The organism is Paenibacillus aceti (genome assembly GCF_003614185.1).
In the GTDB taxonomy this organism is placed as follows: Bacteria; Bacillota; Bacilli; order Paenibacillales; family Paenibacillaceae; genus Fontibacillus; species Fontibacillus aceti.
In genome coordinates, this window is sequence record NZ_KZ987724.1 from 646,989 (window position 1) to 704,659 (window position 57,671).

The following is a 57,671-nucleotide window of genomic DNA, read 5'->3' on the forward strand; positions in this document are numbered from 1 at the left end:
TTGGGCAATAGATATAGGTAGAAGTCGTCTTGCGGTATGTAGCCTGGTTCTCAAGTATGCCCATTTTCAGGCCTGATAAAATATAAGAGGAACCGCTAGACAAATAATATGGTATATCATAAAATAGGTCTTGTAAGACAAATTGATATATCAATTATCCGTATCAGGAATATGGATTTATGATTTTAAGAGAGACTAAGGAGGCTATTACTTTGGGGTACAATGAAATTCCAGCATCGGTCAAGAGCTTCATGAACAAAATTACGGAGCTGTGTGGCCAAGAGCATGCACGCTGGGCGGAGAACTTCAATGCCTGCTTCGCTAATACGCTGCTGACAACGGTGAAGCGTCAGCCGGACGGCACGACTTTCCTCTTGACTGGGGATATTCCGGCGATGTGGCTGCGGGATTCGACAGCGCAGGTGAGACCTTATCTTGTCATTGCCAAGCAGGATCGCGATCTTGAAGATATGATCGCCGGCCTTGTTGAGCGTCAGCTGCAGTACATTAATATGGACCCTTATGCTAATGCTTTTAATGAAGAAGCGAATAACGCCGGGCACCAGACCGACCATACGGAAATGACCCCATGGATCTGGGAGCGCAAGTATGAGATCGATTCACTCTGTTACCCGCTCCAGCTCAGCTATCTGTTGTGGAAGTCAACTGGACGCACGGCGCAGTTCAATGATACATTCCAGCAAGCGGTACAAAACGTATTGGAGGTATGGGAGACCGAGCAGGATCATAACCGTTCGCCATATACCTTCGTGCGTGATACTACCCGCTTAGAGGATACGCTGGTCAGAGACGGCAAGGGTTCACCTGTTGCCCCTACCGGCATGACCTGGTCCGGCTTCCGTCCGAGCGATGATGCCTGCCGCTATGGCTATCTTGTTCCATCCAATATGTTCGCTGTCGTCGTTCTTGATTATTTGCGGGAAATTTATGAGGATATCCTGAAGGATGACTCCTTGATCGCACGCATTACCAAGCTGCGTGAGGAGATTGAACAAGGGCTTCACAAGCATGCCAAGGTAACGAATGCTAGCGGAGAGACGGTATACGCCTATGAGGTGGACGGACTAGGGAATTATAGCATTATGGATGATTCGAACGTACCGAATCTGCTGTCAGCTCCATATTTGGGCTATTGCGACAGCAATGATCCGCTGTATCTGGCTACCCGCAAAACATTGCTGAGTGCCGAGAACCCGTTCTTCTATGAAGGAAGCTATGCGCAGGGGATCGGTAGCTCGCATACGCCGGAGAATTATGTATGGCCTATCGCACTGGCGATGGAGGGAATGACGACTGAGGACAAGGCGGAGAAGGAACGCATCCTCAATCTGCTGGTGGAATGTGATGCTGGCACCAAGCTGATGCATGAAGGCTTTGATGTGAATGATCCAACGAAGTATACGAGAGAATGGTTCTCTTGGGCGAATATGATGTTCTGCGAGCTGGTCATGGATTATTTCGACATCCGTATCGATAAGTAAGAGGTTGTTCGAAAAGTCCGCTTTTGATCACGAAGTGAATCAAGAAGTGGGTTCGGCATCGAATTCATAAGCGGTATTTCAATTAAGGAGACGATCAGAATGAAAAAAGTATACATTGTATCTCACAGCCACTGGGATCGCGAATGGTATCTGCCGTATGAGCAGCATCATATGCGCTTGATCCAGCTCGTAGACGATCTGCTGGAGCTGTTCGAGACCGATCCGGAATTCAAGAGCTTCCATCTGGACGGCCAGACGATTATTCTCGACGACTATGTGCAGGTCCGTCCTGAGAAGAAGCCGCTGCTGGAGAAATATATTCGCGAAGGACGTTTTAAGATCGGCCCGTTCTATATTTTGCAGGATGACTTCCTGATCAGCAGCGAAGCGAATACACGCAATATGCTGATCGGATTTGAAGAGAGCAAGAAGTGGGGCGCTCCGGTGAAGCTCGGTTATTTCCCGGATACGTTCGGCAATATGGGGCAGACACCGCAGATTATGCGCGAAGCCGGGCTGGATGTCGCAGCCTTCGGACGTGGCGTGAAGCCGACGGGCTTCAACAATGTTGTAATTAATGATGAGAAATATGCTTCGCAATACTCCGAGATGTGGTGGGAAGGTCCAGACGGCTCGAAGATCCTCGGTCTGCTGTTCGCTAACTGGTACAGTAACGGTAACGAGATTCCAGTGGACAAGGCAGAAGCCAAGCTGTTCTGGGACCGCAAGCTAGCGGATGCATCGCAATATGCCTCTACTGAGCATTTGCTGATGATGAATGGCTGTGACCATCAGCCGGTACAGAAGGATCTGTCCGCGGCGATCCGGGTCGCCAATGAACTGTATCCAGATATCGAGTTCGTCCACAGCAGCTTCGAAGAATATATCGCTGCGCTGAGAGCGGATTTGCCAGAGGAACTAAGCACGGTATCCGGCGAGCTGACCAGCCAGGAGACGGATGGCTGGTATACGCTGGCGAATACGTCTTCGGCTCGTGTCTACTTGAAGCAGATGAACACTGAAGTAGAGCGCCAATTGGAGAATATCGCCGAGCCGCTCGCCACGATGGCTTATACGATTGCTGAGCAATATCCGCATGACACTTTGCGCTATGCGTGGAAGACGTTGATGCAGAACCATCCGCATGACAGCATCTGCGGCTGCAGCATCGATGATGTCCATCAAGAGATGGTCACACGCTTCAAGAAAGCGAAGGAAGTAGGTAAATTCGTTGCGGATGGAGCGGCTGAGGCATTGATGGCTCAGATCGACACCAGCGCTTTCCCTGATGGTGCGAAGCCTTTCGTGATCTTCAACACAGCGGGCTCTGCGAAGACGGGTGTAGCTGAGGTTACGATTGAATGGATGAGGAAGCCATTTTCTGAAGGGGCTCCTTCCAAGCTGTATTTTGAACTGAAGGAGACGAAATTGCCGGAACTCGCGGTTGTGAATGCCGCTGGCAAGACCGTTACCGCTGAAATTATCGATGAAGGGGTAACCTTTGGCTATGATCTTCCTAAGGATAAATTCCGCCAGCCTTATATGGGACGGTATGTGAAGGTTCGTATGTTCATGGAGCAAATGCCAGCTATGGCTTGGGAATCCTTCGCGCTAGTGGAAGGCTCTGCTGCAGATTTGCAAGCTGGCGAGGCGATCGTCAAGGAGCAAGGGCATGTGCTTGAGAACGAATTCCTGAAGGTGCAAGTGGAGAAGGACGGTTCTCTGAACGTGCTGAACAAAGAGACTGGCAAGGAATACACGGGCTTGATGGTGTATGAGAATGTCGGCGATATCGGTAATGAGTATATTTTCAAGCAGCCTGAAGGCGATCGAGCGATTCTCTCTACTGGGAAGAATGCGGTTGTCTCGGTTCTGTCGGCCAATGCCTTCGCGGGAGAATTGTTGGTGGAACAGGAACTGGAAATCCCGGTTTCCGCAGACGAGCTGCTGGATGAAGAGATGAGAGCAGTCATCGAATTCCGCGGTCGGAAGGCCGGACGCTCCAAAGAGACCTCTATATTCAAGATTGCGACCAAGATTACGTTGCAAAAAGGCAGCAAGCAGCTTCAATTCGAGGCATCCTATAACAACCAGATGAAGGATCACCGCCTGCGCGTACTGTTCCCAACTGGAATTGTGGCGGCATACCATGAAGCGGAGAGCATCTATGAAGTGGTACAGCGTCCTAACAAGGTAGACCGTGCCTGGGAAAACCCGACGAATCCGCAGCACCAGCACTCCTTCGTCAATGTGCATGACGAACAGCATGGGGTGACGGTAGCTAACTTCGGATTGAATGAGTACGAGGTCCTGGCGGATAATGGAACGATTGCATTGACCTTGCTTCGCGCCGTAGGCGAGCTCGGCGACTGGGGTTACTTCCCAACGCCGGAAGCGCAATGTCTAGGTGAGCATACCGTTAAATTCGCTGTCTCCTTCCATGGCGATGAAGCGGATAAGCTGAGAACCTACCATGAAGCGATGAACTTCCAGATTCCGTTCAGCGCTTATCAGACGTCTAAGCATGCGGGACAATATGCAGCCGCTCATCAATACATGAAGATCGAAGGAGATGCCTTCGCGCTGACTGCCTTCAAACGTAAAGAGCATTCGGACGAGATCATAACCAGAGGCTTCAATATGACGGTTGCCGAGCAGCCGCTTCGCCTGTCGATCGCCGAGCTTACACCACAGCGCTGTAATCTGCTGGAAGAGCCAGTAGATGCCAAAGTGGCAGATACCCTTAAGCCAGCCGAGATCGTGAGCTATAGCTGGAGCAAGTAAGGCGGCATCTGAAAATGTTGAACTAATATGAACCAGGCTCCTTGATTGCTATCGCAGCAGTCAGGGAGCCTTTTTTTGTAGCTCTAAAGCTCCTACGGAAATCACAGTCTCTATTTTGCGGATTACAACCATAACGGAAATGTAAGGGAATTGGGTGCCGCTGTTTGCCGCGCGCATAAACGAACAAAGGACAGTCATAATAGGAAGGATAACACCTGGCAGTTTTATGTGATCACAAGACTAAGACATCTATAGAAGGGCTGATATGTATGGAACTGAATGAATGGATGTTCTATTTCCTCGTCTATTCTCTGTGCGGTTTTCTGCTTGAGAATGTGTACAGCTGGTTCACGACAGGAGTGTTCTGGAAGGAAGGGTACTTAAAAGGTCCTTACAAACCGATGTACGGCTTTGCGCCGTTGCTTCTGCTACTGCTATCCGGGGCTGTCCAGAACCGGGCGCTATTGTGGCTATTCTGTCTGCTGGTACCGACGATCGTTGAATATGTGAGCGGACTGCTGCTCTATAAGCTGTTCGGACGCCGCTGGTGGGATTATTCAGATAATCGTCTGCAGCTGGCAGGTCATATTTGCTTGCGTTTCTCCTTGTATTGGGGGGGTCTGTCCTTTGTATTTCTGCAGTATATTCACCCGGTAATACAAAATGGCTATGCACGAATTTCAGAACTATGGACGACAGCCGGACCGCTGCTATTGCTTCTATTCATGCTGGATATGATGCTGACCTATCGCAGTCGGCGCAAAGCCTGGAAAGCGGACCTGATCTAAACAAATATTAGACATGGAGGCGTTAGAATAAAATGAAGCTATTTATAAAAGTAAAATGTTGTGTGACGGCTGTGCTATTGCTCACGATGGTACTGATAGGGATGAGTCCTCAAAGCTATGCGTTAGAGGCACCGATAGAGCAGAATGTATTTGAAGGTCTTAATCCTGCCGCGGGGATGTTAGAGACGGAAAAGAAACAGCGGCTGGCGATCATTATCGATGATTTCGGCAACGATATGAAGGGAACCGATGAAATACTCGATCTGCCCGTGAAGCTGACGGTCGCGGTGATGCCATTCTTGCGCACCAGTGAGCGGGATGCCCGTAAGGCCCATGAGAAGGGACACGATGTCATTATCCATCTGCCGATGGAGCCGAAGCAGGGGAAGCCGGAATGGCTCGGTCCCGGCGCGATTCTGTCGAATATGACGGATCGTGAGGTCAGGGAGAAGGTGGAGGCAGCGATTAAGAATATCCCTTATGCTGTAGGAATTAACAACCATATGGGGTCGAAAGTAACGGGCGATAAACGGATTATGGGCGTCATTCTGGATGTTTGCAAGGAGCATGGCCTATTCTTCGTCGATAGTAAGACGAATTACAGATCGGTGGTCGGTGAGCTTTGTGAAGAGAAGGGACTGCCGCAGCTGTACAACGATATTTTCCTCGATGATGTTCATACGGTAAACCATGTAACGACACAGCTTAGAAAGGTACAGGAGCGGCTTCAGCAGCAGGAAACCTGTGTCACGATCGGGCATGTCGGGGTTGGAGGACTGATGACGGCAGAGGCTTTGAAACGACAGATTCCAGAGATGAGGAAGCGGGGCATTCGGTTCGTAGGGATGCAGGATGTGGCGCAAGCCCGGGCAAAAGAAAATCCCGGAAGACCGGGATTCGGTGTTACATTACCGTGAAAAATTGAACGATACCGGCGTAAATCGCCTCGGCAATTTTCTGTTGACCGCGCTTGCTAGTTAGCATGGCGCGGTCTTCATCATTACTGATGAACCCAGTCTCCACGATTACCGCAGGAGAATCGACATGTCTTAACAAATAGAAGGGCTCGCCAACCTCCGGCAGCCGCTGGCTGTTATAGAGCCGGTCGAGTGAATCCTGAATGGAGGTGGCCAGAAAGGCGCTTCGTCCTTCATTTTGATGAAGTACTAGCGGGCCGCGCCTGGATTTATTACGACCCCAATTGACGTGCATACTAACGACGATGGAAGCGGGAACCTGTTCGCTCAGCTCTTTGCGTTGGGCGAGATCCCGGATATGACGCGATTTTGTCTTGAGCCAGCGGTTCTCTTCGCTTAGCGCATAATCACCAGTACGATTCATGATCGTACGATATCCATGACTTCTCAGTATCATATACAATCTACGGCTGATATCCAGATTGATATCCTTCTCAAGAATGTCTCCATGGGAAGTGCCTCCATCAATTCCGCCGTGTCCGACATCGATGAGAATGACCGGTTCGGGGAAGGCATATTTCAGATCTTTGACATCTGCCGAGGCCGGGCTGCAGTCGCCCCATAAACCGAAGAGCATGAGAGCAGCGGCAAGCAGAATAGGTAATTTTCTTCTCATGATCTCACCTTTCAGGCTTTCCGTTTTTCTTCTTCTATGTTGAACGTTATTGGAGCAATCTATTCAAGTTTATTTGTCCGCATAATGGTGCAAACTATGCATAGAAGGCAATTCGCGAAAAAGGGAGGTGGCAGCAGTGGCCGCAAAAGGGGATGAACTGGTTAAATACATTACGGAGAGAGTGGTCGATTACGTGGAGACGCCGAAAGAGGTGAGGCGCGAGCGCTCACGTGGCAAGCAGAGCTGGTCGCAGACCTGGTTCGGCATGATTCCGTTCTCGATATCGCTCTGGCTGCGTCAAATGCCATTCGATCGAATTCGAGCCAGGGAATGGCACGTGAAGGGATTTCGCATCAAGGGGTTACGCAGGGGTACGTCTCGAAACATATAACTATATAACATGGTAACTAGCGCAAGCTACCTGATCATGGGCAGCCCCGCGCTTCATTAGCCTCCCCCCTATCGCCAGGAATCGCGGCAGGGGGGAGGCTTTCCTATTCAAAAGGCGATAAATTTACCTGCATCCAACAGGGCTTCAAGGGCGATCCAGCGCGGTGCTTCTGCGGTGCCACTCTGCACATAGATCGAAGCGGCTTCTTCGGTGGTTCTCACGGCCGTATCCGTAGCTGCATGCTCCCAGAGCTGATAACCGAATACAGGTAAAGGAACGGAATAAGTGCGTTCTCCACCGGAGGAAACATAGATCAGTCGCTTGGCGGTAGAGAGAATTCGGGCAAATGAGGTTGGAGTAACGTCCATCGGTTTTCGGGTCATCCATTTCACATTGTCATAAGGGTCAAAATGGGTGGCGGTCTGCACGGCTTGAGCGGCAGGTGCGATCTTCTTCATCGTGCGGCTCCCGGCGGCTGAGCCAGGAGGGGTATACTTGGCGGCTTGCTGGGCGAAGCTCTGCTGTGTCTCTGGTAAATCTTCCCCGTTCAGCGCGTTTATAAAATGGGCAAATCCCTCCTTGCTGCTAATCGCGATGCCCCATTCAGCCAGTGTTGGTCCCGCATAGAGCGGTACGATAGTATGGTCTGGAATCGCAGCAGGCTCCATCCCGATGTTATCCAGGCCTGATTCCAGGACGGAACGGGAGAAAATGGAGTCATCTCCGCTTCCATATTCGATCAGCTTATACTCGCCTTGTTCTGTTGCGGAAATGATCAGATATCCGGCAGAAGCCGGGTTGCCTGTTGATTTATCTTGTTTCGTAGAGCGTACCGTTACTAGCCAGCTATGCGTTCCCGGCCCCAGCGGCTCGATGTTTGACGTCGCGCCTTCCCAATGGGCGAATGGCTTGGTCTTGGCGAGCCGCTTGATCGTATCCTCCGCGAAGCGCTGCAGCTCGGTCGGGGCGGTCCCATGGATCGACGCGGATAAGCCCGGGGCAGCCAGCGTGCGAGCCAGGAACACCTGAGCTTCAAATCCAGCCGGAAGCAGTATGCCCGTGCATAGCAATATTTTGAGTACAAGTGAGATCGGTTTGCGGATATTTATCTTCATCAGACACAGATCACCCCTGTTAAATATTTAAGTGCATTTCATCCTATTTGCTTGTCCATTGTACTAGAGTGCCCGTAAAAAGACTGTTGCAACCTGTCAGAAGGGCAGGCTGCAGCAAGCTTCTATTTTTGCGGCCTTTTAGCGAGAAGCGTCTATTCCTGGTCGGTCCAGAGTCAGCGCGGCGAACGTAGGTGAAAGATGCCGTAGTTAACGACAGATACGACAATTCTCGGCTCGTACTGCCAGCGGATTTCTCCCCGCCTCGATTCATACTGCGCGGCGGCTTCCTGTTTTCGCTCTTCATCAGGGTCGTTCAGCAGCTCTTTATAGTAAGCATCGATGAGCTCCAGCTCGTCATTCAGCCGCTCCGATGCAGCTTCCGCCCAGGAGATATCATAGGAGCTGATCTTGTCCCGAAGTCTTCTTTCAAGAGCTTCCTTGCCTTCGGCGACAGAAAGGCTGGAGGGTTCGATGCTTACGTTCTCCGGTAAGCGGGGAAGGAGCTGCTTGCCCTGCAGTCGGCTGGAGAAAGCTTCGTCGATGTGTCCGCTCAGCAGGGAGATACCCATAAAATGCAGTTCTTCCCGCTTAATATCGCAGCAGAACTCCAGCTTAAAGCAGACCCCGAGCCAGGGCTCGTAGGTCGCCGGAAAAAGTGTGGTGCGCTGGCGAAGACCTGGGTCCTCGAACAGGAAGACGCAGCGTCCGCCTTGTTTGGCTGCGGCGAAGATCTGCTTGAGGCGTGAACACCCGAACGTCAGCACTTCCTTCTGAATCCGTCCAGGCCCTAATACAGGCAGGGGACGGATCGTGCCGAAATAACGACCCAGTATGCTGTCGTCGGCTGCCCCGGCAACGCCGGGCTGACCGCTGGCGGGAGCAGTTGTGGTCTTGGCGCCTTCTTGCGCATTTTTACGTTCCTGCATCGCTTCATACGCCTCGGCATCGAAAATAAAGGCGAAGCTCATCGTCTCCGGCTCTACACCGGTGCGTTCAATAAAGCCCCAATAATAAGGGCGGTTCGTCAGATCACGATCCGCCTGGGGCGAGAGTTTTACGGTGACATGGTAAGGGGATTTCTCAAGGATCTGGCAGTCTGTCACGTCGAGGTAGGTCATGACATACTGTTGAATTTGCGTTTGCGTCATTGTCATATGCCGTCAACCTCCAAGTAGCTGCTCCAAATTTCCGTCCTGTTCCTGGTCTGTATTTTCCAGATTCAGCGTCGATTTGATCGTATTCAGGGAGTTGCCGATCGAGTCTACCCCTTTGGCGATGTCCTCGTCATTATCCGATTCCAGTAGGAGCCGGTAGATGCTCTTCTCCAGTGACCCGCTCTTCTCGAAGCGTTCCAAAATAACGTCCAACTGACCGATGACCGACTCGAACAGATTTATTTTCTCATGCAGCAATTTCACGATATGTTCCTCGATGGTGCCCTTGGTTGAAAGATTATATATATTCACGTCATTCTGCTGACCGAGCCGGTGTACCCGCCCGATCCGCTGCTCGACTCGCATCGGATTCCACGGCAGATCAAAATTGATCATATTGTGGCAGAATTGCAGATTGATTCCTTCCCCACCGGCTTCAGTGGCGATCATGACCTGCGCTTTGCCGCGGAATAGATCCATCATCCAATCCTTCTTGCCGCGGTTCATTCCTCCCCGGTAAGGAACGGAGATCAGATTGCGGTCGCTGAAATATTTTAATAAATATTCCTGGGTGGCCCGATATTCGGTGAATACGATCACCTTCTCATTCATTTCGCGGATGAGCTGCAGTGTCTTCTCCGCCTTGCTATTCGCCTGAATCGTCTTGATAATGCCGACCAGGTCCCAGATATCGTCGCGCAGAGGAGAATCCGGGGCCAGCTTCTTGGCCAGATTCACCAGTGTGACGAAGACGGCGTCACGGCTGCTGCATACCTCCCTCTGCAGGGTGACGAGTGAGAACATGCTGCCCAGATCGCCCCCAGCCGCCCGGTACTGGTTCTTGATGAAGGAAGTTACACCATTGTACAGATTCTTCTCCTCCGGGGAGAGCTCGACATGCACATTGCGTACGATTCTCTTCTTGAAATTAAGCTGACCATCGCCGCGGCGGTTGCGAATCAGCACCTTCGACAGCTCGCCCTTCAGCGCTTGCTCATTCTTGGCAATCCGCTTGTCGACGACAAAGTTAGCTGCGAAGTCATTCTGTCCTCCCAGTTGACCCGGCTTGAGCAGGGTAATCAGATTAAATAACTCGCTTAGATCATTCTGGATCGGGGTTGCGGTTAGCAGCAGACAATATTTTTTGCGTAATTGCAGCATGAACTGGTAGTTCGTCGATTTCTTATTCTTTAATTTATGGGCTTCATCGACGATGACCATGTCATATTCATAATTGGTCAGGATCGTCTTATGGGGGTCACGCTTGGCGGTATCCATGGAAGCAACGACGATATCGTTATGCCAGGAATGCTCCTTCTTCTGTGCAACGGCAGGGATACCGAACTTCTGGTTTAATTCTCTCACCCATTGCAGAACCAGCGAGGCGGGAACGAGAATCAGAGCTCTCTTGACCAGCCCGCGGATAATATATTCTTTCAGGATCAGTCCGGCTTCGATCGTCTTGCCGAGGCCCACTTCATCGGCCAATATAGCCCGGCCGCGCATCTCGAACATCACCTTCTGCGCCGTATCGATCTGATGCGGAAGCGGGGTGAATTGATTGAGGTGACCCAGGCATAGCATCTCTTCAAAACTGGTAACGAGCAGGGAAGCTTCGGCCTCTATGGCCATATTAAATAATCTCCAATCATCCCATGGGCCGCCTTTATTTAATCTCGTATCGAGATCTTCATACCAGCTCCGGTCGAATTCAATCGGAACACCGGATATGTTATGTGTAACGTCCGGTTTTGGGGGATGAGAGTTCATGATGACGTACCTCCCTTTGTGAATGACGCTTTCATCGTCTAGTTGTTGTAGGTAGTATGGACGAAAAACAAAAAGGATATAACTTGGGCCGAAATAGATAGGTATTTGAAGCAATCCGAAGTATGGAGGATAAGGATTCGCTTTAATAGCCCAAATTTAAAAAAACTCCGATGTGACAACCATATGTAGTGTAGTATAATGTAATGAGCACACAACATATTGAGATTTGTACATATAATTGTAACAATTCCAGTTGTGTATTTTCATTCATTTTCATAACAGGAACAGCTATTTCTATGGTTCAATCTCGTAATCGCTACTTGATTTAAGAGCTCGGCAGAGCAGGAGTCCAGGGTTAGGAACAGCATCCGGGGAAGCTAATGAGGGCATCTACATACCACGGAATGAATATTCCTGATCTGATCCTGTAAATCAGAAATATTCTTTGTCTGTCGGTAGCTCGGTTAAGTGCCATTACTATATTGAGCTTGTTTTTTTGTGTTTTTGTTGAAATTAGCTAACACTATATCAGTCGTTATTATTCAGGATTCGGTGGGAATCGGTAAGAAATCGGCTGAGGGTAGTTACAACAGTTCTAATAATTAGGAGGGTGTTTTCTTTGAAAACAAAGCAAAAACAGCGCCTGGAAGGGCTTAGCGAGAAAATCTTCTTGGATCGGTACGCTTGGAAGAATCCGGATCCCAGTGATGCCAAGGTGGGGGATGTTGTTCTCGTCCTGACCAAGGATGATCCGAAATTTCCTACGAAGGAAGTTGGCGAAGTGGTCGCTCGCGACGGCCAAATGGTTACCGTCAAGACACGCAGCGGCGAGCTGGTGCAGTCTGATGTTGAGAAGCTGACGCTGAATATCGAGAAGACACCTGAAGAGATGTGGGACCGTCTGGCTGATGCGATGGCCTCGGTGGAAGAGACACCGGAGAAGCAAGCAGAGTGGTCGCAGAAGTTCCGCGGTATATTGGAGGATTGGAAGCTCGTACCGGGTGGTCGGATCGCTGCTGGTGCGGGAGCGAGCGATGAATTGACACTGTTCAATTGTTATGTTATCCCTTCTCCGAAGGACAGCCGCGGCGGTATTATGGAGACCTTGAGTGAAATGACTGAAATCATGGCTCGCGGCGGCGGTGTCGGAATCAATCTGAGCTCGCTTCGTCCACGCCGGGCTGTAGTCAAAGGCGTTAACGGGTCATCGAGCGGTGCGGTATCCTGGGGCGGATTGTTCAGCTATACGACAGGATTGATCGAGCAGGGCGGCAGTCGTCGCGGTGCGTTGATGTTGATGATGAATGACTGGCATCCGGATGTGCTTGATTTCATTACCGTCAAGCAAACGATGGGACAAGTCACTAACGCGAACCTGTCAGTATGTGTCAGCAATGCGTTCATGAAGGCTGTCAAAGAGGATCTGGATTGGGAGCTGGTCTTCCCGGATACGACGGATGAAGACTATACCGAAGTATGGGATGGCGATCTTGATAAATGGAAGGCGGCCGGGCGTAAGGTCGTGCATTTCCGCACGGTGAAGGCGCGTGAAATCTGGCATACGATTATTGAATCCGCCTGGAAATCGGCCGAGCCAGGCGTCGTATTCATGGAATACTACAATCAAATGTCTAATAGCTGGTACTTCAACCCGATCATCTGTACGAACCCATGTGGTGAGCAAGGCTTGCCTGGCTGGGGCGTATGTAATCTGTCGGCCATCAATCTATCCCGCTTCTATGATGAAGAGCAGCATGATGTCAATTGGGAGGATCTGGCGGTTACAACGCGCTATTCCGTGCGTTTTCTCGATAATGTCATCACCAAGACACCTTATCATTTTGAGGAAAATGAGGAGAATCAGAAGAAGGAACGCCGCGTAGGTCTGGGAACGATGGGGCTTGCCGAGCTGATGATCAAGCTTAATATCCGCTATGGCAGTCCGGAATCGCTGGAATTCCTCGATAAATTATATGGATTCATTGCCAAGGAAGCTTATTTGGCCTCGGCTGAAATTGCGGCCGAGAAGGGGGCCTTTCCTGCCTTCGATGCAGACAAGTATCTGCAGAGCGGCTTCATGAAGGTGATGACTAAGGTATATCCGGAGGTTGGCGAAGCGATACGTGAGCAAGGAATTCGTAACGTAACTCTGATCACCCAGGCTCCGACGGGCAGTACGGGTACGATGGTAGGGACATCTACAGGGATTGAGCCCTACTTCGCCTTCAAATATTATCGTCAGAGCCGGCTCGGCTTCGACGAACAGTTCGTTCCGATCGCTCAAGACTGGATGGATGCGCATCCGGGTGAAGAGCTGCCGGATTATTATGTCACCGCGATGAGCCTGTCTGCGGAGGATCATATCCGTGTCCAAGCGGCTATTCAGCGCTGGGTAGACAGCTCGATCTCCAAGACGGCGAACTGCCCGTCCGATTTCACAGTGGAGGATACGAAGCGGTTGTACGAGCTTGCCTTCGATCTCGGCTGTAAAGGAGTTACGATCTATCGTGATGGTAGCCGTGATGTTCAAGTATTGCAGACGGAGAAGAAGGAAGACAAGGAAGCGAAAGAAGCGAAAGAGGCTAAGGATGCTAAGGCCTCGGCGGCAAGTGAAGCTGCATCGACAGAGGAACCGGCTGATAACGCTAATCAGAGTGGGAATACCAGCATCACAGCCAGCCAGAAGCCAGTTGAAGATAAACAGTATAAGAAACGTCCGCAAGTGCTGCACGGCGCTACGTATAAGATCAACACACCGTTTGGCATGGCCTATATTACGATCAATGATCTGAACGGAATTCCGAGTGAAATCTTCCTGAACGTCGGCAAGGCCGGATCTGACGTATTCGCCATGGCGGAAGCTTTAGGCCGCGTCTGCTCTTTATTCCTGCGTTACGGGGATCATGGTCACAAGGTCGAGCTGCTGATCAAGCATCTGAAGGGCATCGGCGGCTCCGGCGCGATCGGCTTCGGTCCGAACCGCGTCGAATCGATCGCTGACGCCGTCGCCAAAGCGCTGGAAATCCATGTGCAGAGCGATCATTTCGGCGGCGATCATGATCCGGCTCCGGTTGCGGCCACGGTAGATCATCACCAAGAGGAGCATGCCGCTCATGATCATGAGCATGGGCATGATCACGACCATGATCACGGGATCGACTTGTGCTATAGCGCCCCGGCCGCATCCCGCGACCTATGCCCATCCTGCGGCTCCGCCTCGCTGATCAATATCGAGGGCTGCAAGACCTGCAGTAATTGTGGGTATAGCAAGTGTGGATAAGGGAAGGTAATGAGTAATCGAAGGAACTTCTGAATTGATATTTCTGGGGTATGAAGAAGAACCGGTAAACAAGGCTTATAACCTTTGTCTACCGGTTTTTTAGATGACTAGAAGCATTATTGCTCGATTAATTGCTCTGGCTTGAGTGAAGGTGCTTGTCGTTGCGAGATATCATTTGATGATAACGATAAACACTTGATTCCGACATTCCCATGATTTCAGCAACTTCATTTATGGTGCCTTTAATTTCAAATATCCCGTATTCTTTTAGTTTGGAGATAGCGAGTCTCTTTTGTTCAGGTGATAATTGAGCACCGGATTCTAATATATCCTTATCTATTACAGAATAAATGATATTGCGAATATTATCTGTAAGTTTTTCTACGGGTTGCTCCTGATCCGTTTTCTTTTCGATCAGTTCTATATCTGAGCTTAGATTGACCAATTTTAATATATCCTTTACGACTTTCCTATAGACATCCGCATCAAAATTTATACATAGAAGACCTTGTAATTGCCCCTCATGATCTTTGATAAATAAAGTGGATGAACGGAATTTTTTACCTTTTGGTCCTTCTCCAACATAATCGACAACATAATCCTGATTTAAATATACTTTTTCGCTGATTAATTTTTTTGCATAGTTAGTTAAAGGGCTATTTAAAGATCTTCCACTTAAGTCTCCATTGACGATGTGGCCGATATAAGAGCCTCCATCAGGTTTTAAAACATGTAATACAAATTCATAATTAGCTCCCAAAATTTCCCCGAAATAATTCATTATATTTTGATAGTGTCGAAATAGTTCATTATCCAACTAAGTATTCCTCCTTATAAGAATAACCAATTATACCCAATTTCCTATTTATCATGAGACTGCTCGTTAGTTCCGTGTTCATACTAAGATCAACCCTATTATAACAAGGTTTTTGGAACTTTACAGAGAGAAAAAATAAATGTATTGTCACATAATGTTATAATAATAAATTTTAGTGAAAATAATTTCTTATTATTTATTTACACCAAGATCATTCATGTGGTATTCTGTAGTTACAGTAATAAAAAATAATTACTGTAATAAATTATTCTAAAATATTCTATTTTATTCAAAGAAGGATCAGATTCAAATGATCGTTGATTTGATGGCATTGATTGCAAAGTTAACTTATACAAGTGTTCAAATTAGTACTAAGAAAAGGGGTGATGATTGTTACTGTCACTTTTGAAAACCTTTACATGGCAGGTGATAGTATTCCTTTAGTTGGAATGACGCCGGAAAATGGAATTTAGTAATCATTGTTTATCTGGCAACTAGGAGGAGGAATGTTATATGAACATGAACGTAGTGCCTATTAAGGAAAAAAAGGTTATTAATTATAAAAGTTGCTTTGATGTGATTGGACCGGTTATGATCGGCCCCTCCAGTTCACATACTGCAGGTGCCTTAGCAATTGGAACAGTCGCCAATAAATTATTTCAAGGTCTTCCCCAAAAAATCGTGATTAGGTATTATGAGTCATTTGCTGAAACCCATAAAGGACACGGAACTGATTTTGCCATTATTGCCGGTATATTAGGATTTTCTACCGATGATAGTAGAGTGCCTGGTGCTATTGAGATCGCGAAATCTAAAGGAATTGATATTACCTTTTTAGAAGAAGCAGGTGATAGTCCTGCGGGTCATCCGAATACTGCAGATATTTATCTGGAGGATGGAAATCGGAGTATTAGAACAATGGGTACTTCCGTCGGTGGCGGATTAATTGAAATCAAGCATGTAGAAATTGACGGTTTTAGTTTAAAGCTTCAAGGCCCCTTGCCAGTGATTATAGCGATTTCCGAGAGAGATGACCTTGAATTTATATTACGCAGGATCCTTAAACAATATAATGTGGAAATTAACAATTTTAATAGCATAGAAAAGTCTGGGAAATATTTATATCAATTTGATTTAGATTCGCAATTATCTAGTGATGTTCAGAAGGAATTGCGGAATTCCAGCGGTACAGCTAATATCATAATTCTTTGATTAGATGAGGGGTGAAACATGATGTACATGACTATAAAGGAAATAATCGATGCGGCTAATCAAAGACAAAAGCCAATTTATGAATTAGCAATAGAGCAGGAAATCGAGCAAACTAAAGCTTCTTATGAAGAAGTTTGGAGCAAGATGGAAAAAAACCTGATCACGATGGAAAATGCCGCAAAGAAAAGTACTGAGGGCGACGGAGTATTTTCTCCGACCGGTTTATCCGGAGGGGATGCCGTTAAAATAAAACAATATCGCGAAAGTGGAAAAACCCTTTCTGGAGATTTGATGATGTTCGGGGTCCAAAACGCTATCGGAGTTAATGAAGTAAATGCATCAATGGGAGTAATTTGTGCAACTCCAACAGCAGGCGCAAGTGGGACGATCCCGGGAGTACTGTTTACTATTGAGGATAGTTTACAGCTAAGCCATGAAGACAAGATCCATTTTCTATTTACTTCAGCTTTATTTGGAATGGTAGTCGCCAATAATGCTTGTATTTCCGGAGCCTTCGGAGGATGTCAAGCTGAAGTAGGCAGTGCCTCAGCCATGGCTGCAGCTGCAGCGGTAGAAGCCGCTGGAGGAACACCTCAGCAATCTTCTGAAGCTTTCTCAACGGCACTACAAAATTTACTAGGTTTAGTTTGTGATCCGGTTGCAGGTTTGGTAGAAATCCCTTGTATCAAGAGAAATGCTATTGGAACGGCTAATGCCTTAGTGGCTGCGGATATTGCATTAGCGGGCGTAACCAACATCATCAATGCTGATGAAGTAATTGAAGCGATGTTCAAAGTAGGGAGACAGATGCCTCGCGAATTAAGAGAGACAGGTTTAGGCGGAATTGCAGGCACACCTACAGGAATTGCCATTAAAAACAAAATTTTCGAATAAAAGAGCACTAGAAAACAAGGTGATAATATATTATTAATAAAATAAAAAATTATAATAATCGGATTGAATTACAAGAGTGGTGGGCATGACAAATATGCCTTGTGAAAAAAATAACAATTCCAGAATTTTGTAAACGCAAACAGATTAACAGCTGCATACAAGGAGGAATTATTACATGAATGTAAACACAGCGGAAAGACTTAAGTTTACAGCTGAAAATACAGCAGAAACTGATGAAAAATATTTAGACCCGAAGAAATGGAATAAACAAGATACTACCTGGGCATTGAGCCTTTTTGGAACAGCGATTGGAGCAGGCGTACTCTTTTTACCTATTAATGCGGGAGCAGGAGGTTTGCTATCATTACTGTTGATTACAATTCTTGCACTTCCCGTCATGTACTACTCGCATAGGGCGCTTGCTAAAATGATATATGCTTCCAATTCTGCTGATGAAGGGATTACAGGTACGATCAGAGAGTATTTCGGTTCTAAGGCAAGTGTAATTTTTAACATCGTTTTTTTCTGCTCTATATATATTATCGTGCTGATGTATTCGGTTGCCCTAACAAATACTGCAAGTAGTTTTATCGTGAATCAGTTGCATATGAATGAGCCGCCAAGAGCCATTTTATCGCTTGTATTAGTACTCGGTCTCATCGCTATACTGAATTTTGGTCAGGACATTACTGTAAAGGTAATGAGCATGCTGGTATATCCTTTCATAGCTTCACTGCTCTTTATCGCAATATCTTTAATTCCACAGTGGAATACGTCGATGCTTAGTTTCTCAAGTGCTTCTACAGCTTCAACAGGATTAGGAGGATATCTCAGCATGATATGGTTGATTTTGCCGATCATCGTATTCTCATTTAATCATTCTCCTATGATCTCGTCATTTGTGATTAAACAGAAACAAACTTACGGACTACAAGCTGTTGACGCCAAATGTGCACAAATACAAAAAGTTTGTTATATCATGACATTCGTCGTAGTGATGTTCTTTGTTTGGAGCAGTGTCTTGAGTTTGACTCCAAATGATATTGTTATGGCTAAAGAACAGAATTTATCGATTCTTTCATACCTGGCCAATCGACTTAATTCACCTTTAATCGCTGTTGCCGCTCCTATTATTGCTTTTGTGGCGATAACAAAGTCCTTTCTGGGTCATTATATAGGAGCATATGAAGTGATGCGTGATATGATCATCTCGGCCGGTAAAGCGCGCGGAAAAAACCTGAAAGAGAAAACAGTTAAGAGAGCGATCCTTGTTTTTGTAGTATTAACATGCTGGTATGCCGCTTATGCCAATCCAAGCATTCTTGAAATTATAGATACGCTCAGCGGTCCACTAGTTGCTGCTATCTTATGTGTTCTGCCAATGTATGCGATCCGTAAAGTTCCTGCACTAGCTAAATACAAAGGAAAACTTAGCAATGTATTCGTCATTATTGTAGGTGTTCTAACTGTCCTGGCAAGCTTGAAATCATTATTCTAGTTTAAAGCATTATCTCTAATTAAATAATTTAATCTAGATCTATTGAGCTTGATCAGGTGACTTGTCATTGGCATCTGAAAAAGCTCTCTTTTTATTCAATTAGGGCTTCAAGCAAGAGTTATCCATAGAAGGGAGGAAGAACAATTATGAAGCATATGAATTTTACGGAATGTGATCGGGCGATATTGCAATCCTATGATTCTATCGTGGAAGGTCTGGCCGATTATTTGGGAGATGCCTGCGAGATTGTGCTGCATAGCTTGGAGGACTATCAAAGCACCGTCATCAAAATCGCGAACGGGCATCATACGGGCCGAGAATTAGGAGTCCCGATTACGAATGAGGCTTTGCAGATGTTGAGTGAGATCAAGGATTCAAACTCGAAGCAAGCGATCCATTATTTTACCAAAAGTAAGAAGAACTGCTCGATGAAATCAAGCACGATAGCCATTCGTGGTGAAGCTGGAAAAATGATTGGCTTTCTGTGTATTAATATAAACTTGGATGAATCGTTTTCCGGATTTCTTCAGAGTTTTTTACCACAGCCGGGCCTTGAAACAAGAGCACAGAAGGGAAATTGTGCATCATCCATTGAGGATATGATTCTTGAAACGATCGAGCGGACGATTGAAGCGGTGGATGCTTCTCCTGACATAACGTATGCAAATCGAAATAAGCATATTATCGGTCTTTTGTATGATCGGGGGGTGTTTAATATGAGAAATGCGGTGACAATCGTGGCAAATACGTTGAAAATCACGAAACATACCGTTTATTTGCATTTGCGCAAATCTACTCCCAGAAACGAGCAGGGAAACTGTAAAAGCGGTAAACAGGCCTTATACGATGCTTAGAATTTAAGTGATTCTATCGGCAATTGTAATAGTTAGGCCTTTCCAGCTTCTAAGTGCAAATATGCAACTATATCGGTGCTTTTCTCGCTCTACCTGAGATATAACTGCTTTTATACAACTATCCGGACGGATTTTTCCGCAAACGAGGCTTTGGTCTGGAAATAGTTGTATTTACGCAGTTATTTCTGATTTCAGGGTTATTTTCCGAAAAATAAGTGTATTTTAGCAGCTACTAGCGACCCAGCCCCCATAGGTGAGTAAACTTGTGCCTTACCATTATCGTTCTGGTATTCTTGTTCGAAGGGTAAGAAAAAGTGGTTGAAAGTGGAAAGTAGGATATGTTACTATATTACCGACAGACAGTCGGTCTGTAAAAGAAGGAGGTGGAACAATGAGAGTTGTTAAGGATGCGGATGAGCGCAGGAATGAGATACTTGATGCGGCGGATGAACTGTTCGCGCAGAAAGGCTTCGATGGTACGAGTACGAACGATATTCTGGAGAAAGTCGGGATTGCGAGGGGGACGCTGTATTATCACTTCAAGTCGAAGGAGGATATTATGGATGCGCTGATCGAACGGTATAGTGCGCGTCTATTAGGGGCGGCGCAGGAAATTGCCGCAGACAAGAGCATTCCTATCGTTGAGCGGATTATGCGTGCTGTTATGGCACTTAGTATTAGCGGCGGAAGCAGCGAGGAGATCATGGAGCATATCCATAGGCCGCAAAACGCACTGATGCATCAGAAGCTGCAAAAGGTCATCATCAACGGCGTTACGCCGATCCTGGCGGAGATGATCCGCGAGGGGATCGATGAGGGGCTGTTCAACACGCCCTTTCCATATGAATGCATGGAGATGGTTGTGATCTACGCCAATGCCATCTTCGATGATGATCTGGTTCCGCTGACGCAGGAGGAGCTTGCCCAGCGGGCGCAGGCATTTATTTACAACATTGAGAGGCTGCTTGGCGCGGAGAGTGGAAGTCTGATGCATGTGATGCGGATGTTTGGCGGCTGAAATGGAGGCAGTGATGGATAATTCGAACAAGCTTTTTGGAAAATTTCTTATTTTATGGTCAGGACAGTTTGTATCCGCGATCGGGAACGGACTTACTTCGTTCGGGCTGGGGATCTATGTGTTCCAGATGACCGGAAAGGCATCCGCGATGGGCCTCGTCACCTTGCTTGCTTTCATGCCCTCGCTCTTGCTAAGCGCCTTTGCGGGCGTGCTGGCGGACCGTTATGATCGCAGACTGCTTATGGTGTTAGGCGACAGCCTCTCTGCCATCGGCCTAGTATTCATCTTGCTTTGCATGCTTCGCGGAGAGGCGCAGTTATGGCAGATTTGCGTAGGGGTAACGATAAGCTCGGTGTTCTCGTCGCTGCTTGATCCGGCCTACAAAGCTACGGTTACAGATCTACTTACGAAGGAGCAGTACACCAAGGCAAGTGGTCTTGTCCAGATAGCGGGCACGTCTAAATTTTTGATTTCTCCGATTATTGCCGGATATTTGCTTATGATCTGGGATATCAAGCTGCTGCTGATCATCGATATCTGCACTTTTTTTGTCACCGTTACGACGACACTCGTCGTGCGCAGCGGTCTGGCTGCCAAGACCTATGAGCGGGCCAATTCGTTCATTCGGGACTTCAAGGATGGCTGGAGTGCCATATCCGGGAATAGAGGGGTACTTGTCCTGATCTTCATGACATCCTTGCTAACCTTTCTACTTGGAATTATTGAGACCCTTTCAATTCCGATGCTGTTGGCCTTTTCGGATAGCTCCGTAATAGGAACGGTCGAGACCATTGTAGCTTCGGGTATGCTCGTAACGAGTGTGGTCATCGGATTCCTTCCGATCAAGAAGGATTATGTAAAAATATTATCATTCTCTATGTTCATGGTAGGGATATTTATGGCTATGTTCGGATTGCGTGAAAATATTATCTTGATATGTGTCGCAGGTTTTCTCTTTTTTGCCATGATCCCTTTTGCCAATGTAAGTCTCGATTATCTTATCCGCACCAATATTGATAATTCCGCTCAAGGACGGGCATGGGCGCTGATCGGTGTCATTTCCCAATTTGGCTATGTGGCTGCATATGCGCTGGCGGGGCTGATGGCGGATTACCTGTTCACTCCTTTATTAGTGGAAGGGGGCGTGCTAGCTGATAGTGTTGGTAGAGTGATCGGTACAGGCAGCGGCAGAGGAACGGGACTACTCATTATCGTTGCTGGGATGCTGTTAAGTATAATCTCGGTCATTCTGTATCAACTGAAATCGGTTAGAGAACTGGAACACAGGGGGTACCTATGTATTCAAGAATAATCCGCAATGATATCTCGAAGAGCAAGCTGATTACACTCACCACTGCGATCTTCGTCGCGGCTGCTGCTATGCTAGTTTCTCTTGCGGCGATACTGATCGTCAACCTGTCGGGTGCGCTGGATACGCTGATGACGCAAGCCCAGACTCCGCATTTTATGCAGATGCATTCAGGAGATGTCGATACAGAACGGCTTACAACCTTTGCGGAGCAGAATAGTAATGTAGATCAATTCCAGGTGCTTGAATTTCTCAATATGGACGGTTCACAAATTCGGCTTGGCGCTCATTCCCTTGTGAATAGTGTCCAGGACAATGGCTTCAGCACACAGAGTGAGAAGTTCGATTATCTTCTTGATCTGGACGGGCAGATCATAGACATATCCGATGGCGAACTCTATGTTCCTATCAATTATCTGAAAGACCAAACTGTTGGGGTCGGTGATAAGGCGGTCATAGGCGGGAAAGAGTTTACTGTTACGGGCTTTCTTCGCGATTCACAGATGAATTCGATGCTCTCTTCTTCCAAGCGGTTTCTTATAAGCAAAAATGATTACGATGAAATCAAAAATCTGGGAAGTGTGGAGTATCTGATCGAGTTCAGATTGAAGGATTTGTCGGCGCTCGGTGCGTTTGAAACCGCCTATGCTGCGGCAGGTCTTGAAGCCAATGGCCCAACGATTACATATCCGCTGTTCAAAATGATTAACGCTCTGTCTGATGGCATCATGATTGCCGTAATCCTCCTGGTAAGCGCGCTTGTCGTGGCTATCGCATTTCTGTGCATTCGCTTTACGCTACTGGCGAAGATCGAAGACGATTACCGGGAAATCGGCGTCATGAAGGCGCTCGGACTGCGTGTTTCCGACATCAGGAAGCTTTATCTGGCCAAGTATGCTGCGATTGCGGCGGTGGGCAGTATTCTCGGCTTTGCGCTATCTTTTCTGTTCAAAGGCAAGCTGCTTGAGAATATACGGCTCTATATGGGGGAGAGCGAAAACGCCTCTTTTGCCACGGCATTAGGAGTCATCGGTGTACTGCTGGTATTCCTGGCGATTCTTGCGTATGTAAACGGAGTGCTAAGGCGGTTCCGGACCATTTCCGCTGCGGAAGCGGTGCGGTTCGGCATTTCCCGGGACAAAAGTACGGGCGCCAAGCGGTTTTGTCTGCATCGAAACAGGCTGTTGAATACGAATGTCTTTCTGGGGATTAAGGATGTACTTGCTAGGAAAAGATTGTATGCTACCATGCTGGTGGTCCTGGTATTTTCCGTATTCATCATGATTGTTCCACAGAATCTCCACAACACGATTGCTTCATCAAGCTTCATCCAATACATGGGGATTGGTAGCTATGATTTACGCCTGGATATTCAACAGACCGATCATTTATCGGAGAAGGCTGCTGAAATTGTGAGGGTGATGAGCACGGACCCTGCTATTACCCAGTATGCTGCTCTTACGACGAAAACATTTAAGATAAAGACAGAGAAGGGAACGGAGGAAAATATAAAAGTCGAGCTCGGCGATCATTCGGTCTTTCCGATAGAGTATTCCAAGGGCAGGGTCCCCGTTGCAGAGGATGAAATTGCTCTTTCTGTCTTAAATGCCGATGAGCTGGGCAAAAAGGTCGGCGATGCTATCATTTTGGTGATTAAGGGGCAGGAAACTCAATTCACGGTAAGTGGAATCTATTCCGATATTACGAATGGTGGCAAGACGGCGAAGGCGATTTTTAAGGACGATGCTGCGGATGTGATGTGGTATGTCATTTGCGTGGAGCTGGTGAATGCGGCTCATATTGACGAGACGATTGCAAAATATGCGGACAGCTACGCTTATGCCAAAGTATCCGGTATTGATGAATTTGTGGCGCAGACCTTCGGATCGACAATCAGTTCAGTACGACAGGCTTCTCATGTCTCCATTGCTGTTGCGCTGATCATTGCTGTGCTAGTTACGCTACTGTTTATGAAAATGCTTATCGCCAAGGATAGATATTCTATCGCCGTTATGAAAGCACTCGGTCACACAGACTCGGATATTACGGTACAGTATATTTCGCGCTCCGTGTTCATTCTGATCGCAGGCATCGTTCTCGGTACACTTCTAGCAAACACATTAGGCGAGAGATTAGCGGGGGCGATGATTTCGTCGTTTGGAGCGTCGACCTTTCATTTTGCCGTCAATCCGCTCTCAGCTTACCTGCTTAATCCGCTGCTGATGATAGGTTCGGTTCTGATTGCCACGATTCTCGGCAGCTTGGGCGCGGGACGAATACAAATTTCCGACAATATAAAGGAGTAGCATATATGAAGAGGATGATAATCGGTGAACATATCGTAAAATCTTTTGGCGAGGGCGATGAGAAGCACCATGTTCTTGACGGGGTGTCCCTGGAGATCCGCGAAGGCGAGTTCGTTGCTGTGATGGGGCCATCCGGCTCGGGGAAATCGACGCTGATGTTTGCACTGAGTGGAACGGATCGTATTAATGAAGGAAAAGTCGTGTTTGAGGGCAGAAATCTGGCGGAGGCGAGTGAAAATGAGCTCTCGGATCTGCGTAGAACCCAAATGGGCTTTGTCTTTCAGCAGCCGACGATGCTGAAAAATCTAAATATTCTCGATAACATCATCCTGCCGTCGATGCGCGATCATCGCAAGAAGCGAGTGGAAATAGTAGAGAAAGCGCGAGCACTTATGAAAAGGGTAGGTATCGCCGGGCTTGAACAGCGCGACATTACACAGGTGTCGGGCGGGCAATTGCAGCGTGCGGGCATATGCCGCGCACTGATGAACAGCCCGAGGGTCATCTTTGGTGACGAGCCTACGGGCGCGCTCAACTCCATATCGGCCCAGGAGATTATGGAGCTCCTGGGCGAGATCAACGCGGACGGAACGGCGGTGATGCTCGTCACCCATGACGCGATGGTGGCCGCGCGGACGGAACGCATCCTGTTCATGCGTGATGGTAAAATCGCCAGCGAGCTGAAGCTCCCGAGGTATAGAGGAGCCGATCTCGATGAGAGGATCGAGAAAGTCAATGAGAAAATGCGGGAGATCGGGGTATAATATTTAGTTGTTAATAAAATGAAGAACAAAAGTAAAAAGACTGTCTCTACCAATCTGTTGAATTCGAGACAGTATTTTTATTATTCAAAATGATACAAGTATACATCCTCTAAGTTAGGCTCAACTTTTCTGGATAGTCTGTCCTTTAACGGTTCATCATGTATAATTCTAGTCCAGATACCTTCTGTGCCTCGGGTAATTTGACTCACACGATACTGGCTTTGAATTTGAATGAGTTCTTGTTCCGACAACAGATATTCATACACTTTGTCTTGCAGTCCGGCAACAATCCGATGAGGTTCGTCCTTTAGGACAAGTCGCCCTTGTTTCAATAAAATGATTTCTTTAGATATAAATTCAATATCAGGCACGACATGTGTAGCAATCAGAACAATCTTGTCTGCAGCAATTGTGGATATAAAGTTTCGGATTCTAATCCGTTCTTTTGGATCTAATCCAGCCGTTGGCTCATCAAGAATGAGAAGCTGCGGGTCATTGAGCAGAGCCTGAGCAATCAGAATTCGTTGCTTCATGCCACCGGAATAGGCTCCGAGCTTCTTATCCGCATCATCCTCCAAATTAACAGTGTTCAGTAGTAGTTGGATTCGTTCTTTAGCCAGTGAGGAGCGCATTCCTTTTAAGGATGCAATATACCATAGGAATCGCCTCCCTGTAAAATCTTCATAGAGCCTTTGCTGCTGTGGCATATAGCCTAGTATACTACGGAAGGATTTCCCTAGTTTGGAGATGTTTTTCCCTCCATAGAGAATTTCTCCTTCATCGGGCTGAATCTGATCCGTGATCAGATTCATGAGTGTTGATTTTCCAGCTCCATTGGGCCCTAATAAACCATATATTCCGGGAGTTAGTTCTGCTGTGAATTGATCAATCGCTGTCTTGCGCCCGCCCTGGTATCGCTTCGTAACGGAATGAATCTTGAGTTTCATTTACTAAAGCCCCCTTTGCAATAGATACGCCAGCTTGCCCAATTTGCAATAATTCCAGCTAGTAAAAGTCCGAAGAAATAAATTGATATTCCCGTAGAATAAGGATACTCTTGGAAAGCATAGTAGAGCTGGAATACGAGATTGAATGTGAAGGGAGAAATCCAAGTTGCTCCCAACAGATGAAGACCTATAGGCAGGGCGAAAAAAAGGGTTGAAATTAACAAGAAATATGCCTGTTTACGAATAATCACCGCCCAAAAAACAGCTATCTGAACGATTACAAATAGACCAAAGATTTGTAGCAGATTGGTTAATATGACATAGTCCAAGATAGATATCTTCCAGCTTACCCTTTCTAACAACTTAATGCTCTGAACGGGAGAATTCCAATCCCATCCGGGATATCGCTTTAGGACATTAATATATTTCGGGAACTGCAACAGAATGAGTAGGAGTGTGGCATATATATTTGCTACTAACTGTTTACTCTTAAAAAGACTACTCCTACCTTGCGGTGTACTCCTTAATAGTTGAGTCATACCAAAGCGTTCGTCCATTGCGATTAATGGGCTGATCCCCGTGAGGACTAATAAGATCAAGAGCAAGCCGTCGAATAAATCTTCTTGCTGTCGTTGAAATAATTGATTGCTCGAATTTTCATTTACAAAACTTCCGGTAATGCCTTGGCCTTCTTTTAGATGAAGCAAATAATCTCTTTGCTCTTCAATAAATCTAAATGCTTTTTCTTGCTTGCTATACTCTTGTAATTGTAGAAGTTTGCGATAATATACAGACAAGGAAACCTCTTCTTGTTTATACCGCTGATAGATTTCCGTAACTTGGTCAGGTATCGAATCAAATCGCGCTCTCTCAGTTTGTAGAAATTGTAATTTTTCATTTGTAAGCAAGCCGTCTACTTCAGAAATGTATCGATTATATGTAGCTGTATCAAAGTCAAATCTTCGCTCCTGCTTATCAACCATTTGATATGCTAACACAATAGCTAGTATTAGAATAAATAAGGCTTTACCGCTATACATAAGCTTATATAACTCATGAGGAAATAGAGAGTTGTAACGGTTGATTGCAAAGGGAAGCCGTCTCCACCAATGAATTAAGCGAATACCGAAAGCTCTTATTGTCAGGCTGTATCCAGTGGCAGTTAACCAGACACATATCAAGGGAAGTATAAGCAGGAGGATGCCCATCCCCCATAGGGTCACCTGTATCTTTTGAATAGGAGTCCCGAATAAATTCAGATTCCGATAATCAGTCAGAAGCTGAAAGGTGTCATAGAAAGCAGCTATGTTCAAATATTTAATAGTGTTCCATTCCCCGTTGGGGTGGATCGAGAAGTAACAGTATAAGCCTAAGCCAATTAATAGAGAGAGGCTAAGATAGATGGCGCCGGCATTTTGGAACAGTAGGAATAGAACGGCCATAATGAAACCTAACAATAGATTGACAGCAAGCTTTAGCATAATGAAATAGATGAGGAACTGTTCAACGTTGATTGGAATAGCGGCGTTAGCAAATGCAGGCATGGATTGAATGTACCTGGACATCTCGCCGAATCCATATAATCTTTGCATATCCCATAGCACCGTTCCATAGGCTAATAAAGTAAACAAACTAATGAGTATAGCAAGTATAATTAGTTTGCATGCTAGCAGATCAAGTCTTCCAAGGGGAGTCGCACGGTAAAGCTTAATTAGACCTTGTTCTTTCTCGAATTGAAATAATAGGGTGCATAGCAGAAAAATGAGCAATATTAATATCAGGTCAGTAGAACCTGATTTGGTGCCGGCTGTCAGCCCTTCCTCGAGTCCTAGACGGAGAGGCAAATCTTGGAGTGGTTTGAAGTCTTGTACGGTCTTTTCTATATTTCGATAGGAGGAGGTCCCGTTATGTGCAAAAATAGAGACCGATTTCATTTCGGCGGCTCTCTGTTCCATTGACGTGATTTGCTGCTTGTGTTGTTCAAAATAAGTGTATTGCTCTTTTATACGGGAGACAACAAGCAAGTCATGATCTATGAGCTTTGAATTCGCGTAGTATGGACTTTCAGTATACTGAGAATATGCCTCAGGATCATCGGCCCGTGCTTCTTCTGCCATCGTTCTCCATATTCCATTCTGTGATTCAAGCTCTTCCAGAGCGAATATACTGTATTTAGACAGCAATTCTTCATCTTGCATGGCACGTTGGCTTCCAGTGGCCGGATCAAGATGCTTGAAGTTTGCTTCTTTACTGTAATATTCAGCTTTAATATTTATCAAGTCATCATGTTGTTTGATTTCCTCGGTATGAATAAACCAGATGTTACTGATCAGAAGCAGAATAACTAACAGGAAGAACCATTTTCGATTCCATAATTTGTTGCATTCATAAATAATTAATCCCCACATATCGATCACTTCTGCTTCGTCTCGAGCAGCGTTTGAAATTTAGCACTACCTGTTGAGATGAGATCTTTGTCCAAATAGAGAATTCCACTATCATCCTTAGGGAGCCCATAAATTATAAACATATAACGATCATCTCCGATAACCATATCATAAGGAGTAATAACCCCATTCATGTCTATTTCTATTATTTTGGGACTAATTTGTTCCTTTGAGTAAATAGCCATTTTGTGGGGGATATCTGTTCTATCCCGTATATATTCGTAAATTGGAAGGACATAGGAATAACGTGAATCTTGATAGAAATAGGACATAACCGGCGGGAATTCCAACTTAACGGATTGGATGTTACCCCCCTTCAGATCGCTCGAATATTTACTGAATACTCGTGTATCCGAAGGATCGCCGTAGAAATAACTGAAAAATAACTTGTTATCAGAAATACTCAGAATTCTGGAGAAACTCGTCTCTTCCTGAGCCCATAGCCTATTAATTTGCCCGGTTGTGAAATCATAACGTATCGTATTATAACCTTGATCGTCTATATAGATCCAATACATTTGATTTCCATAGGGAAGCAGGTCACCTATGCGTTCATTCTTTCCTGTACTTAAATATATTTCTTTTCCTTCCTGGTTAAGATCGTTTATAGGGATTTTACGAACACTGGCATGCAATACCCCATTTTTATCACTGTCTGTAACGGAATAATATAGATAACCACGGTGAATAGCCAAAGAATTTGGCGCTGTTTCAAATTTTTTTACAGTTTTTCGGTTCTTTCCGTCCGCGTCCATTCGCGATAGAATCCAGGAAGTATGGAACATTTCTTCATGCTCTTTATCCTGATAGCTCTCTAGAACATAGAGCTTGGAATCATAAAATTGCAGAAAATTGGCTCTACGACTACTATCAGATTGTACATAGGCGTAACAATTTTGAGTGGTTGGTTCTTGAAGACATCCATGATTAGGGCGATTATCGAGAAGGACAGGTTTCATCGTGGCCTTATCTGCATAATAAATCAAGTTCTGATCGAGAAAGTAATAGCCTTGATCAGAAGGAGCAATTGGCGACCCAAGTCCCTGTTGGTAAAACATATACGGATAATCGGTGTCAATATGATAGCTGTTATCTCGGGGGTTGTCAGAGGATGAGCACCCTGTAATGACAATGAATAGAGCCATAGTCAGGCATAAATAAGAAGGTTTAATAAGATTCTTCATTATGGATTCCTTTCATTACAAATAAATCTGATTACTGTCTTCCGGAGAAGCTTCTCTCCGGAAGACAGTTTGATTAATAGCTAATGTTGGTATAATCTGTCCATGTAGCGGTTCCCACTTGAACTTTATGAGTAGCTGTAGCATTAACCGACAATGGATTTGCATATTGTGATGATGCTGTTACAGAAACTGCTGGTTGATTTCCATTATTGGATTTAGTTACGCTATAGGAATCCTTTAGATCCCCCCATTTATAATTGTAAGTAACTTCAACATAAGTAAAGGCACTGCCACCTGCGCTAGTATTTGCAGTAGCACTATTAGAGTTAATTGATATGCTTCCTGAAGTGTCGTAACCGCCTGCTTTACCTTTTACAGAAGAAGCGGCAAATGCACTATTAGTGGCCATTAATGACGCAACTGCGAATATAGTGATGAGTGCTAGCTTTGACTTTTTAAAATTCAAATTAATCCCTCCGATTAGCATAGTTCTCTTACCGGCCGGTAGAGTAGTGAATGAACATTCAAATGTATAATACCATATATTTGAATATAATGTAATCGTTTTCCTTATTAAATGAATCATATACTATCGTTTGACACTATTTTACTAGGTTGTATCCTGGTGGAGTTTTGAAGAGATAAGATAGATTTTAAGAGGAAAGATATATGTTCAACTCTATTCTACATTATTTTTACATAGTATTCCTTTATTAGTTTTTTTGTATAATTGTAGGGTAGTAGTTTAAAGTATTGCATTGCTTCATATCGTGCATTAAGATGGGATAAATCATCGAAAGTAATAGATCTGAGGTGAATGCTGATGATTAAATACCCATCTCTGCATTCGGGTGCCACGATTGGCGTAACTGCGCCTTCATCGGGAGTTCCTGTCGAATTGCATGAGTTGCTTAGGCAAGCAAGCAGCCGTATGGAGGCGAAGGGCTACAGCATCGTCTGTGGGGAGACGGCCTGGATGCAGGATAAAGCGAAATCAGCTCCGGCCCGGGTTCGTGCTGCTGAGTTTAATGAAATGATGTGTGATGAGAGAATCGATTTAATAATTCCTCCCTGGGGCGGAGAGCTGTTGCTTGAAATTCTGGAGTTGATCGATTTAGACAACGTTCAGAATAAGTGGATTCTAGGCTACTCAGACATCAGTGTTCTGCTGCTGGCCCTGACCTTGAAGACAGGAATCGCTACCGCACATGGAGTGAATCTGGTCGATTTACGCGGAGAATACTCGGATGAGACAACCGCGATGTGGGAGAAGGTGTTGAGCACAAAGCTGGGAGAATCTGTTCTTCAGCACTCCTCACCGTACTATCAGAAGGAATGGCAGCATAGCAACCCATCACCATGTGTCTATCATTTAACGGAGCCGACGTCATGGAAGACCGTCTCTGGAGAGAAAGTGAAGCTGGAAGGACGGTTATTGGGTGGCTGTGTTGATGTGATCAGGCATCTGATCGGCACTCCATTCGGGGATGTTCGGCAGTTTCAGAAGTCCTACATTCATGATGAACCGATTCTGTGGTATTTAGAAAATTGTGAGCTGAACACCGCCGATCTGCGCAGATCGCTGGTGCATATGAAATTAGCCGGTTGGTTTGAGAGCTGCTCCGGCATTATGTTTGGTCGAAGCAGTGCGAATCGGCCAGTCGATAATTATACCGCTCTAGATGTCTATCAAGAGCTCGCTGAAGAATTAGGGCTAGCGATTATCTATGATATGGACTTCGGCCATGTTCCGCCGCAGATTACGCTGATCAATGGGGCGTATGCCGAAGTGGAGACTGCGGATGGCAAGGGGAGTATCAGGCAGACTTTCAAGGATTAAATGGAAACCGTCAGGGAAGCTTGTCCCTGACGGTTTTTTCTGGGGGGAGGAGATATAAGTGCATATATGCAACTAAATATTCCGTTTATCCCCTCAATAGGAAATGTAAGTGCCGTTGTACAACTATTCGGACGATTTTCTACTTAATCGAGATTAGGTCGGGAAACAGTTGCATTTTCGCATCTATTTTCTGATCTCAAGCCGTTTTCCAGCGGAATAAGTGTATTTTTGCAACTAAGCGTAGTCGCAGTTCGGAGCAGCAGTCGCCAGAATTAGCTGGCAGTATGATTATTGCTTGCCAAATTCGTTATAGCTTACAAATTCGCCGACCGGCTTGCGATAGCCGCGTGGACGCTGGCTGGATGGATCGGATTTGCCGATGGTAATCAGCATGGTCGGAATATAATTGTCAGGAATGTTCAGCAGCTCCAGCACGGCGTCAGGATCGAAGCCGATCATCGGGCAAGTATCCCAGCCTCTGTCCTTGGCAACTAACATGAATAATTGTGCTGACAGACTGGAGTTACGAATCGCCTCATCACGCATGAATTGCGGTCCGCCATTTTCGTAGAAGCTAGTTACGGATTGAACCTCCATATCATATTCCTGTTTGCTGAGCACACCCAAATTCAAGAAGCCTTCATTGATCCGTGCCACATCTTTATACGCTTCCAAATTACCGAGAACGAGGACGACTGCAGATGCGGTAAGCACTTTGTATTGCTTATAGGCCGCCGCGTATAGCTTCTCGATCGTATCCCGGTCATTGACTACGATATAATGCGCATGCTGCAGATTGAACGCAGACGGAGTTAATTTAACCAGCTTGAATATTTCCTCTAATTCTTCGGTTGGTAGCTGTACGCCTTTGATAAATTTATTGGCGGAACGTCGGTTTTCAACTATGGATACAAAGTCATTCATGGGTAACACTCCTTATGTAAAATAATTATTATTTAAATATTGTTTCTTTAATTCATAATATAATTATATGTTATTTGCTTACTTTTTGAAAGTATATTTTTTGTGAAAAGTTAAATTTCTATGAAAATAGCTGCTCTACTAGCACTTGAATGGTGTTAATATGAACTAAATTAGGTTAGATGAGCGTCATCTACAAAGACTGGAGCTGATGAAATGAACATCGAATATAGATTGCTTGATCTGCAAGAAGGGGAGGAGATCCCCTATAAACTACTACTGCTTGCTGATCCTTCCAAAACGTTAGTAGACGAATATGTAGCAAGGGGAGTCTGTTATCTAGCATATATTGAGGATGAGCTGGTCGGGGAATTCGTTCTGATTCATACTCACCCGAGAACGATTGAAATTGTAAATATCGCTGTAGCCGAGCAGCATCAAGGGCGCGGGATTGGCAAAGCGCTGGTACGGCATGCGATTGAAGAGGCGAAGCGCCTGAATGCGGCTTCAGTTGAGATTGGCACGGGCAATACGAGCTTGCTTCAGCTTAGATTGTATCAGCAATGCGGGTTCCGGATCACGGGGGTCGATCAGGATTTCTTCGTCAGGAACTATGATGAGGAGATTTTTGAGGATGGGCTTCAATGCCGCGATATGATCCGGCTTAGACTGGATTTCTTGTAAGGTGGAGTTTTTTGTAAAAATCCTCAACGATGGAGACGAATATTTGCATTTGCGGAGTTACCCATTTGTTCTTGTGATAGATGAGCTGACTCCACATGCGAACAGCGGGGATATCCGTCTGAATTCGGGATAATGAGCCATTCCTGATCGCCTGTTCTACAGCAAACAAGGGCAGGAAGGATACCCCCATGCCTTCCTCCAGCAGGTGAATGATCGTTTCGGTATTACCGATTTCCAGCACAGGTCGAATCTCCATCTCCTGTTCCGCCAATAGCTTTTCTAGCTCATAGCGGTAGCTGCCTCCTTTCTCCGTCAATATAAAAGGCTCGTCCATAATGGTCTGCAGGTCAAATTGCGCTCCATCTGTTATGGCATGACCACTTGAAGTCACGAATACAATATCTTCCTCTTCCAGCACAGGTCGCACCCATTCTGAACCGTAAACCTTCTGGTCCAATGTGAACAACAGATCGATCTCATTGCTCTTGAGCATATCGATCAGTTCATCGGTGGTGGCGGTTTTTATAGTAGTCTCCACCATAGGACATACATGATGAAATTGCAGCAGCAGCTTCGGAAGCATCGCGGTGCAGATTGACTCTACACTCCCTATATGCAGTGTCCCTCTGGGAATATCACTGTCCACGGCAAAGGTTCTGGCCGCATTAGTGACCCTCATAATTTCGTTGGCATGGAAAATAAAGGCCTCTCCCTGTTCCGTCAAACTCGCCCGTCTACCGATTCTTTCAAATAGTTGTGTTCCCAGCTCCCGCTCTAATTGTTGTATCTGAATCGTTACAGCGGATTGAGAATAACCTAGCTGCTCCGCCGCTTTAGAGAAATTCTGGGTGGCGGCGACCCGCAAGAAGGTTACAATATTCCGGAGTTCCATAATGATCACCTATTATTATTTTTCATATATATGATTAAATCTATGAATTTAGCGAATATATAGCTGCATGCTATTATAGTGGGTAATAATTGTCAAGGTTCGACCGGACATTATAATACATCATGCGAGGTACATTAGAATGGATATGCAGAAAATGGAACTCAATATGGAATTCAATAATGAAGTGCAACGTACAATGGAAGATTTCATTCGCATCTTTTGCGCTGAGAAGCAGGAATTGGCAGCTCAACGAATTGCCAATGAAGCGGATGATCGCCAAATTGCCAAGCTGGAGAAGATCGGTATTCCTGTCGAGGGGCGTTCTGCAGGGGCGGTGGCAGCAGAAATGATGGAAGATATATATTCATATAGATCCAGATTGAATCATCCTCGGTATTTTGGATTTATTCCCGGGCCAGCGTCCATGGTGTCCTGGCTCGGCGATGTGATGACAACGGCGTATAATCTTCATTGCGCGACTTGGGCGACAAGTCCTGCGGCTAGCTGCATTGAACGGGAATTGATCGGCTGGCTATGCGCTCAGGCGGGATTTGGCGAGAAGTCGGGAGGAGTATTCGTATCTGGTGGCTCTATGGCTAACTTGACCGCATTGACCGCTGCGCGCGATGCGAAATTAAGCGAGGAGCAACAGTACTTAGGCGTCGCTTACGTCTCGGACCAGACTCACAGCTCTGTAGCAAAGGGCTTGCGTGTTATCGGCATTCCGAACTCTAGAATCAGGAAAGTCCCCGTCGATTCCCGGTTTCGGATGGATATGAAGCAGCTTGAAGCCGCTATTGAGGCGGATATAGCTGCAGGGCTTATGCCTTTTGTCGTGATCGCGAGTGCCGGGACGACCAATACGGGCAGTATTGACCGATTACCGGAAATCGCTACATTATGCCGCAGCTATAATATGTGGATGCATGTGGACGGTGCATACGGTGCTTCGGTTCTGTTGTCTAAGAAATACAAGCATTTGCTCACAGGGATTGAATTTGCGGACAGCATTAGCTGGGATGCGCATAAATGGCTATTTCAAACCTATGGCTGCGGTATGGTTCTGGTGAAGGATAAGGCGAATCTACTCAATAGCTTCCATGTCCATCCGGAGTATCTTCGAGATGTGGAAGCCAGGCAGGACCAGGTTAATTACGGGGGCATGGGAATCGAACTGACGCGGCCAGCCCGGAGTCTGAAGCTATGGCTTACGCTGCAGGTGATGGGATCGGCAGCACTCGGTGAAGCTATAGAGCATGGGTTCCAGTTAGCGGAATGGGCCGAGGATGAATTGAACAAGCAGCAGGATTGGGAGATCATTTCATCTGCGCAGCTTGCGATTGTGAATTTCCGGTATGCTCCGTCTGGATTTACGGATCAGCAGATCGATGAGCTGAATCGGAAAATCTCTGAAGCGATACTCGCGGATGGCTATGCCGGCATATATACTACCGAGCTGGCTGGCAAGAAGGTGCTGCGTATTTGTGCGATCCATCCGGAAGCTACGGAGGATGATATGAGAAGCAGTATCCGCTTGTTGGACAAATATGCTCATGAGCTATGTCAACCTGCACTGGTTTAGGCTTTTCAATTTTTGATCATGGTAGATGCTAGTTGCAGAAATACACTTATTTTCTGGGAATTCACCTTGAAATAGAATATAACTGCGTAAATACAACTATTTCCTGACCAAAGTCTCGTTTTATAAAAAAATCCGTGCGAATAGTTGTATAAGCGCAGTTATACCTCAGGTGGCGAGTAAAAAGTTCCGATATAGTTGCATTTTCGCACTTATGTAGCTGGCTTGCGCTGGTTAATTGCAGAAGATACACTTATTTCCTTTAGAAACCTATTAATCCCTTCTTGTAAATGTATTTTGTGCACTTAATAAGCTTGTTGCTGGGAGTGTCCTCGAAAATCGGTATTCTACATGTACTTTTTGCAGTTAAAGTGATACCGTGGGCGAATGGTGATGATTTAGCTGTACGTTATGCAATTAGTCGGTGGTTAGGTGCGGACCATCGGGTCAATAGTTTCCGGAAAGGGCCATCTGCCATTAGGTTATTGCTCATTCCAGCCATATTTAACGTCCGGTAGGTGGAATGATGTGCAACAGATGCTTTTTACTGTCACAAAAAAACGAAAAAATATCCCCCAAAGCTTGGTTTTTCACATATAATAGGGCCAGAGCTGTAAGAAAACGATAATAGTGGGAGGAATTATTCGTGAAACTTCGTTTTGAAGGGGATATTGCTGACCTGCTACCAGGAATTCAGACATTATCTCATGAACTGGCATTTACATTGGCTGATGATGGCGGTAAAGTTCAGGTTGGACCGTCCTCAGCCGCGGATGTACTCGAGGTCGGATTGGAAGAGGGAAATGCATACATACGTTACGGACAGAAACATCAATTCTTTCGCGGCCTAGGTTTACTAATTCAGCAAGGGCAGACAGGAAGACCTTTTCATACGAAGGAGACGCAACAATTCGGGACGATCGGTCCGATGTTTGATTTGTCACGAAATGGCGTGCTGACACTGGATACCTTTAAGTATATGCTGCGCAAAATGGCTCTGATGGGCCTGAATACGGTCATGCTATATATGGAGGATACTTACGAGATTGCCGGGGAACCGTATTTTGGATATATGCGGGGACGTTATTCGGCTGCGGAATTGAAGGAGATTGATGACTATGCGGATCAGTTCGGCATTGAGGCTTTCCCGAGCATCCAGACATTAGCCCATCTGGAGGAGTTCCTGAAATGGGAGCCAGTGGCTGAGTATAAGGATACGAAGGGGGCTCTGCTGGTTGGGGATGAGAAGGTAGATCAGTTGGTCGAGAATATGCTGCAGAGCGTCAGCGCGCCTTTTAGAAGTAAGCGGATTCATATTGGTATGGATGAGGCAGAGGAACTGGGCCGCGGCAAATATCTGGACCGCAATGGGTACCAAGCGCGCTTCGATATTATGATCGAGCATTTGGAGAGAATCCTGCAAGTGACCTCCCGCCTTGAGCTTGAGCCGATGATGTGGAGCGATATGTTCCTGAAGCTCGCCTCGGAGGACGGCAGACAATATTACGATAAGCAGACAGAGATTCCAGAGGAAATGGCTCGTCGAATTCCCAAAAATGTAGAAATGGTATATTGGGACTACAATCATACCGAGATGGAAGACTATGAGAAGCTAATCGCTAGTCATCGTCCGCTAGGCTGTAAGCTGGCATTTGCGGGGGCCGTATGGGTCTTCAATACCTTCGGAGTCAACTATGGCTTGTCCTTACGCGCTACGGATTCGGCACTGAAAGTATGTAAGCGGGAAGGCATCCGTGATATATACGCGACGATGTGGGGCGATGACGGTATGGAAGGGAACCCGGTTGCCGCTCTGCTCGGGCTGCAGTTCTACGCGGAGCATGCCTATACAGATGGAAGCCTCGCTTGGGAGCAGGTGGCGGAGCGTGTGAAGTTCTGCACGGGCATTGAAGCGGATGCATTCCTGAAGTTCAAGGATCTGGATGAAGTTCCAGGATCGGAGCCGCATAATACGAAGCAGAGCAATCCGTCGAAGTTTTTGTTATATCAAGACGTATTGCTGGGCTTGTTCGATAAGCAGATCGAAGGGCTGGAGCTTAACAAGCATTATGCTGAGCTGGAGCAGTCACTTCGGGAAATCCGCGACCCTGAGGCCGAGCTTGACTATATCTTCGAATTGCCTGAGAAATTAAGCGGGGTGCTGAAGCAAAAGAGTGAAATCGGCATTCAGTTGAAACAGGCCTATGATGCGGATGATAAGGACGCCTTGCGGCAGATCGCGACGCAGGTGATTCCGGCGGTCTCCAGCTCCGTTCAGGAGCTGCGGCGTGCACATCGCAGCCAATGGATGCGCATTTACAAGCCGTTCGGCTGGGAAGTGATCGATATCCGCTACGGTGGAGTGATCAGCCGACTGGATACCGCTTCTGCAAGGCTGCTTGATTATATCGAAGGTCGGCTGGAGCGGATTGAAGAGCTGGAGCAAGAGCGTCTGATATACAGCTCGTCCAATCGCTTCAATCATAAAGGAGCAGGCTGGTGCAGCTATTACTACCGGATGGCCTCTCCGAACGTATTCTTCCATGTGTTAAATCCTTTCTAAGCATACAGATGCTGCGGCTCCCTCCAATTCCAGGACGGGGCCGCTTTTTTATACCGCATTATGCAATATACGATTGGGGACTGCTGCAACTCAAAACTGCAAAGATGCAAAAATGCAGGCTTTTTGCCTAAAATCACCTGTTCTCCGTAAATTCCTGCAGATATGCAGGTATTTCGATCGTTTTCCGTAGAATCGGGCTCGTCCGAAAGAAATACCTGCATTTTAGCAGGAATTTACTGCCACGGGTCGAAATATTTAGAAAATTCCTGCATAATCGCAGGCATTTCGGTAAACGCACCTTTTCACAAATCAAACTCTTAATTATGGTTATATCCCCCACGCCGCACATATATTAGCTCATTAACAACTAGGAACAGGGAGGAAGATTAGTAGTTTAAAAGGAGCTGGGACCAGATGAGCGAGGTCGTTAGAAGTTACTATGATGGGCATTTAAAACAGTCAGAACATCTTATATTCGTGGCGGTTAAGCGGCATGGCGATTAATTTAACGATAGTATTCGTGTTGACGATGATTATTCACACGTCGGAGACGTTGTCCTATTCGATCCGTTATGCCGGAGTGAAGCTGAACAAAATTGCCGTCGCCCTCTCTCTGACCGGGATGGTTGTGTTGGTCTCAAGGACGGCGAACATGATTCAAGCCCCGCTCACCGCCAAATTTATCGACTATGCCAGGATCGACGCATCCTTCGATGTATTATGGTGTCTGCGAATTATACTGTTTGCGGCCTCGGCGGGAACGCTGGTCGCTTTATTCCTGTTTCCCACTTTCGTGGGCGTCTTCGAGCGGATCATTGCCAAGTTCGAGGTGGTAGGCTCTTTGCCGAAGTTAATTGCCAGTGTAACGATCGGACAGATCAAAAACTCACGGCATTATTTGAAGAAGCCCCGCTTCAATTTACGTCATTTTCGAATTCTCGGAATTCCGAAGCGCTTTATTCTGCTCAATACGATTGTTACAGGCATTTACACAGTAGGTGTGCTGTCATCGCTCTATGCGGCTTACCTCTCACCAAACTTAAGCACGACGGCATCGCAGGCCTCCGGGATTATCAACGGGGTCGCCACCATTATCCTGACGATATTTATCGATCCGCAGCTGGGGCTCATTACCGACCGGGCCATCCATGATGAAGGTTCCAAGCACCAACTTGGCAAAATATATGTTATGCTGATGCTATCCCGATTCTTGGGTACATTACTGGCACAGCTCTTCATTGTTCCGGCTGCTTACCTGATAGCTTGGCTGGTACAAGTGATCTAGTGTCTTCTAATGGCAGTATTATATTCATCTGAATAGAACTAACGGGAGGGAGAACCATCGATAAGCAAGCTTTCTTATTTGATATGGACGGAGTCATTATTGATAGCGAACCGATTCATTTCGCTGTTGATATGGAGACGATGGAGCATTTTGGATATGTCGTTACGAAGGAACAATTTGAGAAATATGTTGGGATGACCAATCCGGAGATGTGGGCGGATGTCAAGCGTGAATTTGGACTAAGTCATAGTGTGGATGAGATTATTGAATATCAGTTAGCTCGAAAAATTGATATCATCCGTCATGAAGCGTTCGAACCGATCGCAGGCATCAGGTCATTGATCGCGGAGTTGAAGCAGCGTGATTTTGCAATTGGGCTTGCGTCTTCCTCGCCCAGGGTGTTTATTGAAGCGGTTCTAACACGCTTTGAGATGCTGGGTATCTTTGATTGTATCGTGAGCGGTGAGGAAGTACCTAGAGGCAAGCCAGCACCAGATGTCTATCTGGAGGCGGCGAAGCAATTAGGCGTCGATTCTCATAGCTGCGTTGTGTTGGAGGATGCGAGACACGGTGTCGCTGCGGCGAAAGCGGCGGGGATGAAGTGTATCGGCTATATGAACCCGAATTCCGGAGAGCAGGATCTGTCCCAAGCGGATTGGATCATACGCGATATGAAGGAAATTTCGTTAGATGAGTTATTCAATTAGATTTGTACATTAGTGAACAAGAAAGGGGGGAGTCCTTATGCCACATATTATAGGTGAGCGGATTATACTTCGAGAATACCGGCAGGAGGACCTGCCCAGTATACGGGAGTGGGTGAACGACCCGGAGATTACGGGGACGCTCAGCCATATTTTTACGTTTCCGCAGTCGGTTTATGATAGTGAGTCGTTTCTGAAGATGATGATCGAAGGCAGAGGGAATGAAATAAGAGGGTTCGTCATTGCCGAGAAAGACACCCTCGATTATATGGGCCAGATTGACCTGATCCGGATCGATTGGTTGAACCGTTCGGCTACGCTCGGGATCGTGATCGGACGCAAGGATAAGCTGGGCCAAGGTTACGGCCGTGAGGCAATTCATTTGCTCAAGACCTTTGTATTCCAGTCATTGAACCTGAACAGGCTGGAGCTTGAGGTCTATGATTACAATGAGCGGGCATACCGTTGCTACATAAGCTGCGGATTTAAGGAAGAAGGCCGACTGCGGCAAAAAATATTCAAAAACGGCAAATACCACGACGTCATCGTGATGAGCGTGCTGGCTGATGAAGCTTGATCGGAGTAAAAGGGAAAAGGGGCTGTCTTAGAAGTCGATCTTCGACTTGGAGACGCCCCTTTTGCGTGTCCAAAAATGTGTACATCCCCATATTCTGCGGATCACTCGGACATTATTGTCCGTTAGCGTTGATGCTGTGGCACCCTGCCCGTGTAACGGACAATGATGTCCATTACACGGGAAATTGTCGCGAAAAATTGCATTTTTCGCTTCTAAGGGTCAAAAGTGTCCGTTAGAGGAGCGTAGTCGTTATTTTCATGCTCTAACGGACATTTCTGACCGCTGGACGGCCCCTTTTTTCATGCCTTACTATCGTGCAAACTCGAAAACTGCAAATATGCAGGCTTTCCAAGCTATCGGCACAGGGTGCCTGCTTATGGATTTCTCTGAGCCAGATGGTGGCGCTCGTTCAGATCATTCTTACGGAACATGCTCGGGGTGCAGCCTGCCCAGGCCGTAAATTGCCGGCTGAAGCTCTGCACATTCTCGTAACCAATCCGATGGGCAATTCGTTCTATCGAGTCATTGCTGGTCACGAGCATCTGCATCGCCTCCTGCTGCTTCAGGACCATCAAGTATTCCCGCGGCGGTATCCCGAAGGCCTGCCTGAAGACGCGGTGGCAATGCCGCCTGCTGATGCCGAGCTTACGCGAAATCTCCTCCAGCCAATCCCCGCCTGTATCCTGAATCAAGGTTATTTTGGCCTCTGCCTCTTCATTATTTTGCAGAACGAGTCGTTGAATCTCCTTGGCGATCTGTGTTGACAATTCCGCATCGAAGGGGAGCGGACTCGTCTGCTGCTGAACGGAGAAATATCGCTCCATCTCCTCCAGAATCGTGTAGACCTCACGCATTAAGCCCATTTTTGCCCCCTGATCATGGAAGAGTCGGTCGATAATCGATTGAATCGAGGGCTTGAGGGTTTGATTCAAAGGATGCTCGGCAGGATAGAAGCCTTGATTGCAGGCGCCCATGAAATGGAGCAGCTCCGTATCCTCAATATGGATATGCACCGTGAAGAAAGAAACCGGCTCCGCCTGGCGCACTTGAAAGTCATGCACCATCATGGGCGAGACGATAATGATATCCCCCGCATGCTGCTCATATTCCGTGCAACCCAGTATAGAGGTCAGTTGGCCCTCCAGCACCAGCAATACTTCAAACATCGTATGGTGAACATGCCGTCCGCTGCTCCAGCCATTCTCGACGATTCTAGTATGGGGCGAGAACAGACAGATCTCTGAACGGTAATGGGGAAAGTATACTTCCGGATAATCGGGGACCATAGTTGAAATCAACTCCTTGATGTCCGATTTAGTTAAACAATCTCTAAAAAAGAGACCGATCATGTTATAGAGAAACGAAACCAGTAGTTCTATACTAATCACTGGTGTTCCCCTTGATTCAAAAGGTCCAAGTCCATTACTAACTATCATAATCTAAAAAGCAGGTGAATCCTATGGCTAGACCCGAGTTTTCTTTGGATTATTCCGAAGTATTTGAAACGGACCAAGGAACTAAAATTAAACCCTTTAGTTTGCTTGCGCGCTTATATCGTAATCATGTTGGAAAGATCGCCCTATCGGCACTTTTTTATACGATTAAGTCTTCTCCGACCTGGATTCTGTCGATCGTAACAGCCAACATCATCAACATTGTAAGCTATCCTGAACGCCACACGATGCACGAGTTCTGGATGAATCTTATTCTGATCGTCATCGTCATCGCTCAGAATATCCCTACTCATACCCTGCATGTGAGCTACATCAGTAAGGCGGTCCGTCATGTAGAGGCTGGCCTGCGCAGTACGCTCGTGCGGAAGATGCAGCAGCTGTCCCTGAGCTATCATGGGGAGATGAACGCAGGGAAGCTGCAGGCCAAAGTGCTGCGTGATGTCGAAGCAGTTGACTTCCTGTCTCGTCAGATGCTAATGACGATCATTCCGGCGGCCATTAACCTGGCGATCGTTGTCGTACTTACGCTGTACAATAGCTGGATGGTGGCTCTGTTCTTCTTGCTTATGGCACCAACAGCGATCTATCTGGTCCGTTTCTTCAGTACCAAGATGTCGCAGCGGAACCGGGAGGTCCGTAAAAATATTGAGGAAATGTCCGGGAAAGTTTCCGAGACGGTAGAGATGATCCCGGTAACAAGGGCCCATGGCCTGGAGGAAGTAGAAATCCGCAAGGTGGACGCCGCGCTGGAGAATATTCGTGATCGCGGATATCGTCTGGATGTATTGGAGGCCTATTTCGGTTCCTCCAGCTGGGTTATTTTTCAGTTGTTTCAAGTGGGCTGCTTGTTCTTTACCGCTTACCTCGCCTATTTAGGGTACATGGAGATCGGTGATATTGTGATGTATCAGAGCTTCTTCAATATGATCATCGGCTCAGTTACTTCCATTCTGAACGTATACCCTAACATCGTTAAGGGCTTTGAATCGCTGCATTCTGTGACCGAGGTCCTGCTCTCCAAGGAGACCGAGGAGTATAAGGGGAGAATGAAGCCGGAGAAATTCGCTGGCGGATATCAATTCAAGGGCGTCAGCTTCAGCTATAAAGACTCGGACCGACATGTGCTGGATGATTTCAGCCTGGAGGTGAAGCCGGGCGAGACGGTTGCTTTTGTGGGTGAATCGGGCTCCGGTAAATCTACCATCCTGAATCTGATCATCGGCTTCTACAAGCCGCAATCCGGTAGCATCCTGATCGACGGCATGCCGATGAGCGAGCTGAGTATGTCACGCTATCGCCAATCCCTGGCGATCGTGCTCCAGAACAATATTCTATTCTCAGGGTCGATTCGGGAGAACATCACCTATGGATTGCCTCATATCTCGGAGGAAAAATTGCAGCGAGCGATCTGGATGGCCAACTTACAGGATGTGATCGACAGCCTGCCGGAAGGCCTGGAGACATCGGTCGGTGAACATGGCGGTAAGCTGTCTGGCGGACAAAGGCAGAGAATCGCAATTGCTCGCGCGCTGGTTCGCGATCCGAAGATTATTATTCTGGATGAAGCCACCTCGGCGCTGGACAATGCCTCTGAACGGCATGTTCAGAATGCGATGGAGCAGCTGATGCAGGGCAGGACGACGTTCATCGTTGCCCACCGTCTCTCCACGGTCAAGAACGCGGACCGGATCATCGTGATGAAGAAGGGCAGAATCGTCGAATCCGGCACATATGAGCAACTGCTGGATATGAAGGGCGAATTCTATAAGCTGAAGAATATGTAGAAACCGTGAATTGTACGTTGGTTCTAGTTTAGTTCAATAAACCGAATCATTGATTGCAGAGGTTTATCTTGTTCAAGGGGCTGTCTCAAAAGTCGATCTTCCGACTTGGAGACGCCCCTTTTGCGTGCCCTAAAATGTGAACATCCTCCTGTTCTGGCCGGATCACTAGGACACGCATTATAAATGCGCATAATTCATGCGTGTTTTTTTCAAGGTTGGAATGTCGAGAATTTGTATAGCTATCCTAAGTATTATAAATTATTGTTAGTGTTTAGATAAGCTTAAGGGAGTGAAAGTAGTGCGCAAGTTATGGTGGTTGTTTATTCTGCTCGGAGTCTTGGTGATCGCTGCTCCTACAATAATGGAGTGGTATGCGGATCGTGAACAGGATAGGCTGCTGCAGGTCATAGAACATCAGGAAGCCGGGGTTGACCGGCAATTGGCGTCCAGCTACAGTCGCTTGTCGGACTATTTGCAGGAGGGGGAGTCGGCGGAGGATCCCTTGCCTGAAGCACGTCCGCTTGCCTTGCCCGATGAAGAAGGGCTGCTTGGCATGATTGAAATTGATTCGATCGATGTGAAGCTACCGATTCTGGAGGGGGCGACGAAGGAGAATATGCGGTCTTCGGCCGTGCATATGTCCGAGACGGCTTCGATCGGCATGCCGGGCAACGCAGCGATCGCTGCGCACCGGGCAAGGACGACCGGACGTCTGTTCAACCGTCTCGATGAGGTCGAGCTTGGCGATACGATCGCGATTCATACGAGAGACGGTCTATATCAATATGAAGTGTATGAAATATTAGTGGTTGAGCCGACAGACTTGTCTGTATTAGATCATGACGGATCAGAGAGCTTGTTAACGCTCATTACCTGTACCCCGCTTAATGTATCGTCCCATCGGCTGATTGTGCACGCCAAATTGATATGAATATTTTACAATTTAGATACGAAATGATGCAAAACGCCCGTATGAGGCGTTTTTTTAATTTTAATGAGCAACTTTCAGACGCATTTAGCGTTAATATGAAATATATCAACATTATGTTTGATATTTGATGCCAGTTGTTATGCTATACTTTGCGTTAGAACAACGTTAATTCAACCAGTAAGGAGCTTGATCTTACTATGAGAATAATCCTCGTGGATGATGAGAAGCTGGCTCTGGATTTCCTGGAGCGGCAATTATCCAAAGTCGGTGATATTGAAATCGTTGGCAAATATACAGATCCACTGATTGCCCGGGATGAGATTCTACATCGTGAGGTCGATGCTGTATTCCTGGATATCAGCCTGCCTGAGCTGGATGGGATCAGGCTGGCGGATCAGCTGCTTGAGCAAAAGCCAGGACTAAACATCATCTTCGCCACGGCCTATAACGAGTACGCTGTACAGGCCTTCGATCTGAATGCGCTCGATTATATCGTGAAGCCGGTTCGGACCGAGCGGCTGATCAAGACGCTGGACAGAATCCGACGGCGCCTTAATTTGTTGGCAGAAGCAGAGATCGTTCATCATGGGGAGATCCACCTGAATGTATTCCGCCAAGTGAGCGTGGGGACAGCGGGGAATATGTCTATATTGCAATGGCGCACCTCCAAGGCCCAGGAATTATTCCTGTATCTAGTGCAGCATCGCGAACAGCTAGTCAGAAAATCAGTACTGATCGATCTGCTCTGGCAGGACCATGATCCCGAGAAAATATATTCCCAGCTATACACTACGGTATACCATATCCGCAAAGCGCTTGAGCCCTATAAGGATTGTTTTCAGATTGCAAATACGACCGATGGTTATGTGCTTCATCTGAATAGAATCGTGCTGGATATCGGCGAATGGGATCGTAAGTTTGCTTCATTGCCGCCGCTATCTGCTGGCTCCATCACGGCATATGAAGAGCTGATCAAGCTATATACCGGAGACTATTTGCAGGAATATGATTATTGGTGGGCGGAGAGCGAACGACAGCGGTATAAGGGACAATGGCTTAAGCTCAGCTATGATATAGCGGACTGGTATGACCAGAACGGACAGCCGGATCGGGCCAAGGCCAGGTATCTGAATATTATCAGCCAGGATTCCCTGGAGGAGCGGGCTTATTTTCGGCTGATGCTCATCTATTCAGACCAGCAACCGGCCATGGTACATCGTCAATATCAGATGCTGGATTCCTTGCTTGAAGAGGAGCTTGGTGAAGCGCCCAGCGAATACATAACAATCTGGTATAAGAATTGGCAAAATAGCATTTGTCACCCCATTGAGAAGATTTAAGTGATTTTATGATTCAAAATCGCAGCGAGGTCTTACTTCATCTCAGGAGTAAATCTCGCTTTTTTTTCATCGTCCATGCATGTTAAGAAATTGTATAGGTGAGAACTATATACTTCTGACATAGGGCTCGGGTTGTATGAATAACTGCTTATAGAGGAGGAGAGTCCGAATACTATGAATATCATCAGAAATTTCAGGGACGAGTCTGTAGGTCTTGACCTTGACACTTTGACGGAAATCAAATTATTCAAAAGCATGAGCAGAACCACGATCCATTACTACAGGGGATTCTATATAAACTGTCAGAATAATCTGGTCGGTGTCATTGCCACCGGGAGAGGGCCGGCTTTTTTTCTAAATCTCGATATTTACTTTCTGCGTGAAAGACCGTTCCGATTTACATTGGAGTCCGATCATCAGAGCAATACGATCCATTTCATGTGGGGCGGACAGCAGAAGATGAATATCACCTATTCAAGAGAGCTTTATTTTCATAGAGGTATTTGGTTTGATGATGAGAAGCATGATTTCTTCATCTGGTTAATCCGGGCAGTTGATAATCGCAAATTCTACGAGTTCTACACCTTGAATAGAGATGAGCCCTTGGCCTGCTCGCTATCCGGGAGAGGTAGGAAGAGTATGATAAACATGGAGCATCCATCTCGAAACGCCGCAGGTCTTGAATGACGATCTAACCGCGTTAATCACACATCATGAACTATTGTTATGACACCACATTTACCTACCCCTCTAGCCTCTTGATTTATGCTCCTTCGAACTTGAGCAAATCCGCTGCTGTTAAATCAGGCCTTGGATACGGGACGGACTACCTAGTACAGACTATAAGCTGTGTATGCTAAATCTAAATTGCAAGCCAGTTTCGACTCGCTATTTGCAGCGGCTTGTTCGACTGCAACTTAAGCTTGAGTTGATTCGTTCTTATCTGTATATTGAAAAAGGAAAGATTCGGCGACCGCTTGAGTGTGCGTTGGGAGGGTCCTCCTGTTCATGAATGAATTATTTTCATTGGAAAATAGATTTGGTTGGTGATGAGCGAATGAATACTCTATTAGATAATCTACAAGGCTGGATGTACGGCGTGATCGCTATAGTCTTGATCGGAATGGGAATCATCCTGCACGCTACCTTCAGTGAGCGCTCCAGACTAAGGAGGCTTGCTTACCGTGATACGGTGACCGGATTATACAATCGTAATGGATTGGACCGGTTCTGGAAGAAGTATAATGGTAAGGGAAATCTGGCGGTGATGAGCCTGGATCTCGACTATTTCAAGGAGGTCAATGATACATTCGGACATCATATGGGCGATATGCTACTTAGAGCGGTCAGCAAAGACCTGAGAAGGGTGACCAATAAGAATCAGCAGGCATACCGGATCGGCGGCGATGAATTCCTGATTATTCTCAAAAATTGCGAGCCGGACACTGTCGAGATTCTGGCCGGTCTGATCCTGGGCAAAATATGCAGACCCTACTATATTGAAGGCCAGGACATAGCGATTACAGGAAGTATCGGAATCAGCATCTCTGACGGAGAGCATGCCGAGCAGCGGCGGATGCAGGAGGAAGCAGATATCGCCATGTACCGGGCGAAGAAGCTGGGTAAGAATCGGTATACCGTTTATAAGGGCAGCGTAAAAAGAGAAATTAGCAAGGTCGAGCCGCTCCGATTCCCTAAAAAAAGAACTACGGCGAACTAACGATAATCAATCTTAACATAAAGACGGGACTTTCCAAGTTCTGTCTTTATTTTTGTGAAATAACACAAAAGTCCATATACTAGATCACTTTATTAACGTTACGGCAACTAGCGAGCATAGTAGAATAGAGGGAGTACGCACTTTACCATCGAATCATGCTTAGGAGGATCGGACATGCCAATTTTTTATGATGAAGCAACAGGGATCTTTCATTTACAAACCGTGAATTCAAGTTATTTAATTCAATTAGTGCGAGGTTATGCGGCCCATGTCTACTACGGAAAGAGGCTTCGCCAGGGGAGCAATTTGGAGGGGATGCTCGCTTTTATGGGGCGGTCTTCCTTCAGTCCAAGCCTGTCCGGGGATATGGAAAAATCACTAGATTCGCTGCCTCAGGAATACCCGCAGTACGGAACCGGCGACTTCCGTTATCCGGCCTATCAGGTCAAGCTATCTGACGGATCACGTATTACGGAGCTGCTGTACCGATCACATCGGATCGTCCAGGGGAAGGCGGGACTGGAAGGGCTGCCCGCTGTCTATGTGGAGCAGCCGGAGGAGGCACAGACGCTTGAGCTTGAGCTGTATGACAGCTACTCAGGCCTCGCGGTCATGCTAAGTTACAGCGTTTTTGCCGATGTCGACGCGATTGCAAGATCCGTCAGATTCGCGAACCAGGGCGAGGCAGCGATCACTCTGCAGCAGGCGATGTGCGTCTCTATCGATTTCCCCGATGATCAATTTGATAGCTTGTATTTGCACGGGGCTTGGGCGAGGGAACGTCATGTGGAGAGACGACCGCTTGCCCCGGGCATTACAGCGATCGGCAGTCGCCGGGGGTCCAGCTCGCATAATATGAATCCGTTCTTCGCACTGCTGCGTCCCGATGCGAATGAGCGTCAGGGCGAGGTGTACGGCTTCAGCCTCGTGTATAGCGGGGGCTTCCTGGCCCAGGCCGAGGTCGATCAGTATGGAACGACTCGCTTCTCGATGGGCATTCAACCGTTCGACTTTGGCTGGACGCTGCAGCCGGGCGAGAGCTTCCAGACGCCGGAGACGGTCATGGTCTATTCCGCCGAAGGGCTCGGCGGGATGTCGCGGACTTATCATAAATTGTATCGCACTCGCTTGTGTAGAGGACAGTACCGCGATGCAGAAAGGCCAGTTCTCGTCAACAATTGGGAAGCGACTTATTTCAATTTCAATGCGGACAAGATCGAGGAAATTGCCAAGGCAGGGGCTGAACTGGGAATAGAGCTGTTCGTGCTGGATGATGGCTGGTTCGGACGCCGGGATGCGGATAATAGCTCACTGGGGGATTGGTACGCTGATCGCCGCAAGCTGCCTCAAGGTCTTGATGAGCTGGCGGCACGTGTCAAGGCCTGTGGTCTGCAATTCGGCCTATGGTTCGAGCCGGAGATGGTATCGCCGGATAGTGATCTGTACCGCGCGCATCCAGACTGGTGTCTACATGTGGCCGGACGACGCCGGACGGAGGCGAGACAGCAGCTTATTCTCGATATGTCCAGAGAGGATGTACAGCAGTATTTATACGAACGGCTGAGTGAAATATTGTCGAGCGTACCAATTTCCTATGTGAAATGGGATATGAACCGAAATATGACGGAGATCGGCTCGGCAGCATTGCCGGCGGAGCAGCAAGCAGAGACGGCACATCGGTATATGCTGGGGCTATATGCGCTGCTTGAGCGGATTACGAGCGAATTCCCGCATGTATTATTCGAGAGCTGCTCGGGCGGTGGCGGACGGTTCGATCCCGGTATGCTCTACTATATGCCGCAGACCTGGACCAGCGATGATACAGATGCTGTAGAACGGCTGAAGATCCAATATGGTACAAGCATGGTGTATCCAGTCTCGACGATGGGGGCGCATGTCTCGGCTGTACCGAATCATCAGGTCGGACGGACTACCTCGCTTGAATTTCGTGGCGATGTCGCCATGTCCGGGAATTTCGGATATGAGCTGGATCTGAGCAAATTTACGGATGAGGAAAAGGAGATCGCCAAGGGGCAGATCGCTGCTTACAAGCAGATCCGCAAGCTTGTTCAACAGGGCGATCTATTCAGACTGAGCAGCCCATTCGAGGGGAATGTGACGGCCTGGATGTTCGTAAATGAGCAGAAGTCTGAGGCTTTGTTATTCTATTATCAAGTATTGGCTGAGCCCAACGGACCGATCCGCTTCATTAAGCTGGAGGGATTAGATCCAGAGCGGGATTATCGTCTGGAGCTGAATGGCGGTGGTTCGGAGATTTATGGCGGGGACCGCTTAATGGCGGCAGGGCTGCCGGTGATGCTGCAAGGGGATTTCTCCAGCAGAGTCATTCATTTGCAGAGCTGTTAGGGGGATATAGCTGCATATAAGCACTTATATTCCTCAAACTCCAAAAAACCGTCAGGCTGATCATCCCTGACGGTTTCTTCTATTAATATTAGTAAACGATTCATCCAGTGCTTATTGATTGTTCTTAGAATTTGAAGATATGTATGGTCTTCTGCAGTTGGAACACCGCGTTCTTCATTTCTTCAATATCCTTCGCCAGCGCCTGGATCGAATTGATCTGTTCATTCATCGAGGCAGATACCTGCTCGGTTCCTGCGGCGGATTGTTGCGTAATGGCGGATATATTCTGGATCGAAGAAGAGATGTTGTGAGCACTTTCGAGCATAGCTTCACTCTCTTCCGAGAAAGCGGCGATCTGTTCAGATATGTACTGAACACTTTGCACGATCTGCAGGAAGATCTCTTCTGCTTCACGGATCATCGCGCTCTGCTGACGCACGACCTCTTCGTTGATCTTGATGTTCTGGCTGGCCCGTTGAACGTCTTGCTCGATGCCTCTGACCAGGTTAAATACTTCCTTGGTGGAAGTCGTCGATTCCTCCGCTAATTTACGTACCTCCTGAGCAACTACAGCGAAGCCTGCTCCATGCTCTCCGGCTCTGGCCGCTTCGATGGAAGCATTCAGCGAGAGGAGGTTGGTCTGCTCGGCGATCTCGGAGATCGTCGCTGTAATCTTGGTGATGCCCTTGGCGTTGAGAGCCAGCGCATCGATCGATTCAGCAACCTTCTCGGTGGCCTCAATATTCTTCTTCATGCCATCTGCCTGCTTGGCTACAGAATCGCGGCCTTTCTCCACAAGCTGCAGCATTTCAGAAGAACGATTATTCATGACATAAGTCGATTCTGCATAATTGCTCACTTTATTCTCGATTTCACCGATGGAGTCCTTCATATTGCCTACATCTTCAGAGATTTCATTTGCTCCGAGAGCCAGTTCATTGGAGGATTGGGCGACCTGAGTCATAACCTCAACCAACTCCTCATTTCTGTCGGAGATGGATCTGCTGGAGTCCATCACCTTGCGGGTAATATCCGAGGTTTCCTGCAATATCTTGCGCAGCTTGTCCACCATGCTGTTGAAGGAGCGATTTAGGTTCTCCATTCCCCCTGATTCCATAATCCGGCTGGTGAAATCCCCTTTGGCGATCTTTGCCGAAGCATTGGAGATGTCGTCAAAGGAACTGGTAAGCGCCGTTTGCAGATAGCGGGTAAATGGATAAGTGAGCGCAGCCAAGACGGCGATTACGCAGATTCCGACTATAATCTTGCCAACCAATATAAAGGCGATGAGCGTAGGTACAGCAAAAAGTGCGGCTACCATATAGCAGGCTGCGGTAATCTTCCTCGTAAGGGGTAGTCTGTTGAACCATGACATAGGGATGATGACCTCCTTGTAAATTAGGATAATCCTACCACTGATTATATCATCGAGTTGTGAAAGGGGATACAACGAATTCTATGTTTTCTCCCAATCTTTCGAGAAGTTTGGAGAATCGTGGAATATTACGGCCATTAAATTACAAAATATTACAAGAAAGGACCTTGCTGATCCGCTCTGATGAATATAGGTGGTTCGAAGGTCCTTCACATTGACGTGGCCTGAACTTTTATCCTTTGATCGAGCCGGCGAGCAGTCCACGGATGAAATAGCGTCCGAGCAAAATATAGACCAGCAGGGTCGGAAGCGCGGCCAGTAAAGCGCCGGCCATCTGGACATTCCATTGCACGATCTGGCTGCCGGACAGATTCTGGAGGGCAACCATAATCGGCTGCTGCTTCTGCGTTGTCATCGTTACAGCGAACAGGAACTCATTCCAAATATTCGTGAATTGCCAGATCCCGACGACGACAAAGCCGGTGATCGACAGCGGTACTATGATATGGCGATAGATGCCGAAGAAGCCGGTACCATCGATCTTCGCCGCCTCCAGCACCTCGGTTGGAATCGCCACATAGAAATTCCGGAACATGAGCGTACAGATCGGCAGGCCGTAGATGACGTGGATGAGGATCAGCCCGGGAATCGAATTATACAGATGGATGTCCTGCATAAATTGAATGAGCGGGATCAGAATGCTCTGGTAAGGGATGAACATGCCGAATAGCATAAGTCCGAACAGAGTGTTCGAGCCCCGGAAGGCCCATTTTGACAGTACATAGCCATTCATCGAGCCCAGTAATGCGGATAAGATCGTCGCCGGTATCGTTAACAGGAAGCTATTGCCCAGGTGCGGAAATAGCTTGCTGAACGCCAGCTTATAGCCGGATAGATCGATCTGCGACGGGAAGGCCCACATTTGATCCAGTGTCACCTCGTTATTTCCTTTGAGGCTGGTCGTTAATAGAACATAGATCGGCACGAGAAAAAGCAAAGCGAACGAGATCAGAACGAGATATAGCAAAGCACGCTTAACAAGCTTGGTGGTCACGATGCTCCCTCCTTCAGACTTGACTTAAGATAGGGAATGATCAGGAGAGAGACGAGCAGCAGCATGATCATGGCGATCGCCGCCCCTTGCGCATAATGGTTGCCGCGGAAGGTTGTCTCGAACATATAGACCCCGGGAACATCTGTGACGAACATCGCGCCGGGGCCCGTCATCGCATAGATTAGATCGAAGATCTTAAGTGAAATATGCGTCAGCATGATGACCAGACTGCCGGTAATCGGATGAAGCTGGGGCAGGATAATCCGGCGGAAGACGGTCCATTCCGAAGCGCCATCTACACGTGCGGCCTCCTTCAGCTCATCGGAGATTCCGCGCAATCCGGCCAAATACATGGCCATGGCGAAGCCGGACATCTGCCACACCGTCGCTATGACGACAGCGATCAAGGCAATCGGAATGCCGAGCTCAATCTGTCCGCCAGATATGCCGGGAACGATGGAGGTACTTATATACCATTTAGGTAAATGCCCTTTAGCGGCTCCAAGGGCTTGCAGGATCAGATTGACGCCCGTAGTCGGGTTCAGAATCCATTGCCAGACTACACCGGTTACGATGAAGGATAGGGCCATCGGGAAGATGAAGATGTTCCGGAACAAGGCCTCTGCACGAATTCTCCGGTCAACCAGCATCGCGAGTAATAATCCGAAGCCTATTGTAGCGACGATGAACAGAATCGTGAAGACGACGGTGTTCCGCAGGTCGGATTGGAAGCGGAAGTCCTGGAACAGGAAGGCATAGTTGCTAAGGCCGACGAAGTCCAGATTACGAACTAGTGTATTCCAATCCGTTAAGGAGATATATCCGGTCCAGGCGATAAACCCGTAGACGAAGATAGCAATCGCGATGAGGGAGGGCAGGATCATCAGCACCGGGATCAAAGCATCTGATTTTGGTAATCGGCTGTGTTTTGTACGGGTCATTTTTGCTTCACACTCCTATGTAATAGGGTCAGAATCATGCGGTTGATTCAACCTTGAGCATGCTCTGACCCTACTAAATACTATTTGACGATGCCGCTGGAAACCTGTGCGTCCCTTAGAGATTTCGCAGCCTGATCGACATCCCCTTTGGTGACGAAGATCGTCATCACTTGATTGACCTGGGTCAGGAAGCCCTCTGCGGCCGCTGATCCGTGGGCTAGACTCGGTGTCAGGCTGGACTGCTTGAAGTCGGCAATCGTCGACTGTCCATACACATCGTATTTACTCGAATCCGCATCCACTCGTGCCGGGATCGAGCCTTTAAGCGGATTGAAAATATCCTGCCCTTCGACGGAGCCGAGCACCTTCAGCCATTCATCGACTGAATTGGCATCCTTGACTCCCTTGGGCAATCCGAACGTATCTGTAATGACCATGAAGCTGCCGCCGGTATCCGGTGTGGCAATCCAGCCGAAATCGACATTGGGCTGCAGCTTCAAATCTGTAGTGAAATAGCCCTTCGCCCAATCTCCCATAATATTCATCGCAGCCTGGCCGTTGGCAACGAGTTGAGCGGCATCCTGCCAGTTTCGGGCGGCATGATCTTCATTAATATAGGAGAACATCCGCTTCGTCTTCTCCAGTGCATCCTTCACCTTCGCATCATCGAAGGCGATTTCTCCAGTGAACAGCTGCTTGTAATCCTCAGGGCCGAGCACGCCGAGCAGCGCATCCTCGAACACCATCGTCGCTGTCCAAGGCTCCTTATCGCCCAGGGCAAGCGGGATGATCCCCTGCGCTTGGAGCGCATCCGCAGCCTTGAAGAACTCCTCGAACGTAGTCGGTGGCGTCAGATGATTATCATCGAATATTTTTTTGTTGTAGAAAAGCACATTACCGCGGTGGATGTTGACCGGAACGGAATAGATCGTCCCGTCGTGACTGACCATATCGATCAGATCCTTCGGAAATTTATCCATCCAGCCTTCGCTCTCGTAGAGGGCATTCAGGCTTTCCATCTTGCCAGCCGCAACCCAGCCGGTGTTCAGCTCCGCTCCGCCATGCACCTGGAATGTTCCAGGAGGGTCTCCGCCTTGCATTCGGCTGGCGAGCACGGCCTTGGCATTTGTGCCAGCACCGCCGGCTACCGCAGCATTAATCACCTCGATGTCAGGGTGCTTCTGGTTGAATAGATCGATTAGACCGAGCAATCCAGCTTCCTCGCCGGCTCCTGTCCACCAGCTGAAGATCTCAACCGACTTCTTGGCTGTATCAGCGTCGCTGCTATCTGCACTATCTTTTGAGTTCGAGTCGGAATTGGTTTGTGGTTGATTCTCCAGTGCCGTTTTGTCATTTGTGCCGGAGCTGCCACAGGCGGCCGTAAGCAGGCTTAGAACGAGGAAGACGGCCAGCAGCATCATTCTTTTATTCATTTGCTTTCCCCCTTGCAAGTATTGAAATTGTATTCGATTCCTGGAAGAAATCGCTTACAAGTAGAAGATAGCATAGCGTACCTGTACGCAGCCTGCCGAAGATCAGCACTGGTTTAAGCAATGACAGGATTTATTTGCTTTTTATATATTTTTCATTGGAAATTTCATGGTTTAGCATTTATATGTCCTGTTCAGTGCATGAGAATCCATGCAGAGCTTCACTTGATATAGCAATTACGATATTCCGTAGGCGCCAGTCCTGTAACCTTCTTGAAGACGCGGCTGAAATAATTCGGATCCTTGTACCCAACCTGGTAGCTAATCTCCTTAAGAGATAGGTCGTTCTCTTCCAGAAGGCTTCTGGCTAATGTAATACGAGACTGGGTCACATAGTCGGTGAAGGTCTGTCCGATATGCTGCTTGAATAATTTACTGAAATAAAAAGGATTTAAATGCACCTGTTCGGCAACCTCCTCCATGGACAATTCATCGACAAAATGCGTGTCAATATAGGACTTGGCCTGTTCGATCAGGGAATTTGCCGCCTGCTCGCGTGCATGATGAGCCTGTTCCATGGCGGTATGCAGCAGGGAGCTGCTACTCACAGTGCCCCATCTTCTGTGATAGGCCTTCTCCAGGGCTGCGGGCTCAAGCAGGTCGGCGATATCCGAATAAATAACACAGGACGCAGGAGGCTGCTTTGTACTTGCATAATCCGCGGCACAGAGCGCTTCACGGTAGGATTCACGCAATTGTCTGATATTTGACTTCAAAGCGCCGAATCCGGCATATAACTTCAATGCATAGCTGCGCTGCAAGTCTTCGATCAACCGGATGCCCCAGGCGTTAATATCCGCCTTTGTGAACAGTGTATGTTCAGGAAAGGGGATGAAGAGTGCTATATGCTGTTGGATAATCGGACTGGAAAAAGAAGAAGGGTATTTATCCAGCGCCCGTTTGATATCCTGATATACTAGCTCCAGCTGCTCGCGCTGTTGTTCCTCAGAGAAGGAGGAGGTCTCCTGCTCATTGAAGATGATTACTGCAGAAAGGCAGCGATCCATATGGAAATCAGCATATTCCGCCATCTGCTCCAGAGACAGCTCCTGAATCTGATCGGTGATCACCATCATCGACAATTCATTCTCGATCAAGGGCATTAATTGCGTATAGCGATCTTGCCTCCTTAGCTCTGCGAATCTATGATCCTTCTCCTGCTCGAGTTCACGGAGCAGCTTGGTTAAGGTGGACAGGATCTGTTCCGGTTTGGCTGGCTTGACGATATAGTCCTTAACTCCGAGCACCAGAGCCTGCTTCGCATAGGCGAAATAATCATAGGCCGTCACGAGCACCATCTTCACAGAGGGATTCATCGCTCCAATGTCTCTAAGCGCATCCAGTCCTTGAATACCGGGCATCTTGACGTCCATCAGCACGATATCGGGCCGACATTCCTTGGCTAGCTGAATGGCCATACGGCCGTTCTCGGCGTGCATAATCTCGAATATGCCAGGCATGGCCCGGGAAATAATCAGCTCCAGCCCTTCCCGTTCCAGCGCTTCATCATCTGCTATTAACATCCGGTACATGGGTTAAGCCTCCTTTCAGAATGGGCAATCGCAGTGTTACAGTTGCTCCTTGACCTAATTGGCTCTCGATTCCGATGATGTCATCGGCTCCATAGAAGAGACGCAGCCGTTTGAACACATTGTGCAAGCCGAGTCCTGTGGAACGGCTATTCGCTTCAATGGAGAAGGGGGCGACGCGGTCGACATCGAGCAGGGAGCGGCGGATCTCATCCGTCATACCGGCTCCATTGTCAGCAATTATAATGACGGTGCGATCGGGTGCCTGGCGGATTGTTAGGCTGACCTTGGCCCCGATCTCCATTCCTTCGACGCCGTGGACGAATGCATTCTCAATAATCGGCTGCAGTGAGAGACAAGGTATTTGCTGTTCCAATGCCGCTTCATCGATATGAAGCTCGAAGTGAATCCGTTCCCGGAAGCGGGCATGCTGAATGGCGAAGTATTCCTTGGTATGCTCCACTTCTTCATGGAGGGTTACGGGTTGATCAAGCTTGCGCAGATTATAGCGCAGCAGATTGGAGACCGAGATGGTCAAATTGCTTGTTTTATCAGCACCTTCAATGAGAGCCAGCTTCGACAGGACATTCAAGGTATTGAACAGAAAATGAGGGTTAATCTGACTCTGTAATGCTTTGAGCTCCAGCTCTTTAACGAGACGATCCCGCTCTAGATTCTCCTTGTCCTTGGCGATTAGCTCGCGAATGTTGGCCAGCATTTGATGGAAGGCATCGGACAGAATGCGGAATTCATCGTCATGCCGGAACTGTGGTGGAGTAATATGCAGATTTCCTTTGGAGATCTGCTTGGCCATACGGACGAGGGCATTGATCGGCCTTGTAATGCTGCGCGACAGCCAAATCACAAATACGATGCACATGAGAATATTGACGATGAACAAGGAGAGACCGAGTGAATTCATGCGCTGTGAATTGACGAGAATTTGCTTGTAATAGGGCTGATAATTCGTCAGTTCCAGATCGACGAGGGATTGGCCTTGCTCCCGGATCATGC

45 protein-coding genes (1 of these 45 only partly in view) are annotated in these 57,671 nt (G+C 47.3%); 27 read left to right on the top strand and 18 right to left on the bottom strand.

Going from position 1 to position 57,671, the window contains the following annotated elements; translation table 11 throughout:
• Positions 1 to 212: 212 nt before the first annotated feature.
• The 4 genes from BFJ94_RS02980 to BFJ94_RS02995 all read left to right on the top strand — a co-directional run bounded on the left by BFJ94_RS02980 (position 213) and on the right by BFJ94_RS02995 (position 5,991).
• Positions 213 to 1,502, top strand: a complete 1,290-nt coding sequence (locus tag BFJ94_RS02980; RefSeq protein WP_120461048.1) for a glycoside hydrolase family 125 protein — start codon at positions 213 to 215, stop codon at positions 1,500 to 1,502.
• A 99-nt stretch (positions 1,503 to 1,601) separates the two neighbouring features.
• On the top strand, positions 1,602 to 4,286 hold the full coding sequence (locus BFJ94_RS02985) for an alpha-mannosidase (RefSeq protein ID WP_120461050.1): 2,685 nt from the start codon (positions 1,602 to 1,604) through the stop codon (positions 4,284 to 4,286).
• 269 nt (positions 4,287 to 4,555) lie between these two features.
• Complete coding sequence (locus tag BFJ94_RS02990; protein WP_120461052.1) at positions 4,556 to 5,074, top strand: putative ABC transporter permease; 519 nt, start codon at positions 4,556 to 4,558, stop codon at positions 5,072 to 5,074.
• Positions 5,075 to 5,106: 32 nt separating this feature from the next.
• On the top strand, positions 5,107 to 5,991 hold the full coding sequence (locus tag BFJ94_RS02995; RefSeq protein WP_120461054.1) for a divergent polysaccharide deacetylase family protein: 885 nt from the start codon (positions 5,107 to 5,109) through the stop codon (positions 5,989 to 5,991).
• Here BFJ94_RS02995 and BFJ94_RS03000 read toward each other — a convergent pair.
• A complete protein-coding gene (locus BFJ94_RS03000) occupies positions 5,978 to 6,628 on the bottom strand; it encodes an N-acetylmuramoyl-L-alanine amidase family protein (protein ID WP_229717101.1) in 651 nt (216 codons plus the stop codon). The genes BFJ94_RS02995 and BFJ94_RS03000 overlap by 14 nt on opposite strands.
• A gap of 175 nt (positions 6,629 to 6,803) precedes the next feature.
• On the opposite strand from BFJ94_RS03000, the gene BFJ94_RS03005 reads away from it, so the two are divergent.
• A complete protein-coding gene (locus tag BFJ94_RS03005) occupies positions 6,804 to 7,058 on the top strand; it encodes a YqzE family protein (RefSeq protein WP_120461058.1) in 255 nt (84 codons plus the stop codon).
• Positions 7,059 to 7,165: 107 nt separating this feature from the next.
• On the opposite strand, the gene BFJ94_RS03010 is transcribed toward BFJ94_RS03005, so the two are convergent.
• The 3 genes from BFJ94_RS03010 to BFJ94_RS03020 form a co-directional block, all read right to left on the bottom strand.
• Positions 7,166 to 8,173, bottom strand: a complete 1,008-nt coding sequence (locus BFJ94_RS03010; RefSeq protein WP_120461060.1) for a hypothetical protein — start codon at positions 8,171 to 8,173, stop codon at positions 7,166 to 7,168.
• 173 nt (positions 8,174 to 8,346) lie between these two features.
• Positions 8,347 to 9,327, bottom strand: coding sequence for a YqhG family protein (locus BFJ94_RS03015; RefSeq protein ID WP_120461062.1), 981 nt, complete (start codon positions 9,325 to 9,327; stop codon positions 8,347 to 8,349).
• A gap of 6 nt (positions 9,328 to 9,333) precedes the next feature.
• The gene (locus tag BFJ94_RS03020; protein ID WP_120461064.1) at positions 9,334 to 11,097 is read right to left on the bottom strand and encodes a DEAD/DEAH box helicase; all 1,764 of its coding nucleotides are present in this window, start codon (positions 11,095 to 11,097) and stop codon (positions 9,334 to 9,336) included.
• Between the two features lie 619 nt (positions 11,098 to 11,716).
• Here BFJ94_RS03020 and BFJ94_RS03025 point away from each other — a divergent pair.
• The gene (locus tag BFJ94_RS03025) at positions 11,717 to 14,377 is read left to right on the top strand and encodes an adenosylcobalamin-dependent ribonucleoside-diphosphate reductase (RefSeq protein WP_120461066.1); all 2,661 of its coding nucleotides are present in this window, start codon (positions 11,717 to 11,719) and stop codon (positions 14,375 to 14,377) included.
• A gap of 127 nt (positions 14,378 to 14,504) precedes the next feature.
• Here BFJ94_RS03025 and BFJ94_RS03030 read toward each other — a convergent pair whose 3' ends face one another.
• Positions 14,505 to 15,194: a helix-turn-helix transcriptional regulator gene (locus BFJ94_RS03030; RefSeq protein ID WP_120461068.1), complete on the bottom strand. Its 690-nt coding sequence runs from the start codon at positions 15,192 to 15,194 to the stop codon at positions 14,505 to 14,507.
• A 513-nt stretch (positions 15,195 to 15,707) separates the two neighbouring features.
• Between BFJ94_RS03030 and sdaAB the strand changes: the two genes are divergently transcribed.
• From sdaAB to BFJ94_RS03070, 8 genes are all read left to right on the top strand, one after another.
• Complete coding sequence (sdaAB, locus tag BFJ94_RS03035; RefSeq protein ID WP_120461070.1) at positions 15,708 to 16,406, top strand: L-serine ammonia-lyase, iron-sulfur-dependent subunit beta; 699 nt, start codon at positions 15,708 to 15,710, stop codon at positions 16,404 to 16,406.
• A gap of 21 nt (positions 16,407 to 16,427) precedes the next feature.
• On the top strand, positions 16,428 to 17,300 hold the full coding sequence (gene sdaAA / locus BFJ94_RS03040; RefSeq protein WP_120465065.1) for an L-serine ammonia-lyase, iron-sulfur-dependent, subunit alpha: 873 nt from the start codon (positions 16,428 to 16,430) through the stop codon (positions 17,298 to 17,300).
• 175 nt (positions 17,301 to 17,475) lie between these two features.
• Positions 17,476 to 18,798, top strand: coding sequence for an aromatic amino acid transport family protein (locus tag BFJ94_RS03045; protein ID WP_120461072.1), 1,323 nt, complete (start codon positions 17,476 to 17,478; stop codon positions 18,796 to 18,798).
• A gap of 146 nt (positions 18,799 to 18,944) precedes the next feature.
• Entirely contained in the window at positions 18,945 to 19,652 is a 708-nt protein-coding gene (locus tag BFJ94_RS03050; protein ID WP_120461074.1) for a helix-turn-helix transcriptional regulator, read from the top strand.
• A gap of 391 nt (positions 19,653 to 20,043) precedes the next feature.
• Positions 20,044 to 20,670, top strand: a complete 627-nt coding sequence (locus BFJ94_RS03055) for a TetR/AcrR family transcriptional regulator (RefSeq protein WP_120461076.1) — start codon at positions 20,044 to 20,046, stop codon at positions 20,668 to 20,670.
• Positions 20,671 to 20,683: 13 nt separating this feature from the next.
• Positions 20,684 to 21,982: an MFS transporter gene (locus tag BFJ94_RS03060; protein WP_120461078.1), complete on the top strand. Its 1,299-nt coding sequence runs from the start codon at positions 20,684 to 20,686 to the stop codon at positions 21,980 to 21,982.
• Positions 21,967 to 24,285, top strand: a complete 2,319-nt coding sequence (locus BFJ94_RS03065) for an ABC transporter permease (RefSeq protein WP_120461080.1) — start codon at positions 21,967 to 21,969, stop codon at positions 24,283 to 24,285. The genes BFJ94_RS03060 and BFJ94_RS03065 overlap by 16 nt, the downstream gene beginning before the upstream one ends.
• Positions 24,286 to 24,290: 5 nt before the next feature.
• Positions 24,291 to 25,049, top strand: a complete 759-nt coding sequence (locus tag BFJ94_RS03070; RefSeq protein WP_120461082.1) for an ABC transporter ATP-binding protein — start codon at positions 24,291 to 24,293, stop codon at positions 25,047 to 25,049.
• Positions 25,050 to 25,129: 80 nt separating this feature from the next.
• Here BFJ94_RS03070 and BFJ94_RS03075 read toward each other — a convergent pair whose 3' ends face one another.
• The 4 genes from BFJ94_RS03075 to BFJ94_RS03090 form a co-directional block, all read right to left on the bottom strand.
• A complete protein-coding gene (locus BFJ94_RS03075) occupies positions 25,130 to 25,996 on the bottom strand; it encodes an ATP-binding cassette domain-containing protein (protein ID WP_120461084.1) in 867 nt (288 codons plus the stop codon).
• Positions 25,993 to 28,404 carry a hypothetical protein gene (locus tag BFJ94_RS03080; RefSeq protein WP_120461086.1) on the bottom strand — a complete coding sequence of 804 codons (2,412 nt, stop codon included), beginning with the start codon at positions 28,402 to 28,404 and terminating at the stop codon, positions 25,993 to 25,995. Before BFJ94_RS03080 ends, BFJ94_RS03075 begins: the two co-directional genes overlap by 4 nt.
• Positions 28,405 to 28,409: 5 nt before the next feature.
• A complete protein-coding gene (locus BFJ94_RS03085) occupies positions 28,410 to 29,627 on the bottom strand; it encodes a hypothetical protein (RefSeq protein ID WP_120461088.1) in 1,218 nt (405 codons plus the stop codon).
• A 73-nt stretch (positions 29,628 to 29,700) separates the two neighbouring features.
• Entirely contained in the window at positions 29,701 to 30,093 is a 393-nt protein-coding gene (locus tag BFJ94_RS03090; RefSeq protein WP_120461090.1) for a hypothetical protein, read from the bottom strand.
• A 357-nt stretch (positions 30,094 to 30,450) separates the two neighbouring features.
• Here BFJ94_RS03090 and BFJ94_RS03095 point away from each other — a divergent pair, with 357 nt between their 5' ends.
• Positions 30,451 to 31,467 carry a S66 family peptidase gene (locus tag BFJ94_RS03095; protein WP_120461092.1) on the top strand — a complete coding sequence of 339 codons (1,017 nt, stop codon included), beginning with the start codon at positions 30,451 to 30,453 and terminating at the stop codon, positions 31,465 to 31,467.
• A gap of 288 nt (positions 31,468 to 31,755) precedes the next feature.
• Here the strand turns inward: BFJ94_RS03095 and BFJ94_RS03100 are convergent, their stop codons facing one another.
• Positions 31,756 to 32,391 (bottom strand): nitroreductase family protein, encoded by a 636-nt coding sequence (locus BFJ94_RS03100; RefSeq protein WP_120461094.1) that lies wholly within the window; start codon positions 32,389 to 32,391, stop codon positions 31,756 to 31,758.
• Between the two features lie 213 nt (positions 32,392 to 32,604).
• On the opposite strand from BFJ94_RS03100, the gene BFJ94_RS03105 reads away from it, so the two are divergent.
• Entirely contained in the window at positions 32,605 to 33,072 is a 468-nt protein-coding gene (locus tag BFJ94_RS03105) for a GNAT family N-acetyltransferase (RefSeq protein WP_120461096.1), read from the top strand.
• On the opposite strand, the gene BFJ94_RS03110 is transcribed toward BFJ94_RS03105, so the two are convergent.
• Positions 33,053 to 33,964: a LysR family transcriptional regulator gene (locus BFJ94_RS03110; RefSeq protein ID WP_120461098.1), complete on the bottom strand. Its 912-nt coding sequence runs from the start codon at positions 33,962 to 33,964 to the stop codon at positions 33,053 to 33,055. The two genes, BFJ94_RS03105 and BFJ94_RS03110, sit on opposite strands and share 20 nt — an antisense overlap.
• 139 nt (positions 33,965 to 34,103) lie before the next feature.
• Here BFJ94_RS03110 and BFJ94_RS03115 point away from each other — a divergent pair, with 139 nt between their 5' ends.
• The 5 genes from BFJ94_RS03115 (at position 34,104) to BFJ94_RS03135 (ending at position 40,672) form a co-directional block, all read left to right on the top strand.
• Positions 34,104 to 35,546 (top strand): pyridoxal phosphate-dependent decarboxylase family protein, encoded by a 1,443-nt coding sequence (locus BFJ94_RS03115; RefSeq protein ID WP_229717097.1) that lies wholly within the window; start codon positions 34,104 to 34,106, stop codon positions 35,544 to 35,546.
• A 643-nt stretch (positions 35,547 to 36,189) separates the two neighbouring features.
• Positions 36,190 to 38,106 carry a beta-N-acetylhexosaminidase gene (locus tag BFJ94_RS03120; protein WP_120461100.1) on the top strand — a complete coding sequence of 639 codons (1,917 nt, stop codon included), beginning with the start codon at positions 36,190 to 36,192 and terminating at the stop codon, positions 38,104 to 38,106.
• 493 nt (positions 38,107 to 38,599) lie between these two features.
• The gene (locus BFJ94_RS03125; protein ID WP_120461102.1) at positions 38,600 to 39,391 is read left to right on the top strand and encodes a lipid II flippase Amj family protein; all 792 of its coding nucleotides are present in this window, start codon (positions 38,600 to 38,602) and stop codon (positions 39,389 to 39,391) included.
• A gap of 56 nt (positions 39,392 to 39,447) precedes the next feature.
• The gene (locus BFJ94_RS03130) at positions 39,448 to 40,098 is read left to right on the top strand and encodes an HAD family hydrolase (RefSeq protein ID WP_268238240.1); all 651 of its coding nucleotides are present in this window, start codon (positions 39,448 to 39,450) and stop codon (positions 40,096 to 40,098) included.
• 37 nt (positions 40,099 to 40,135) lie between these two features.
• Positions 40,136 to 40,672 carry a GNAT family N-acetyltransferase gene (locus BFJ94_RS03135; protein WP_120461106.1) on the top strand — a complete coding sequence of 179 codons (537 nt, stop codon included), beginning with the start codon at positions 40,136 to 40,138 and terminating at the stop codon, positions 40,670 to 40,672.
• Positions 40,673 to 41,046: 374 nt separating this feature from the next.
• Here the strand turns inward: BFJ94_RS03135 and BFJ94_RS03140 are convergent, their stop codons facing one another.
• Positions 41,047 to 41,958, bottom strand: coding sequence for a helix-turn-helix domain-containing protein (locus tag BFJ94_RS03140; RefSeq protein WP_162944144.1), 912 nt, complete (start codon positions 41,956 to 41,958; stop codon positions 41,047 to 41,049).
• Positions 41,959 to 42,131: 173 nt separating this feature from the next.
• On the opposite strand from BFJ94_RS03140, the gene BFJ94_RS03145 reads away from it, so the two are divergent.
• From BFJ94_RS03145 to BFJ94_RS03170, 6 genes are all read left to right on the top strand, one after another.
• On the top strand, positions 42,132 to 43,910 hold the full coding sequence (locus BFJ94_RS03145) for an ABC transporter ATP-binding protein (protein WP_120461110.1): 1,779 nt from the start codon (positions 42,132 to 42,134) through the stop codon (positions 43,908 to 43,910).
• A gap of 298 nt (positions 43,911 to 44,208) precedes the next feature.
• Positions 44,209 to 44,841: a class D sortase gene (locus tag BFJ94_RS03150; protein ID WP_229717096.1), complete on the top strand. Its 633-nt coding sequence runs from the start codon at positions 44,209 to 44,211 to the stop codon at positions 44,839 to 44,841.
• Between the two features lie 197 nt (positions 44,842 to 45,038).
• A complete protein-coding gene (locus BFJ94_RS03155; RefSeq protein WP_120461114.1) occupies positions 45,039 to 46,181 on the top strand; it encodes a response regulator in 1,143 nt (380 codons plus the stop codon).
• A 174-nt stretch (positions 46,182 to 46,355) separates the two neighbouring features.
• Positions 46,356 to 46,868, top strand: a complete 513-nt coding sequence (locus BFJ94_RS03160) for a hypothetical protein (protein WP_120461116.1) — start codon at positions 46,356 to 46,358, stop codon at positions 46,866 to 46,868.
• Between the two features lie 370 nt (positions 46,869 to 47,238).
• Positions 47,239 to 47,901: a GGDEF domain-containing protein gene (locus BFJ94_RS03165; protein ID WP_162944146.1), complete on the top strand. Its 663-nt coding sequence runs from the start codon at positions 47,239 to 47,241 to the stop codon at positions 47,899 to 47,901.
• A gap of 174 nt (positions 47,902 to 48,075) precedes the next feature.
• Complete coding sequence (locus BFJ94_RS03170; RefSeq protein ID WP_120461121.1) at positions 48,076 to 50,268, top strand: alpha-galactosidase; 2,193 nt, start codon at positions 48,076 to 48,078, stop codon at positions 50,266 to 50,268.
• Between the two features lie 124 nt (positions 50,269 to 50,392).
• Here the strand turns inward: BFJ94_RS03170 and BFJ94_RS03175 are convergent, their stop codons facing one another.
• From BFJ94_RS03175 to BFJ94_RS03200, 6 genes are all read right to left on the bottom strand, one after another.
• Entirely contained in the window at positions 50,393 to 51,643 is a 1,251-nt protein-coding gene (locus BFJ94_RS03175; RefSeq protein WP_120461123.1) for a methyl-accepting chemotaxis protein, read from the bottom strand.
• A gap of 232 nt (positions 51,644 to 51,875) precedes the next feature.
• Positions 51,876 to 52,697, bottom strand: coding sequence for a carbohydrate ABC transporter permease (locus BFJ94_RS03180; RefSeq protein WP_120461125.1), 822 nt, complete (start codon positions 52,695 to 52,697; stop codon positions 51,876 to 51,878).
• The gene (locus tag BFJ94_RS03185) at positions 52,694 to 53,638 is read right to left on the bottom strand and encodes a carbohydrate ABC transporter permease (protein ID WP_120461127.1); all 945 of its coding nucleotides are present in this window, start codon (positions 53,636 to 53,638) and stop codon (positions 52,694 to 52,696) included. Before BFJ94_RS03185 ends, BFJ94_RS03180 begins: the two co-directional genes overlap by 4 nt.
• 80 nt (positions 53,639 to 53,718) lie before the next feature.
• Positions 53,719 to 55,071 (bottom strand): ABC transporter substrate-binding protein, encoded by a 1,353-nt coding sequence (locus tag BFJ94_RS03190; RefSeq protein ID WP_120461129.1) that lies wholly within the window; start codon positions 55,069 to 55,071, stop codon positions 53,719 to 53,721.
• 218 nt (positions 55,072 to 55,289) lie between these two features.
• The gene (locus tag BFJ94_RS03195; RefSeq protein ID WP_120461132.1) at positions 55,290 to 56,660 is read right to left on the bottom strand and encodes an AraC family transcriptional regulator; all 1,371 of its coding nucleotides are present in this window, start codon (positions 56,658 to 56,660) and stop codon (positions 55,290 to 55,292) included.
• On the bottom strand, positions 56,635 to 57,671 hold the 3' portion of the coding sequence (locus tag BFJ94_RS03200) for a sensor histidine kinase (protein ID WP_120461134.1). It continues 427 nt past the right edge of the window; 1,037 of the gene's 1,464 nt are visible here — the last part of the coding sequence; its start codon lies beyond the right edge, outside the window; it ends in the stop codon at positions 56,635 to 56,637. The genes BFJ94_RS03195 and BFJ94_RS03200 overlap by 26 nt, the downstream gene beginning before the upstream one ends.

Coding starts and splice junctions, on each gene's coding strand:
- BFJ94_RS02985 (WP_120461050.1), top strand. CDS start 1,602: ATGAAAAAAGTATACATTGTATCTCACAGCCACTGGGATCGCGAATGG.
- BFJ94_RS02990 (WP_120461052.1), top strand. CDS start 4,556: ATGGAACTGAATGAATGGATGTTCTATTTCCTCGTCTATTCTCTGTGC.
- BFJ94_RS02995 (WP_120461054.1), top strand. CDS start 5,107: ATGAAGCTATTTATAAAAGTAAAATGTTGTGTGACGGCTGTGCTATTG.
- BFJ94_RS03000 (WP_229717101.1), bottom strand. CDS start 6,628: ATGCTCTTCGGTTTATGGGGCGACTGCAGCCCGGCCTCGGCAGATGTC.
- BFJ94_RS03010 (WP_120461060.1), bottom strand. CDS start 8,173: ATGAAGATAAATATCCGCAAACCGATCTCACTTGTACTCAAAATATTG.
- BFJ94_RS03015 (WP_120461062.1), bottom strand. CDS start 9,327: ATGACAATGACGCAAACGCAAATTCAACAGTATGTCATGACCTACCTC.
- BFJ94_RS03020 (WP_120461064.1), bottom strand. CDS start 11,097: ATGAACTCTCATCCCCCAAAACCGGACGTTACACATAACATATCCGGT.
- sdaAB (WP_120461070.1), top strand. CDS start 15,708: ATGAACATGAACGTAGTGCCTATTAAGGAAAAAAAGGTTATTAATTAT.
- sdaAA (WP_120465065.1), top strand. CDS start 16,428: ATGTACATGACTATAAAGGAAATAATCGATGCGGCTAATCAAAGACAA.
- BFJ94_RS03045 (WP_120461072.1), top strand. CDS start 17,476: ATGAATGTAAACACAGCGGAAAGACTTAAGTTTACAGCTGAAAATACA.
- BFJ94_RS03050 (WP_120461074.1), top strand. CDS start 18,945: ATGAAGCATATGAATTTTACGGAATGTGATCGGGCGATATTGCAATCC.
- BFJ94_RS03055 (WP_120461076.1), top strand. CDS start 20,044: ATGAGAGTTGTTAAGGATGCGGATGAGCGCAGGAATGAGATACTTGAT.
- BFJ94_RS03060 (WP_120461078.1), top strand. CDS start 20,684: ATGGATAATTCGAACAAGCTTTTTGGAAAATTTCTTATTTTATGGTCA.
- BFJ94_RS03065 (WP_120461080.1), top strand. CDS start 21,967: ATGTATTCAAGAATAATCCGCAATGATATCTCGAAGAGCAAGCTGATT.
- BFJ94_RS03070 (WP_120461082.1), top strand. CDS start 24,291: ATGAAGAGGATGATAATCGGTGAACATATCGTAAAATCTTTTGGCGAG.
- BFJ94_RS03075 (WP_120461084.1), bottom strand. CDS start 25,996: ATGAAACTCAAGATTCATTCCGTTACGAAGCGATACCAGGGCGGGCGC.
- BFJ94_RS03080 (WP_120461086.1), bottom strand. CDS start 28,404: ATGTGGGGATTAATTATTTATGAATGCAACAAATTATGGAATCGAAAA.
- BFJ94_RS03085 (WP_120461088.1), bottom strand. CDS start 29,627: ATGAAGAATCTTATTAAACCTTCTTATTTATGCCTGACTATGGCTCTA.
- BFJ94_RS03095 (WP_120461092.1), top strand. CDS start 30,451: ATGATTAAATACCCATCTCTGCATTCGGGTGCCACGATTGGCGTAACT.
- BFJ94_RS03100 (WP_120461094.1), bottom strand. CDS start 32,391: ATGAATGACTTTGTATCCATAGTTGAAAACCGACGTTCCGCCAATAAA.
- BFJ94_RS03105 (WP_120461096.1), top strand. CDS start 32,605: ATGAACATCGAATATAGATTGCTTGATCTGCAAGAAGGGGAGGAGATC.
- BFJ94_RS03110 (WP_120461098.1), bottom strand. CDS start 33,964: ATGGAACTCCGGAATATTGTAACCTTCTTGCGGGTCGCCGCCACCCAG.
- BFJ94_RS03115 (WP_229717097.1), top strand. CDS start 34,104: ATGGATATGCAGAAAATGGAACTCAATATGGAATTCAATAATGAAGTG.
- BFJ94_RS03125 (WP_120461102.1), top strand. CDS start 38,600: ATGGCGATTAATTTAACGATAGTATTCGTGTTGACGATGATTATTCAC.
- BFJ94_RS03135 (WP_120461106.1), top strand. CDS start 40,136: ATGCCACATATTATAGGTGAGCGGATTATACTTCGAGAATACCGGCAG.
- BFJ94_RS03140 (WP_162944144.1), bottom strand. CDS start 41,958: ATGGTCCCCGATTATCCGGAAGTATACTTTCCCCATTACCGTTCAGAG.
- BFJ94_RS03145 (WP_120461110.1), top strand. CDS start 42,132: ATGGCTAGACCCGAGTTTTCTTTGGATTATTCCGAAGTATTTGAAACG.
- BFJ94_RS03155 (WP_120461114.1), top strand. CDS start 45,039: ATGAGAATAATCCTCGTGGATGATGAGAAGCTGGCTCTGGATTTCCTG.
- BFJ94_RS03160 (WP_120461116.1), top strand. CDS start 46,356: ATGAATATCATCAGAAATTTCAGGGACGAGTCTGTAGGTCTTGACCTT.
- BFJ94_RS03165 (WP_162944146.1), top strand. CDS start 47,239: ATGAATACTCTATTAGATAATCTACAAGGCTGGATGTACGGCGTGATC.
- BFJ94_RS03170 (WP_120461121.1), top strand. CDS start 48,076: ATGCCAATTTTTTATGATGAAGCAACAGGGATCTTTCATTTACAAACC.
- BFJ94_RS03175 (WP_120461123.1), bottom strand. CDS start 51,643: ATGTCATGGTTCAACAGACTACCCCTTACGAGGAAGATTACCGCAGCC.
- BFJ94_RS03185 (WP_120461127.1), bottom strand. CDS start 53,638: ATGACCCGTACAAAACACAGCCGATTACCAAAATCAGATGCTTTGATC.
- BFJ94_RS03190 (WP_120461129.1), bottom strand. CDS start 55,071: ATGAATAAAAGAATGATGCTGCTGGCCGTCTTCCTCGTTCTAAGCCTG.
- BFJ94_RS03195 (WP_120461132.1), bottom strand. CDS start 56,660: ATGTACCGGATGTTAATAGCAGATGATGAAGCGCTGGAACGGGAAGGG.